General features: G+C 64.7%; 57 protein-coding genes (2 of these 57 cut by a window edge). 24 read left to right on the top strand and 33 right to left on the bottom strand.

Annotation, left to right across the window (positions count from 1 at the left end; all coding sequences use genetic code 11):
* The 9 genes from OC450_RS30435 to pncA all read right to left on the bottom strand — a co-directional run.
* On the bottom strand, nucleotides 1–73 hold the 5' end (the start) of the coding sequence (locus tag OC450_RS30435) for an ABC transporter permease (RefSeq protein WP_262049236.1). 788 nt of this gene lie to the left of the window's left edge; 73 of the gene's 861 nt are visible here — the first part of the coding sequence; its start codon is at nucleotides 71–73; its stop codon lies off the left edge, out of view.
* Between the two features lie 13 nt (nucleotides 74–86).
* Nucleotides 87–1016: an ABC transporter permease gene (locus OC450_RS30430; RefSeq protein WP_211386448.1), complete on the bottom strand. Its 930-nt coding sequence runs from the start codon at nucleotides 1014–1016 to the stop codon at nucleotides 87–89.
* The gene (locus OC450_RS30425; RefSeq protein ID WP_262049235.1) at nucleotides 1016–2008 is read right to left on the bottom strand and encodes an ABC transporter ATP-binding protein; all 993 of its coding nucleotides are present in this window, start codon (nucleotides 2006–2008) and stop codon (nucleotides 1016–1018) included. The genes OC450_RS30430 and OC450_RS30425 overlap by 1 nt, the downstream gene beginning before the upstream one ends.
* On the bottom strand, nucleotides 2005–2988 hold the full coding sequence (locus OC450_RS30420) for an ABC transporter ATP-binding protein (protein WP_262049234.1): 984 nt from the start codon (nucleotides 2986–2988) through the stop codon (nucleotides 2005–2007). Before OC450_RS30420 ends, OC450_RS30425 begins: the two co-directional genes overlap by 4 nt.
* A 3-nt stretch (nucleotides 2989–2991) precedes the next feature.
* The gene (locus OC450_RS30415) at nucleotides 2992–4629 is read right to left on the bottom strand and encodes an ABC transporter substrate-binding protein (protein WP_256806656.1); all 1638 of its coding nucleotides are present in this window, start codon (nucleotides 4627–4629) and stop codon (nucleotides 2992–2994) included.
* Nucleotides 4630–4660: 31 nt separating this feature from the next.
* Complete coding sequence (locus tag OC450_RS30410) at nucleotides 4661–5476, bottom strand: sugar phosphate isomerase/epimerase family protein (protein WP_262049233.1); 816 nt, start codon at nucleotides 5474–5476, stop codon at nucleotides 4661–4663.
* A gap of 522 nt (nucleotides 5477–5998) precedes the next feature.
* Nucleotides 5999–8032: an NAD(+) synthase gene (locus OC450_RS30405; RefSeq protein ID WP_262049232.1), complete on the bottom strand. Its 2034-nt coding sequence runs from the start codon at nucleotides 8030–8032 to the stop codon at nucleotides 5999–6001.
* A gap of 144 nt (nucleotides 8033–8176) precedes the next feature.
* Complete coding sequence (locus OC450_RS30400) at nucleotides 8177–9292, bottom strand: alpha/beta fold hydrolase (protein WP_211386442.1); 1116 nt, start codon at nucleotides 9290–9292, stop codon at nucleotides 8177–8179.
* A gap of 7 nt (nucleotides 9293–9299) precedes the next feature.
* Nucleotides 9300–9935, bottom strand: a complete 636-nt coding sequence (gene pncA, locus OC450_RS30395) for a bifunctional nicotinamidase/pyrazinamidase (RefSeq protein ID WP_211386441.1) — start codon at nucleotides 9933–9935, stop codon at nucleotides 9300–9302.
* Between the two features lie 267 nt (nucleotides 9936–10202).
* Between pncA and glk the strand changes: the two genes are divergently transcribed.
* The 3 genes from glk to OC450_RS30380 all read left to right on the top strand — a co-directional run bounded on the left by glk (nucleotide 10203) and on the right by OC450_RS30380 (nucleotide 11818).
* Nucleotides 10203–11171, top strand: a complete 969-nt coding sequence (gene glk, locus OC450_RS30390) for a glucokinase (protein WP_262049243.1) — start codon at nucleotides 10203–10205, stop codon at nucleotides 11169–11171.
* A 144-nt stretch (nucleotides 11172–11315) separates the two neighbouring features.
* The gene (locus OC450_RS30385; RefSeq protein ID WP_211386440.1) at nucleotides 11316–11519 is read left to right on the top strand and encodes a hypothetical protein; all 204 of its coding nucleotides are present in this window, start codon (nucleotides 11316–11318) and stop codon (nucleotides 11517–11519) included.
* 143 nt (nucleotides 11520–11662) lie between these two features.
* Nucleotides 11663–11818, top strand: coding sequence for a hypothetical protein (locus tag OC450_RS30380; protein WP_211386439.1), 156 nt, complete (start codon nucleotides 11663–11665; stop codon nucleotides 11816–11818).
* A gap of 138 nt (nucleotides 11819–11956) precedes the next feature.
* Here the strand turns inward: OC450_RS30380 and OC450_RS30375 are convergent, their stop codons facing one another.
* Together OC450_RS30375 and OC450_RS30370 are read right to left on the bottom strand one after the other, a co-directional pair.
* Nucleotides 11957–12334: a response regulator gene (locus OC450_RS30375; protein ID WP_211386438.1), complete on the bottom strand. Its 378-nt coding sequence runs from the start codon at nucleotides 12332–12334 to the stop codon at nucleotides 11957–11959.
* A gap of 111 nt (nucleotides 12335–12445) precedes the next feature.
* Nucleotides 12446–13237, bottom strand: coding sequence for a Spy/CpxP family protein refolding chaperone (locus OC450_RS30370; protein ID WP_262049231.1), 792 nt, complete (start codon nucleotides 13235–13237; stop codon nucleotides 12446–12448).
* Between the two features lie 445 nt (nucleotides 13238–13682).
* Between OC450_RS30370 and OC450_RS30365 the strand changes: the two genes are divergently transcribed.
* The 6 genes from OC450_RS30365 to OC450_RS30340 all read left to right on the top strand — a co-directional run bounded on the left by OC450_RS30365 (nucleotide 13683) and on the right by OC450_RS30340 (nucleotide 19799).
* Nucleotides 13683–15023 carry an ABC transporter substrate-binding protein gene (locus tag OC450_RS30365; protein WP_211386507.1) on the top strand — a complete coding sequence of 447 codons (1341 nt, stop codon included), beginning with the start codon at nucleotides 13683–13685 and terminating at the stop codon, nucleotides 15021–15023.
* A gap of 131 nt (nucleotides 15024–15154) precedes the next feature.
* On the top strand, nucleotides 15155–16093 hold the full coding sequence (locus OC450_RS30360; RefSeq protein ID WP_211386436.1) for a carbohydrate ABC transporter permease: 939 nt from the start codon (nucleotides 15155–15157) through the stop codon (nucleotides 16091–16093).
* The gene (locus OC450_RS30355) at nucleotides 16093–17004 is read left to right on the top strand and encodes a carbohydrate ABC transporter permease (RefSeq protein ID WP_211386435.1); all 912 of its coding nucleotides are present in this window, start codon (nucleotides 16093–16095) and stop codon (nucleotides 17002–17004) included. Before OC450_RS30360 ends, OC450_RS30355 begins: the two co-directional genes overlap by 1 nt.
* A 20-nt stretch (nucleotides 17005–17024) precedes the next feature.
* Nucleotides 17025–18125, top strand: coding sequence for an ABC transporter ATP-binding protein (locus OC450_RS30350; protein ID WP_211386434.1), 1101 nt, complete (start codon nucleotides 17025–17027; stop codon nucleotides 18123–18125).
* Between the two features lie 34 nt (nucleotides 18126–18159).
* Complete coding sequence (locus OC450_RS30345) at nucleotides 18160–19149, top strand: hydroxyacid dehydrogenase (protein WP_262049230.1); 990 nt, start codon at nucleotides 18160–18162, stop codon at nucleotides 19147–19149.
* A 167-nt stretch (nucleotides 19150–19316) separates the two neighbouring features.
* Nucleotides 19317–19799, top strand: a complete 483-nt coding sequence (locus OC450_RS30340) for a hypothetical protein (RefSeq protein WP_211386432.1) — start codon at nucleotides 19317–19319, stop codon at nucleotides 19797–19799.
* 2 nt (nucleotides 19800–19801) lie between these two features.
* Here OC450_RS30340 and OC450_RS30335 read toward each other — a convergent pair whose 3' ends face one another.
* Nucleotides 19802–20299, bottom strand: coding sequence for a DUF1993 family protein (locus tag OC450_RS30335; RefSeq protein WP_211386506.1), 498 nt, complete (start codon nucleotides 20297–20299; stop codon nucleotides 19802–19804).
* Nucleotides 20300–20412: 113 nt separating this feature from the next.
* Here OC450_RS30335 and OC450_RS30330 point away from each other — a divergent pair, with 113 nt between their 5' ends.
* From OC450_RS30330 to OC450_RS30320, 3 genes are all read left to right on the top strand, one after another.
* Complete coding sequence (locus tag OC450_RS30330; RefSeq protein ID WP_211386431.1) at nucleotides 20413–21207, top strand: transporter substrate-binding domain-containing protein; 795 nt, start codon at nucleotides 20413–20415, stop codon at nucleotides 21205–21207.
* A 170-nt stretch (nucleotides 21208–21377) separates the two neighbouring features.
* Nucleotides 21378–22223 (top strand): DUF2147 domain-containing protein, encoded by an 846-nt coding sequence (locus OC450_RS30325; protein ID WP_262049229.1) that lies wholly within the window; start codon nucleotides 21378–21380, stop codon nucleotides 22221–22223.
* 175 nt (nucleotides 22224–22398) lie between these two features.
* Nucleotides 22399–22749 carry a hypothetical protein gene (locus OC450_RS30320; protein ID WP_211386505.1) on the top strand — a complete coding sequence of 117 codons (351 nt, stop codon included), beginning with the start codon at nucleotides 22399–22401 and terminating at the stop codon, nucleotides 22747–22749.
* A 3-nt stretch (nucleotides 22750–22752) separates the two neighbouring features.
* Here OC450_RS30320 and OC450_RS30315 read toward each other — a convergent pair whose 3' ends face one another.
* Both OC450_RS30315 and OC450_RS30310 read right to left on the bottom strand, forming a co-directional pair.
* Nucleotides 22753–23157 carry a cupin domain-containing protein gene (locus OC450_RS30315; RefSeq protein WP_211386429.1) on the bottom strand — a complete coding sequence of 135 codons (405 nt, stop codon included), beginning with the start codon at nucleotides 23155–23157 and terminating at the stop codon, nucleotides 22753–22755.
* Between the two features lie 24 nt (nucleotides 23158–23181).
* Nucleotides 23182–23880 (bottom strand): ribonuclease activity regulator RraA, encoded by a 699-nt coding sequence (locus OC450_RS30310; RefSeq protein ID WP_211386428.1) that lies wholly within the window; start codon nucleotides 23878–23880, stop codon nucleotides 23182–23184.
* A 249-nt stretch (nucleotides 23881–24129) separates the two neighbouring features.
* On the opposite strand from OC450_RS30310, the gene pxpB reads away from it, so the two are divergent.
* Genes pxpB through OC450_RS30295 form a run of 3 tightly spaced genes read left to right on the top strand, consistent with a single transcriptional unit; the run spans nucleotide 24130 to nucleotide 26696 of the window.
* Nucleotides 24130–24861, top strand: a complete 732-nt coding sequence (gene pxpB, locus OC450_RS30305) for a 5-oxoprolinase subunit PxpB (RefSeq protein WP_211386427.1) — start codon at nucleotides 24130–24132, stop codon at nucleotides 24859–24861.
* Nucleotides 24858–25895, top strand: coding sequence for a biotin-dependent carboxyltransferase family protein (locus tag OC450_RS30300; protein ID WP_262049228.1), 1038 nt, complete (start codon nucleotides 24858–24860; stop codon nucleotides 25893–25895). Before pxpB ends, OC450_RS30300 begins: the two co-directional genes overlap by 4 nt.
* 30 nt (nucleotides 25896–25925) lie before the next feature.
* Nucleotides 25926–26696, top strand: a complete 771-nt coding sequence (locus OC450_RS30295; protein ID WP_262049227.1) for a LamB/YcsF family protein — start codon at nucleotides 25926–25928, stop codon at nucleotides 26694–26696.
* On the opposite strand, the gene OC450_RS30290 is transcribed toward OC450_RS30295, so the two are convergent.
* The 5 genes from OC450_RS30290 to OC450_RS30270 form a co-directional block, all read right to left on the bottom strand.
* Nucleotides 26697–26849, bottom strand: coding sequence for a hypothetical protein (locus tag OC450_RS30290; RefSeq protein WP_262049226.1), 153 nt, complete (start codon nucleotides 26847–26849; stop codon nucleotides 26697–26699).
* 283 nt (nucleotides 26850–27132) lie between these two features.
* Complete coding sequence (locus OC450_RS30285; RefSeq protein ID WP_262049225.1) at nucleotides 27133–28752, bottom strand: sulfite reductase subunit alpha; 1620 nt, start codon at nucleotides 28750–28752, stop codon at nucleotides 27133–27135.
* Complete coding sequence (locus OC450_RS30280) at nucleotides 28749–30530, bottom strand: NirA family protein (protein ID WP_262049224.1); 1782 nt, start codon at nucleotides 30528–30530, stop codon at nucleotides 28749–28751. The genes OC450_RS30285 and OC450_RS30280 overlap by 4 nt, the downstream gene beginning before the upstream one ends.
* A 334-nt stretch (nucleotides 30531–30864) precedes the next feature.
* Entirely contained in the window at nucleotides 30865–32028 is a 1164-nt protein-coding gene (locus tag OC450_RS30275) for a CmpA/NrtA family ABC transporter substrate-binding protein (RefSeq protein WP_262049223.1), read from the bottom strand.
* Nucleotides 32025–32615: an ANTAR domain-containing response regulator gene (locus OC450_RS30270; protein WP_262049222.1), complete on the bottom strand. Its 591-nt coding sequence runs from the start codon at nucleotides 32613–32615 to the stop codon at nucleotides 32025–32027. The genes OC450_RS30275 and OC450_RS30270 overlap by 4 nt, the downstream gene beginning before the upstream one ends.
* Before the next feature lie 111 nt (nucleotides 32616–32726).
* On the opposite strand from OC450_RS30270, the gene rimO reads away from it, so the two are divergent.
* The gene (rimO, locus tag OC450_RS30265; protein ID WP_262049221.1) at nucleotides 32727–34052 is read left to right on the top strand and encodes a 30S ribosomal protein S12 methylthiotransferase RimO; all 1326 of its coding nucleotides are present in this window, start codon (nucleotides 32727–32729) and stop codon (nucleotides 34050–34052) included.
* An 81-nt stretch (nucleotides 34053–34133) separates the two neighbouring features.
* Here rimO and OC450_RS30260 read toward each other — a convergent pair whose 3' ends face one another.
* From OC450_RS30260 to OC450_RS30250, 3 genes are all read right to left on the bottom strand, one after another.
* On the bottom strand, nucleotides 34134–34553 hold the full coding sequence (locus tag OC450_RS30260) for a carboxymuconolactone decarboxylase family protein (protein WP_262049242.1): 420 nt from the start codon (nucleotides 34551–34553) through the stop codon (nucleotides 34134–34136).
* Entirely contained in the window at nucleotides 34486–34917 is a 432-nt protein-coding gene (locus tag OC450_RS30255; protein WP_262049220.1) for a MerR family transcriptional regulator, read from the bottom strand. The genes OC450_RS30260 and OC450_RS30255 overlap by 68 nt, the downstream gene beginning before the upstream one ends.
* A gap of 151 nt (nucleotides 34918–35068) precedes the next feature.
* A complete protein-coding gene (locus OC450_RS30250) occupies nucleotides 35069–36016 on the bottom strand; it encodes a hypothetical protein (protein WP_211386417.1) in 948 nt (315 codons plus the stop codon).
* A gap of 123 nt (nucleotides 36017–36139) precedes the next feature.
* Here OC450_RS30250 and OC450_RS30245 point away from each other — a divergent pair, with 123 nt between their 5' ends.
* Both OC450_RS30245 and OC450_RS30240 read left to right on the top strand, forming a co-directional pair.
* Entirely contained in the window at nucleotides 36140–37288 is a 1149-nt protein-coding gene (locus tag OC450_RS30245; protein ID WP_262049219.1) for a tetratricopeptide repeat protein, read from the top strand.
* Nucleotides 37289–37610: 322 nt separating this feature from the next.
* Nucleotides 37611–38807, top strand: a complete 1197-nt coding sequence (locus tag OC450_RS30240; RefSeq protein WP_262049218.1) for an acetylornithine transaminase — start codon at nucleotides 37611–37613, stop codon at nucleotides 38805–38807.
* Between the two features lie 130 nt (nucleotides 38808–38937).
* Here OC450_RS30240 and OC450_RS30235 read toward each other — a convergent pair whose 3' ends face one another.
* From OC450_RS30235 to pcsA, 3 genes are all read right to left on the bottom strand, one after another.
* Entirely contained in the window at nucleotides 38938–39912 is a 975-nt protein-coding gene (locus tag OC450_RS30235; RefSeq protein WP_262049217.1) for a quinone oxidoreductase family protein, read from the bottom strand.
* A gap of 75 nt (nucleotides 39913–39987) precedes the next feature.
* The gene (locus OC450_RS30230) at nucleotides 39988–40722 is read right to left on the bottom strand and encodes a TerC family protein (protein ID WP_211386413.1); all 735 of its coding nucleotides are present in this window, start codon (nucleotides 40720–40722) and stop codon (nucleotides 39988–39990) included.
* Nucleotides 40719–41486: a phosphatidylcholine synthase gene (pcsA, locus tag OC450_RS30225; RefSeq protein ID WP_211386412.1), complete on the bottom strand. Its 768-nt coding sequence runs from the start codon at nucleotides 41484–41486 to the stop codon at nucleotides 40719–40721. The genes OC450_RS30230 and pcsA overlap by 4 nt, the downstream gene beginning before the upstream one ends.
* Before the next feature lie 87 nt (nucleotides 41487–41573).
* Between pcsA and OC450_RS30220 the strand changes: the two genes are divergently transcribed.
* Nucleotides 41574–42758 (top strand): UbiH/UbiF family hydroxylase, encoded by a 1185-nt coding sequence (locus OC450_RS30220; protein WP_262049216.1) that lies wholly within the window; start codon nucleotides 41574–41576, stop codon nucleotides 42756–42758.
* An 18-nt stretch (nucleotides 42759–42776) separates the two neighbouring features.
* Here OC450_RS30220 and OC450_RS30215 read toward each other — a convergent pair whose 3' ends face one another.
* Complete coding sequence (locus OC450_RS30215; protein WP_211386410.1) at nucleotides 42777–43730, bottom strand: AEC family transporter; 954 nt, start codon at nucleotides 43728–43730, stop codon at nucleotides 42777–42779.
* A 106-nt stretch (nucleotides 43731–43836) separates the two neighbouring features.
* Between OC450_RS30215 and hspQ the strand changes: the two genes are divergently transcribed.
* A complete protein-coding gene (gene hspQ, locus OC450_RS30210; RefSeq protein WP_092028580.1) occupies nucleotides 43837–44169 on the top strand; it encodes a heat shock protein HspQ in 333 nt (110 codons plus the stop codon).
* Between the two features lie 78 nt (nucleotides 44170–44247).
* Here the strand turns inward: hspQ and OC450_RS30205 are convergent, their stop codons facing one another.
* Nucleotides 44248–45054, bottom strand: a complete 807-nt coding sequence (locus OC450_RS30205) for an invasion associated locus B family protein (RefSeq protein WP_211386409.1) — start codon at nucleotides 45052–45054, stop codon at nucleotides 44248–44250.
* 259 nt (nucleotides 45055–45313) lie between these two features.
* Here OC450_RS30205 and OC450_RS30200 point away from each other — a divergent pair, with 259 nt between their 5' ends.
* The 3 genes from OC450_RS30200 to OC450_RS30190 all read left to right on the top strand — a co-directional run bounded on the left by OC450_RS30200 (nucleotide 45314) and on the right by OC450_RS30190 (nucleotide 50023).
* Nucleotides 45314–47206, top strand: coding sequence for an extracellular solute-binding protein (locus tag OC450_RS30200; protein ID WP_262049241.1), 1893 nt, complete (start codon nucleotides 45314–45316; stop codon nucleotides 47204–47206).
* Nucleotides 47207–47210: 4 nt separating this feature from the next.
* A complete protein-coding gene (locus OC450_RS30195) occupies nucleotides 47211–48713 on the top strand; it encodes a class I adenylate-forming enzyme family protein (RefSeq protein WP_262049215.1) in 1503 nt (500 codons plus the stop codon).
* Between the two features lie 86 nt (nucleotides 48714–48799).
* Nucleotides 48800–50023: a GGDEF domain-containing protein gene (locus tag OC450_RS30190; protein WP_211386407.1), complete on the top strand. Its 1224-nt coding sequence runs from the start codon at nucleotides 48800–48802 to the stop codon at nucleotides 50021–50023.
* A 9-nt stretch (nucleotides 50024–50032) separates the two neighbouring features.
* Here OC450_RS30190 and OC450_RS30185 read toward each other — a convergent pair whose 3' ends face one another.
* Genes OC450_RS30185 through OC450_RS30175 form a run of 3 tightly spaced genes read right to left on the bottom strand, consistent with a single transcriptional unit; the run spans nucleotide 50033 to nucleotide 52270 of the window.
* Nucleotides 50033–50797: an SDR family NAD(P)-dependent oxidoreductase gene (locus tag OC450_RS30185; RefSeq protein ID WP_256806640.1), complete on the bottom strand. Its 765-nt coding sequence runs from the start codon at nucleotides 50795–50797 to the stop codon at nucleotides 50033–50035.
* A 42-nt stretch (nucleotides 50798–50839) separates the two neighbouring features.
* A complete protein-coding gene (locus OC450_RS30180; RefSeq protein ID WP_262049240.1) occupies nucleotides 50840–51835 on the bottom strand; it encodes an aldo/keto reductase in 996 nt (331 codons plus the stop codon).
* 39 nt (nucleotides 51836–51874) lie between these two features.
* A complete protein-coding gene (locus tag OC450_RS30175) occupies nucleotides 51875–52270 on the bottom strand; it encodes a cupin domain-containing protein (protein ID WP_211386405.1) in 396 nt (131 codons plus the stop codon).
* 285 nt (nucleotides 52271–52555) lie between these two features.
* On the opposite strand from OC450_RS30175, the gene OC450_RS30170 reads away from it, so the two are divergent.
* Complete coding sequence (locus tag OC450_RS30170; RefSeq protein WP_262049214.1) at nucleotides 52556–53449, top strand: LysR family transcriptional regulator; 894 nt, start codon at nucleotides 52556–52558, stop codon at nucleotides 53447–53449.
* Between the two features lies 1 nt (nucleotide 53450).
* Here the strand turns inward: OC450_RS30170 and OC450_RS30165 are convergent, their stop codons facing one another.
* From OC450_RS30165 to OC450_RS30155, 3 genes are all read right to left on the bottom strand, one after another.
* Complete coding sequence (locus tag OC450_RS30165) at nucleotides 53451–53843, bottom strand: putative quinol monooxygenase (protein WP_262049213.1); 393 nt, start codon at nucleotides 53841–53843, stop codon at nucleotides 53451–53453.
* A gap of 34 nt (nucleotides 53844–53877) precedes the next feature.
* Complete coding sequence (locus tag OC450_RS30160; RefSeq protein WP_262049212.1) at nucleotides 53878–54666, bottom strand: carboxymuconolactone decarboxylase family protein; 789 nt, start codon at nucleotides 54664–54666, stop codon at nucleotides 53878–53880.
* A 160-nt stretch (nucleotides 54667–54826) separates the two neighbouring features.
* On the bottom strand, nucleotides 54827–55390 hold the 3' portion of the coding sequence (locus tag OC450_RS30155) for a LysR family transcriptional regulator (RefSeq protein ID WP_256806635.1). Its footprint extends 330 nt past the window's final position; 564 of the gene's 894 nt are visible here — the last part of the coding sequence; the start codon falls outside the window, past its right edge — the gene reads right to left on this strand; it ends in the stop codon at nucleotides 54827–54829.

Raw genomic sequence — 55390 nt, 5'->3', positions numbered from 1 at the left:
CGACCGACACCGGGATCGCCGGCAGGCTGATGCGGCGGCGGGCAGCGATGTCCTTCAGCGTCGCGTCGGTCATGCGTGCGCTCGCTTCATGCATGAGCCCCTTTGGCGCGCAGGCGTGGATCGAGGAAGCCGTAGAGGAAGTCGACGATCAAATTGGACGTGACCATGGTCATCGCGACCAGCAGCAGGATGCATTGCACGACGGCGAGATCGCGATTGGCAACCGCAACGACGAGAAGCCGCCCTACCCCCGGCCACGAAAACACGCTCTCGACCACGACCGCGCCCGCGATCAGCGTGCCCACCATGAAGCCCAGAATGGTCACCGTCGGGATCGCCGCGTTCGGCAGCGCATGCGAGGTGACGACTTTTCGCCACGGCACGCCTTTGGCGGAAGCGGTGCGGATATAGGGCTGGCCGAGCACCTCCAGCATGGCGCTGCGGGTGAAGCGCGCCAGCACCGCGGCGCCGCCGAGGCTGAGCGTCACGATGGGCAGGATGGCATGGCGCCAACTGTCCTGTCCGCCCGACGGCAGCCAGCCGAGCTGCACGGCGAAGATCAGCACGAGCAGCAACGCAAGGACGAAACTCGGCACGGTGAAGCCGGCGACCGCCGTCATCATCACGGCGCGGTCGATTCCCGAACCCCGGTGCAGCGCCGCGTAGATGCCGGCGGGAATGCCGAGTGCGACCTTGAATGCGAACGCCGGCAGCGTCAGCGCCAGCGTCGCCGGTATCCGCTCCAGCACGAGTTCGATCGCGGGCCGTCCGTCGCGCATGGAACGGCCGAGCTCGCCCTTGGCAATGGCGCCAAAATAATCGAGATACTGAAACCAGATGGGATCATCGAGCCCCCACGCCTTGCGGAAGGCGGCGAGCACTTCCGGCGGCGCTTCCGGTCCCAGAATCATCAGGGCGGGATCGCCGGAGAGACGCAGCACGACGAAGGCGAAGGTGACGACGAGGACGATCGTCAGGGCCGCGCGTCCGATCCGAATGGCAAAATAGCGACCCATCAGGCTGCATCCCGCGTCTCGGCCTGCGGCCCGGTCACGAGGTGGCAGGCAACCTGCCTGTCACCGCCGACGGCGGAAAGGGCCGGCACCTCGCTCCCGCAGCGCGCGATCGCGCGCGGGCAGCGCGGATGAAAGGCGCAGCCATGGGGACGCGCCGCCGGGTTCGGCGGATCGCCTGCCAGCACGATGCGACCTGCGCTGCGGCGGCCCGGTGCGGGTGAGGCCGAGACCAGCGCCTGGGTATACGGGTGCTCCGGCCGCGCGAACAGATCGTCGGCGCTGCCGAGCTCGACGATGCGGCCGAGATACATCACGGCGACGACATTGCTGATCTGCCTGACGACGCGGAGATCGTGACTGATGAAGAGAAGCGTGAGCCCCAGCTGCGCCTGGAGATCGGCGAGCAGATTCACCACCTGCGCCTGGATCGAGACGTCGAGCGCGCTGACCGGCTCGTCGCAGACCAGGAAGTCCGGTTTTGTCGCCAGCGCCCGCGCCAGCACGATGCGCTGCCGCTGTCCGCCGGAGAGCGCGCCCGGATAGCGCCCACCATGCGCGGGCGTGAGCTCGACGGCGCGCAGCAATTCTCGCACCCGCTCCTCGCGCCCGGCGGGCTCACCGAGGCCATGAATGTCCAGCGGCTCGCGGATCTGGGTCGCAACCGGCAACCGCCGATCGAGCGCCCCCAGCGGGTCCTGAAAGATCATCTGCATCTGCGCGCGCTGCGCACGCCATGCAGGCGTCCCGGGCATGGCCATCGGCTTGCCGCCGAACCGCACCTCGCCGCGGTCAGGCGGCTCGAGGCCGAGCACGATACGGCCCGTGGTGGATTTGCCGGAACCGGATTCGCCGACGAGGCCGAGCGTTTCGCCTTTGCGGATCGCGAGCGAGACGCCGTCGACGGCGTGCACGGCCATGCTGCGGCCGAACATCCCGGAGCGCATGCCGTAGCTGCGCGAAATCGAGGACACCTCGACGAGCGGCGCGCTCATTCTGCGGCGACCCCGAGCAGCGCGCGCCGCGAAGCCTCGGCGCGGATGCAGGCGACGGCGCGGTCGTTCGCGATCGGCACCAGGGTTGGGGCGGCAAGGCCGCACGGCGCGGCCGCCAGCGTGCAGCGCGGCGCGAAGGCGCAGCCGTCAGGCATGCTCGCGGGATCGGGTACAGTGCCCGGAATCGCGGTCAGGCGACGCCTCGGGCCATCGAGCGGCGGCAGCGAGCCGATCAGCCCCTGCGCATAGGGATGCAGCGGATCGGCGAAGAGCTGGTTGGCCGGCGCCGCCTCGACGATGCGGCCGGCATACATCACGGCAACGCGGTCGCAGTTTTCGGCAACGACGCCGAGATCGTGGCTGATCAGAACCATCGCCATATCCATCTCGCGGCGGATGGTGGAGAGCAGCTCCAGAATCTGCGCCTGGATGGTGGCGTCGAGCGCGGTGGTCGGCTCGTCCGCGACCAGCAGGTCGGGATTTCCGGCGAGCGCCATCGCGATCATAATGCGCTGGACCTGGCCGCCGGAGAATTCATGCGGATAGGCTTCGAGCCGCCGCGCCGCATCGGGGATGCCGACGAGGTCGAGCAGCCGCCGCGCTTCCGCTTTCACCGTCTGGCCCGACAGATCGCGATGCAGCGCCAACGCCTCGCAGAGCTGCCTGCGGATCGTCAGCACCGGGTTGAGCGCGCTGGCCGGATCCTGAAAGATCATGGCGACCCGCCCGCCGCGCACCTGGTCAAGCTCGGAGGCTGGAGCACCGAGGATCTCGCGTCCCTCGAGCCGCACCGAGCCCGAGACATTCGCATGCCGTGGCAGGAGGCCGAGCGCAGCAAGCCAAGTCACCGACTTGCCGGACCCGGACTCGCCGACGAGGCCAACGGCCTCGCCCTTCTGCAAGGTGAGATCGACACCGCGCAGGACCGGCACGCCCTGGAAGCCGACACTCAGGTCCTTGATGCTGATCAGCGGCGCCACCGGTCAGGCCTCGAAATTGCCGGCGCGGAAATCCATCGCGAATGCCGGCGAGGCTTTCCACTTGATCGACTTCGGCTTGGCCGTGAAGGTCGCGTTCTGGTGCAGCACCGTATAGGCGGGGTCTTCGCGCTCGGCGATTTCAAGCATGCGGTGAAACGCCTTCTTGCGGGCGGCCCGGTCGGTCGAGGTTTCCAGGAATTCGGAGAGTTTGTTCAGCTCGGCATTGGTCCACTCGCCGATCTGTTGCTGCTGGCCGTTCGGGCCGTGCTGGGCGACCAGCGAGGACACCGGATCGTTGAAGGCGGCCGAGTTCGACCAGTCGCGCACGGCGCGCGTGGGCGCACGTTCCATGACCTGCGACCAGTTCTCCTTGGTCTCGATCTGGACGTTGAGGCCGACCGACTTCCACATCTCGACCAGCACCTGCGCGGTCGCGACCTGGTTGGTGTAGTAATTGTTGAGCAGGCGATAGGGAATCGGATCGCCCTTGTAGCCCGCCTGCTTCAACAGATCCTGCGCGAGTTTCGGATCGTACGCCGGTACGCTCCAGTCTGCGATGAACATGTCGCCGTAGAATTCCCACTGCAGGCCCTTCGGCACGCGGGTGCGGCCGGCCCACAGGCTGTCGACGATGGCCTGGCGGTCGATCGCATGGGTGAAGGCGCGCCGCACCAGCGGATTGGCGAGCTGGGCGTGGTTCTTGTCGAACACGGTCAGGCGGTGATTGAGGATGGTGCCGCCCTGCACTTCGAACGCCGAATTCTTCTCGATGCCGGCGATCTGGTCCGGCGGGATGTCGCAGGCGAACTGGTACTCGCCCGAGAGCAGGCCGTTGATGCGGCTTGCGACTTCAGGCACTTCGAGGAAGCGGATGCGCTTGAGCGGCGGGCGGCCGCCCCAATATTCGTCGTGGGCTTCCAGCGTCAGCGACACGTCGGGCTTGAGTTCGACCACCTTGTAGGGGCCGGTCGTGATCGGCTTGCGCGCCCAGTCGAGATAGCTCGCCGATTCGTCCCAGGCGCGGCGGTTCATGATGTCAGAGCCGTAGCGCGACAGCCGGCCCTCGATCGTGACGTCGGGCGTGGCGTTGTAGAAACGCACCGTGTACTTGTCGACGGCATCGACGCGGACGAGATCCGGCCAGATGCGGCGGGCGACGGCGGGAACGTCCGGCGGCAGTTCCTTGCCTGGACGCGGCGTCGGGATCTTCTCGAAGGCCTGGATCGTGGAGCGGCTCTTGGCTTCGGTCTGGCCGAACATGCGCTCGCGGCTGAAGGTGAAGACGACGTCTTCGGCGGTGAGCTCATCGCCATTGTGGAACTTCACGCCCTGGCGCAGCTTCACCTCGACGGTCTGGTCGTCGATACGGCGCCATTCCGTGGCGAGGCCCGGCACAGCCTCCAGGCTGCCGCGCCAGTCCTTGGAGATCAGGCCCTCCCAGATCGAGGAGAAGAACACGCGCTCGCCGACATTGGACTGCTCGCGCAGCACGTCGAGCACGTTCGCGTTCGTCACCTTCTGCACGGCGATCGTCACCGACGGACGATTGTCGGCCTGCCCGATCGCAAAACGCGGCAGCAGAAGCGTGCCCGCGGCGGCGCCGCCGGACTTCAGGATGGTACGACGGGTGAGCTTGCTCATGGTGATGACCCCTGCCCTCTGATGATGTCGGTTATTCCGCGAGCCCGAGCGCGGCGAGATGGGCTGCGCCGGCGCGAACGTCGTCGTGATTGCGAAGCTCGAGGATCAGCCGCGGATTCGATGTCAGCCGGCCCAGCGCACGGAACACGGCGACCCACGGGATATTGCCTTCGCCCGGCGCCCAATGCCGGTCGGCAAAGCCGTCGGTGTCCTGGAGGTGAACATGCGTCAGCATGTCGCCGGCGGTCTCGACGTAGTAATCGACCGGCGGTGCTCCGGTGGAAACATGCGCGTAATTGGCGTGCCCGGTGTCGAGCGAGACGCGCACCTTGCTGCTTTCGAGCGCCTTGGCGAGGCGCACGCGGTCGCGCGGATCCTTGTCCTCGATGTTCTCGATGACGATCTCGCAGCCGATGGCTTCAGCACGCGCGATCACCTCGGCAAGCGTCGCCTTGACGCGCTCGACGATATTGCCGCGGTTGTCCGGATAGAGATCGAGATTGTTGTGGTCCCAGGTCGTGAACGGCGAATGCATCACCATCTGCGTCGCGCCGAGGAATTCCGCGGCCTCGAGGCCCTGCAGCAGGCGCTTGGTCACGGCCTGGCGGATCATCGGGTCGTGGCTGTCGATCTTGAAGCCCCAGAACGGGCCGTGGATGCCGAGGCGGCCGGTATGGCCCGAGAGCATTTGCTTGATTTCGCTCGCCGGGGTTCGCCAGTCGCCGTCGAGCAGGTCCGCCCGGAAAAAATCCTGAACTTCGAGATCGCGCTGCCGCTCGAGAAGCCAATCGCGGTGGGCGGGAATTGATTTGATGGACAACGCGGCGCCCAGCACTGGCTTCGACATGGCTTGCTCCCTTGATCGTCAGCGATGACAAGGCAGCGCTAGACCAGTTCAATGACAGGCCGGTGAAATTCAGGTTCCGCGGCGCCGAGGAGATGTGGACATCCCGCCGGCCGTCTGCATTGAATTCAGGCAGCAACGATCGCAGTGGATGCGAACCAATGCACCAGCGTGCAGCACTCAAGCGAATTCGTGTCCGTAGTGATCCGGAATGGAATCCTAACCGCACTTCGCGTACTTCGCGTACATCGATCGGCGGCCTTCCAAGGGCATCACCTTCTGATCGCGCTGCATGGGGTTGGGGGACCACATGGGGCGGGGGGATCAAAGGCTGGGGCAAGGTGACGAGGTCCGGACTCCTAGGCACTCCGGACCTCGGTACTTTCCAGATTGAACGCGATCTCGCGCCGCCGGCCTTACAGGTCGCGCGGCGCGATTTCGTTCGAGCCGCCCTGCCCGATCAGAGCTATCGATCAGACTTGCTGATCAGACCTGCTGATCAGACTTGCCGATCAGACCTGCCGATCAGTTCGGCACGTTCCGTTCGAGATCCTCGAGCCATGCCGCCGCGCTCGAATCCGACGGCGCGCGCCAATCACCGCGCGGCGACAATGAACCGCCGGCCGAAACCTTCGGTCCGTTCGGCATCGCCGAGCGCTTGAACTGGCTGAACGCAAAGAAGCGGCGCAGGAACACCTCCAGCCAACGGCGGATTTCCGGGAGATCGTAAGCCTTGCGCCGGTCGGTCGGGAACGCCGGCGGCCATTCGCCCTTGGCAACGTCCTTCCACGCCTGGAGCGCCATGAAGGCGATCTTGGACGGCCGCATGCCGAAGCGCAGCGTGTAGAACAGGTTGAAATCCTGGAGCTCGTAGGGTCCGACCGAGGCCTCCGTGCTTTGCGGCTTCTGGCCGGGCTCGACCGGAACCAGCTCCGGCGAGATTTCGGCCGAGAGGATCGAGACCAGCGTGCGGTTGACGTCGTCGCTGAACTGCCTGGAGGCGATCACCCAACGGATCAGATGCTGGATCAGCGTCTTCGGCACGCCGGCGTTGACGTTATAGTGCGCCATCTGGTCGCCGACGCCGTAGGTGCACCAGCCGAGCGCGAGCTCCGAGAGATCGCCGGTTCCGATGACGATGCCGCCGTGATGGTTGGCGAGCCGGAACAGATAATCCGTCCGCAGGCCCGCCTGCACGTTCTCGAAGGTGATGTCGTAGACCTTCTCGCCCTTGCCGAAGGGATGGCCGATGTCCTTTAGCATTTGCGTCGCCGTGGTGCGGATGTCGAGTTCCTGCCAACTGGTCTGCAACGCCTTCATCAGCGCCAGCGCATTGGTCTTGCTCTCGCTGCCCGTGGCAAAGCCCGGCATGGTATAGGCGAGGATGTTTTCGCGTGGCAGGCCGAGCAGATCCACCGCGTTGGCGGCGACGATCAGGGCGTGGGTGGAATCGAGCCCGCCCGACACGCCGATGACGACGCGCTTGGTGCCGGTGGCGCGCATGCGCTGGACAAGGCCTGCGACCTGGATGTTGTAGGCCTCGTAGCAATCGTGCTCGAGCAGGCTCTCGTCGCTTGGCACGAACGGAAATCGCTCGATCTTGCGCAGAAAGCCGATATCGGCGCTCGGCGGCGTCAGGGCGAAGGTGACCGTCCGGTAGAAGCCTTCGCGCTGCCGGCGATTGTCGTCGAACGTGCCCATCAGCGCGCGTTCCTGCCTGAGCAGATCGAGATCGACATCGGCATAGGTGATCTGGCCGCCCTGGCGGAACCGCTCGCCCTCGGCCAGCAGCACGCCGTTCTCGTAGATCGAGGTCTGGCCGTCCCAGGCCAGATCCGTGGTCGATTCCCCTGCCCCGGCCGCCGAATAGACGTAGGCAGCCAGGCAGCGCGCCGAGGTCGACTGGCACAGCAGCGCGCGCGAGCGCGCCCGGCCGATCGTGATCGGGCTACCCGAGAGATTGATCAGCACGCTGGCGCCCGCGAGCGCGAGTTCGGACGCCGGCGTCACCGGGATCCACATGTCCTCGCAGATTTCGACGCCGATGGTCAGGCCCGGGACGTCCTCAGCCGCGAACAGGAGGTCGACGCCGAACGGTGCGTCCAGCCCGCCAAAAGCGATCGTCTCGCCGACGATGCCCGCGCCGGAGGCGAAATGCCGCCCCTCGTAGAATTCGCGATAGGTCGGCAGATAACTCTTGGGCACGACGCCGAGCACATTTCCACGATGAATGACGACGGCACAATTATAGATGCGATGACCAAAGCGCAGCGGCGCGCCGACGATCAGGACAGTCAGCAGCGCGGAGGAGGCCTCGACGATCGCCGCGAGCCCGCGCTCGACCGCATCGAGCAGCGGGTCCTGCTTCACCAGATCCTCGATCGCATAGCCGGACAGGCACAATTCCGGAAACACGGCGACCGCCGCCGACTGCTCGTGGCAGGCATTGGCCGCCGCCAGCACGGCTTTGGCGTTGGCGGTGGGATCGGCCACGTGGGACGTGGTGACACAGGCCGCCACGCGCGCGAATCCGTGGGCGTAGATCGAGTGAAAACTCATCGAGCGAAGTACCTTTAGTCTCTCTGCGGCCGTCCGCAGCCGTCAGCTCCGGACCATTTGTAGCCCATGGAGCCGGCCCCGTGCAGGCCATCCGCCCTCATGCATAACGGATTTGCATGTTCGCCCGCCCCGTGCCCGGCGACGTCAGGCGCTGCGAGCCAGCACGCCGGAGAGATCGTCGCGCAGCCACTCGGCGATCCGCGGCCAGGCATGAGCGTGGGTCCGCGCGCCCATGAACAGGCCGAGATGGTTGCCGGGTTCGGAAGCCGCAGTAATGAAGGCCGGTGGCGTGCCGAGCAGCCCGGCGGTGGCGAGCGCCTGCGCGGCCGGCACGACCTCGTCATCGAGCCCGGCCAGCAGGAAGACCGGCGCATTGACGGTCTTCAGGTCGATCTCGCGGCCCAGCGCCACGAAGTTGCCGCCCGCGATACGGTTCTCCCGGAAAATCCAGTTGACGATCTCGAGATAATACCTGCCGGGCAGATCGAGCGTCTCTGTATTCCAGAGCTCGAAGCGCGCGAGCAGTGCCGCGCCCTCCTCGTCCGAGAGATCTATTTGCAGCGCCGCTGCGATGTCGTCGCGGCTTGGCGCCTTCGACCAGACGCGAAGCATCTCCTCGCCGCTGACGTTGCCGCCGCCGCGCGCGACGAGCTGGTCGTAGAGAGCCTCGGGCGCGTTGCGGGCAAGCCGCGACAGCGCGGAGTCGATCGAGAGGTCAACGGGGGCGCCGACCAGGACCAGCCGCCGCACCTTGGCGGGAAAGCGCGCGGCATAGAGCAGCGACAGCCAGCCGCCCTGGCACAGGCCGACGAGATCGACCGGCACGCCGATCTCGTCGATGGCGACATTGAGATCACCGAGATAGCTGTCGATGGAGAGATGGCGCATATCCGGCGTGGCCGAGCGCCAGTCGGTGAGATAGATCCGGTCGATGCCGCCATTTTGCAGGGCCTGCACGACGCTGTGCCCGGGTGCGAAGTCGGCGATCAGGGCCCGATGCAGCGCATAGGGTGCGCAGACCAGCGCCGGCTGGCCGGATTGCGTCCGCGTGCAACGTCGCAGACGCATGGTCGCAAGCTCCAGTGCGACGGAGTTGGGGGTGGTCCACGGCAGGCTACTATCGTCCTGCTCCGGCGGCCCGCGCTCGAGCCACCAGAAACAAGCGTCCATGGCAAGCTGAGCCGCTGCGAATGGCCACAGCAGCGGGGCATCCGGGATCGGCCGCGGTGCGCGTAGTTGTTTGCCGGGCTTCTGCGCCATAGCGATCTCACGATCCTCCCAAGGTTGCTTCGAGGCCGACGACCGCGATGCCACGCTCGCGCAAACTCCGATGGGCGTCGGCCACCGAGCCGTCGAGATCGATGCCACGGCAAGCGTCCTCCACGACGGCGACGTCGAACCCCGCCTTGCGGGCATCCTCCGCCGAGAAGCGGACGCAGAAGTCGAGCGCGAGGCCGGTGACGAAGACCGTCTTCAACTCGCGTTCGCGCAGATACCCGAGCAGGCCGGTCGGTGTCTTCCTGTCGTTCTCGAACAGCGCCGAATAGGAATCGATGCCGCGCCGAAACCCCTTCCGCACCACGAGATTTGCTCGGGTGACGTCGAGATCGCGATGAAATTCAGCGCCGGCCGTGCCCTGCACGCAATGCATCGGCCACAGCACCTGGGCGCCGTAATCCAGCTCGATGGTCTGGAACGGCTGCTTGCCCGCATGGTTCGGGGCAAAGGAGACGTGATCCTCCGGATGCCAATCCTGGGTCAGCACCACATTGGCGAATTTTTGGGCGATTCGATTGATGGCGGGGACGACCTTCTCGCCACCGGGAACGGCAAGCGCCCCGCCCGTGCAAAAATCGTTCTGAACGTCGATGACCAGCAGCACGTCGCGGTCGGATATCTTCATTTGGCAAGGTCCATTCCAGCCGTCCGGCCCGACGGGTGCCGAACGCTCCCCACACTGTCGATCTTCCCGCGCTGCTTCGCAACCACCGACAAGGTGCGGCGATCTGCGCGAATGGCCCACATCGTGCCCGGAATGCAACGGTTTTGCCTTCTCCGTGTTGACTAGGCGCACCCAAGCGCGGATTCTAAAAGCCGTTCGCAGTTAGTGATCAGAGAGAGCGGAGGAAGTGGTTCCCGCAGCCGGCACGGCCGCGGTAGCCATATGGCCATGACCATCGGCAAGACAGAACGGATTCTTCTCGCCGATATCGGCGGCACCAATGCGCGCTTTGCGCTCAGTCAGGGCGATCAGACCGGACCGATCGATTATGTGAAGGTGGCGGATTTCCCCACTGTCCGGGAAGCAATTATCGATGTGCTCGCGCGTCGGCCAGACGAGCCGCCCAAAAGGGCCGTGCTGGCCGTGGCCGGTCCCGTCACCAATAATCGCTGCGTCATGACCAATAGCCCCTGGGTCATCGACGGCCACGAATTGCAGCCGGCCCTCGGGTTCGAGAGCGTTCATGTCCTCAACGATTTCGAGGTGGTGGCCTGGTCGCTGCCCGCCCTGCAGCCCGCCGACCTGATCCCGCTCGGCGGGCAGGACGGCTTGCCGGGAGAGCCACTGCTGGTGGTCGGACCGGGAACCGGCTTTGGCGTTTCCTGTCTGGTCGAACGTCATGGCGCGCGGCTGGCCGTCGTCACCGAGGCCGGCCACGCGACTTTGCCGGCGGAGAACGAGCGTGAGGAACGCCTGATTGCGTCCATGCGCCGACGCCTCGGCCATGTCTCGATCGAGCGCGGGGCGCTATCCGGTTCCGGACTGCAAAGCCTGTACGAGGCGCTGGCCGAGGTGGACGGCGCCCAGGTGCCGCATCGCGATGCCGCCGCCATCACAAAGGCCGCCCTGGACGGCAGCTGTCCCGTCAGCCGCGCGACGCTCGAGATGTTTTGCGCCATCCTCGGTTCGGTCGCCGGTAATCTCGCCGTGACCTTCGGCGCCCGTGGCGGCGTCTATATCGCCGGCGGGATCGCGCCGCGTTTTCCGGAATTCCTTGCGGCCTCCGCGTTCCGGGCGCGCTTTGAAGCCAAGGGACGCTTCCAAGACTATCTGCGCAACATCCCGACCAGGCTGGTGACCAAACCTGACGCGAGTTTCCTCGGCCTCAAGATGTTTGCCGAGCACAACCAGCCCTGAGGCGGATCCCTCCTCCCGCCGGGGTCCCCTAATTCACAGCTGAATACGCCGCACGCTCGGTTCCATGCGGGATCGTGCTTGCGCACATGTTTCCGATGAGAAACAATCCAGCCAGTGTGTGTGGCGTGGTTGCGGGGGCGTGACATGCGTAAACAGGATCTGGGTTTCGACTATCACCGCTATCACCGCCTCCTGATCGAGGCGGATGACGAGGACAAGCGGCTGGCCTTGATCGAGCTCTTGATCGAGGAAAAGGCGCAAGACCGGCTGGCCGCCCAGCGGGCTTCGGACCGCGCAGCCATGACGGCCCATACCATCGCCACGGTGCTGAAAAACGGTCGCAACTGAGGCTGGTGATTCCGTTACGGCGCCTGCGATCGCAGCACCGATTGCGATTCCGTTAACGATCCCTCGAAAGCTCGCGTCAAACCTTTTGCTCTAAGAGTTCCCTCACCTGATGCAATTCAGGGGCAACAAAGGGGGGAATGAACATGAGCATGATCTCGCTCGCCGCAATGCCGGCCGCCGTCGAAACGCGTTTGGCCGATTCTTCGTTCAAGACCATTTTGCTGTTCTGCTGCATGGGCCTCGTCGCCTCGTTCGGCCTGATGGCGCGCGGCATCGATCTTGGCGCCGGCCTGATGTGAGACTGCGCGAATTTCGTCGCCAGCCAAATGGCCGCCCCCGACGGGCGGCCATTTTCGTTGGCGATCTCAGCGCGGCGCCTCCGCCGTCGCTCAGCGCGGCGCCTCCGCCGTCGCTCAGCGCGGCGCCTCCGCCGCCGCTCAGTGCGGCGTATTCGCCGCGGCTTCCGGAAACATCGACTCGATCATAGCCTTGAGCTGATCGATCGAAATCGGCTTGCGCAGGATCGGCCGGCGCCGGAGCAAGGACGGCAGCAGCTCCGGCCCGTAACCCGTGGCGAACAGAAACGGCTTGCCGCGACGTTCGATGAGGTCTGCGACGGGATCGACGTAGACGCCCTTCAGATTGATGTCGAGGATTGCCATATCGTACTGCGCGGTCATGGCAAAAGCGCTGGCGTCCCGGACGTTGTCGGCTTCCGCGACGACGTGGTGGCCGAGTTCCACCACCATGTCCGCGATCATCATCCGGATCAACGTCTCGTCTTCGACCAGGAAAACGGAGAGTCCGTCCGCCATATCAACCCCGCAATCAGCTTACGAAGCTAATCATAATCGAGTTGCGAAGAGGATACACGAATTCGTGGCGGGCGCCGTTAATTCAGACGCGCCCGATCCGATTCAACTTGATCAATCCAATCCGCGTTCGTGGCTGAGGCGCACCATTTCCTGTACGAAGACCTGCTTCTGCTTGTCATCGAGGCTCGAATAGAGGGGCTCGGCGGCGTCGGCGACATTGCGCTGGTCGGCGGCGCGGTCGATGAGGAATTGCGCCTCGTTGCGCATCTGCTCGACGATGTCGTCGGGCGGATCCCGCTTGGCGCGCGCAACCCGCAGGTTGAGCCGCTCGGCGCCATTGTGCCCAAGGTAGTGCATGGCGCTCGAGAAGCCGTACCAATGCTTCTCCTGATCAGGCGTGAGGTTCAGCTCGGTCTTGATCCGCTCGATATAGGAATCGCTGTTGGCGACGATCTGCTCGGCGGTCTGCTGCGGCGCGCCGCTCTGGGTGAGGACCGTGACATCCTTGTTGTCCTGGGGCGCGTTCTTCGCTTCCTTGCTCGACTTGGCGCCCTTGCCCGCCTTGGCGCTTTTGGCGTCCTTGTCCTTGCCCTGTTGCTTGGCGTCCTTGCTGGTGTCCTTGTTTGCGTTTGCGTCCTTGGCCGCCGGCGCCTGATTGCCGTTGTTATTGTTGCCAACGCCGAGCACACCCGTGAAGACGCCCACCACACCCCCGATCGCGCCGCCGAGTACGCCGCCGACCGGACCGGCCGCCTTGTTCCCGGCCGCCGCTCCTTCCTGGACGCCCTTGACCAGACCTTGGGCATTCGCCACCGCGGCGGCGCCGAGCAGCAACACGAAAACGGACCCCAGCGCGAACCATCGTCGCAGGTAAAGCCGCGCGGGTGGCGCCGGGTTGATCATTCTGGTCTCCATCTGATTGGCCTGTTCGGGTGAAAACCACCCGCCAGTTGCAACTCTATCGTTTTCACCGCTTCGAGGTCTAGGCGCCGACAATTGCTATCCACGCCCGAAAAGTGTTTGGCGCGAGACGCTTATGCAGGCTTATTCGAAACTGCGGCGTAATTGCGCACGTATCGCCCCGGCAGGTCGGCGCAACGTGTGCGTCGCAAAACGACCGGCCGCGGATCATCGCCGGCACACGACTCCGAGGGCAGTGTCGGCGTTCCCGGACACAACGTTAGTTCTAGACGCGCGCCGTTCGGTTTTCTCGACAGACGCGATCAATCATGATCTGATCGCGCTACCAATTCGTAACAAGAAACGCACAACAAGAAAATCAAGAGCAAAACTCGGAAGAGTTCAGAGGAAACACCAAAGCAATAAAACACCCAAGCGAGGAAACGAGATGTCACGCAAGACACTGACGCGACGTCAATTTGTGGCTGCCACTGCTATGTCCTCCACGGCGCTGATCGCAGCGCCATATGTCCGCGGCGCTTACGCCGCCGGCAAGCTCTCGATCGGTTTCTGGGACCACTGGGTGCCCGGCGCCAACAAGGCCTCGACCGATCTCGTCAACGAATGGGCGGCGAAGGAGAAGGTCGAAGTTACGATCGACTACATCCCAAGCCAGGGCAACAAGAACCTGCTGACCATTGCCGCCGAAGCCCAGGCAAAGTCCGGCCACGATATTTTCGCGATGCCGACGTGGTGGGCACACTCCAATGCCGACCAGTTGGAGGACGTTAGCGACATCATGGGGAAGATCATCGCCGAGAACGGCGAGGTCAACGGCACAGCCAAGTATCTCGGCACCGCAGGCAGCAAATGGCTCGGCGTTCCCGCCTGTGTCGGCAGTCAAATCAAGGGACCCTGCTCGCGTATCGATTTGATGAAGAAGCACGCCGGCATCGACGTCCAGGCGATGTATCCGGCCGGTTCTGAACCAAAAGCCGACAATTGGACTCTGGAAACATTCCTGAAAGCGGCTGAAGCCTGTCACAAGGCCGGCTTCCCGTTCGGCATCGGCCTCGGCGAGACGACGGATAACGTCGACACGGCAGGCGCGATCTTCCTTTCGTTCGGCGCCCATCTCGTCGACGCCAAGGGCAATCTCACCGTCAAGACCGATGAGGTTCGCCAAGCGCTCGAGTTTTACAAGAAGCTGATCGCTTTCCTGCCGCCCGACGTCGCGGCCTGGGACGATGCATCCAACAACAAATGGCTGGTCTCCGGCAGGGGTGCGATGATCATGAACCCGCCGAGCGCCTGGGCCGTTGCGAAACGCGACGCGCCACAGGTCGCCGAGCAATGCTGGACACATGGATTCCCGGCCGGACCGAAGGGGCGTTTTGCGCCTTACTTGCCCTATTTCTGGAGCATATGGAACTTCTCCAAGAACAAGGAAGCAGCGAGGAGCCTCTTGATTGAACTCTCGAAGCCGGCAGCTATCGAAAAGATGGTGGTCGCAAGCGGCGGCTATGATCTGCCGGCATATGCGAAGCTGACAACCTTGAAGGTCTGGCAGGAAGAAGGACCTCCCAAAGGCACGCTTTATCACTACCCGAACCCCTACAACCATCAGACGCTGTCAATTGCGGCCTCGCCGGCGCCGCCCAAGATTGCACAGCAGATCTATGCTCAGGCCACGCTGACCAAGATGTGCTTGCGCTATCAGCAAGGGGAAGCGATGGAAAAGACGCTCGCCTGGGCCGAAGGCGAGTGCGAAGGCTTCATGCGAAGCTAACATGAAAAGTATCGCCGCGACGGCCCCTGGTCGCTCGCGGCGGTCCTTCGACTCGCCTCAACGAGAGCCGGGTATGTCGGCGCTCGCCAATATCTGAGTCTATCGAGCTAAACCGCGCGAGGAAGATGCACATGGCTGATGTGGCATTGCAGCCGGATAGGGTTGGCGCAAAGCAGCCGGCGCGAAACCGTTCCGGTCTGCAGAGGGCGCTCAAACGCAAATCCACCGCCGCGTTTCTGATGACGCTGCCGCTGATTATACTCATCACCCTCCTGGTGCTTTATCCGGCGTTCTATTCCCTTCATCTGGCGACGCTCAACAAGTCGATGCAAAGGTTCGTCGGTCTGGGCAACTTCGAATTCCTGTTCAAGCGCGACACCTTCTGGCTGGTCGTCAAGCAGTCCTGCATCTTCGCCATCACTGCCGTGTTCTTCAAAGCGCTGATCGGGTTCATCGTCGCGCACTTCGTCCACAACATTCCGGCCAAGGGTCAGCGCAAATGGCGCGGCATGCTCCTGGTGCCATGGGTGATCCCGCCCGCGATGAGCACGCTGGCATGGCTGTGGCTGTTCGATCCCTCTTATAGTGCCTTCAACTACACGCTATCGTTCTTCGGAATCGGGCCGATCCCGTGGACGGGCGACGCCGCATGGGCGCGCTTCTCGGTCATTCTGGTCAACGTCTGGTACGGCGCGCCGTTCTTCATGATCATGTATCTGGCGTCCCTGAAATCAGTGCCCGAGCAGCTCTATGAAGCGGCCGCCATTGACGGCGCCAATTGGTGGCAACGGATCTGGTACGTGACCCTGCCGATGATGCGCAACATCATAGCGATCACGACGCTGTTTTCGCTGATCGTCACCTTCGCCAACTTCGACATCGTAAGAATCCTCACCGCCGGTGGTCCTCTGGACCACACCCACATCTTTGCGACCTGGGCTTTCAGGATAGGCATCGAAGGCAGCGACATTCCGCTGGGCGCCAGCGTCTCTCTGTTCATGGTACCAATCCTGGCGGTCGCGGCGATCTTCATCCTGCGCGACGTCAACAAGCGCGGGAATGAATCCTGATGAGCTCAGTCACGATGGACAAGGCCGCGCCGACGCGCCCCGTCAAATACGGCAGTATGAGCCGCGACCGCACCTGGGCGCTGAGGTGGTCGTACTTCTTCCTGACCCTCTTTGCGGTCTTCTCGCTGCTTCCTCCGATTTATATGCTGATCACCTCGCTGAAGAGCAGCGCGGAAATCTCGGCCGCAACCAACCCATGGTGGGTTTTCCACCCGACGCTGGACAACTACGTTGGCCTGCTGACGTCAAACCAGTTCCTGCGGTTTTTCTGGAATTCTGCGCTGGTTTCGATCTTCGTGGTCACCATTACCATGCTGATCAGCGTGCCTGCGGCGTTCGCCCTGGCGCGGATGCGGTTCTGGGGTTCGGCGACGCTGGCTACCGGTGTGTTCCTGACCTACCTCATTCCGGACAGCCTGTTGTTCATTCCGTTGTTCAAGGTATTTGCACTGTTCGGCGACTGGACCGGCATCCAACTCATCAATCGATGGTACGTGCTGCTCTTCATCTATCCCACCCTGACCGTGCCATTCTGCACCTGGATCATGATCGGCTACTTCGCCTCGATACCGAAGGAGCTCGACGAGGCCGCGATCATCGACGGTGCGTCCTGGTTTCAGACGTTGACGCGGATCTTCATTCCGGTGGCGCTGCCGGGGATCATAGCGGCGACGATCTTTGCCTTCACGGTCTCCTGGGCGCAGTTCCTCTATCCGCTGGTGTTCACGACATCGACCGATCAGCTCGTGCTGCCGGTCGGCATCATCACGACCTTGATCAAGGGTGACGTCTTCAACTGGGGTCAGATCATGACCGGCGCGCTGCTTGGCGCAGCCCCGCCGCTGATCATCTACGCCTTCCTGATGGACTATTACATTGCCGGCCTGACCGCCGGCGCGACGAAGGGTTGAGAACGAGGGGTTGAAGTGCAATGGCCGACGTTTCCCTGCGCAAGGTGATCAAGCGTTACGACGATGTCGAAGCCGTGCGCGGCATCGATCTCGAAATCTCCGACCATGAGTTCATCGTGCTGGTCGGCCCGTCCGGCTGCGGCAAATCGACGACGCTGCGCATGATCGCAGGACTCGAGGACATTACCGACGGCGACATCATGATCGGCGGGGACGTCGTCAACGACGTGCCGCCGAAGGATCGCGACATCGCCATGGTGTTCCAGAACTACGCGCTCTACCCGCACATGACGGTCGCGGAGAACATGTCGTTCGGGCTGCGCCTGAAGCACTATCCCAAGGCCGAGATCAAGGCGCGGGTGACGGAAGCCGCCCGCCTCCTTGATATTACCGACCTGATCGACCGCAAGCCGAAGCAGCTCTCCGGCGGCCAGCGCCAGCGCGTCGCCATGGGGCGGGCCATCGTCCGCAACCCGAAGGTCTTCCTGTTCGACGAACCGCTCTCCAATCTCGACGCCAAGCTGCGCGTGCAGATGCGGATCGAGATCAAGAAGGTGCACCAGAAAGTGCGCACCACCACTGTCTACGTCACCCACGACCAGGTCGAGGCGATGACGCTGGCCGACCGGGTCGTCGTGATGAACAAGGGGCGCATCGAGCAGATCGGCACGCCGAACGAGCTCTACCACAAGCCGGAGACGCGCTTCGTTGCCGGCTTCATCGGTTCGCCCGCGATGAACTTCATTCCCTGCCGGCTCGAGGACGCCGGCGGCACGCTTCAGATCCGCCTGACCGACCGCATCGCCTTTGCGCTGCCGCCGGCCCGCGCCGCGCGCTACAACGCTCTGCCGCGCACCGACAAGCTGCTGCTCGGCATCCGGCCGGAGCATCTCACCGAGGCCCATGCGCATCTCGGACCAGGCGTCGAGACCTTCGACACAGTGCTCGACGTCACCGAGCCGATGGGGATGGAGACCCTGGTCTATTTCGGACTCGACGGCACACCCATCTGCGGCCGTGTCGATCCCAATGCCGGCGCCAAGGACGGGGCACCCATGCGTTTGGCGATGGACCTCAACAATATGCACCTGCTAAACGAGGCGAGCGGCGTCGTGTTGTGACCGCCGGACAAGAAACTCGCGCAGGCAGGGGACGATGGCGACCAATAAGAAGAAGATTTTCGTTACACAAACTCTGTCGCAAGGCGCGCGCGCCCTTCTCACCCAGCGGGATGACATCGAGCTCGTCGAGTTTCCGAACCTGATCTCCGCCAGGGATTTCGAGGCCCTGCTGAAGAGCCATGCGCCGGTCCACGGCGTGGCGTTGGGTGCCACCGCCTTCGGCGAGACCGAGCTCGAGGCATCCGGGGACATGAAAGTGGTGACGCGCATCGGCGTCGGCTACGACGCCGTCGACGTGCCCGCGCTTTCCCGCCGCAAGGTCCCGCTGATGGTCGCGGGCAGTGCGAACTCGCCCTCGGTCGCCGAGCAGGCGCTGTTCATGATGCTGACGCTCGCCAAGCGCGCACAGGAGATGCATGCCTGCGTCAAGGACGGCAAATGGGCCGATCGGCTCGGGATGCTGCCGTTCGATCTCTACGGCAAGACCGTCCTCATCATCGGCTTCGGCCGCATCGGCACCCGCACCGCCAAGCGCTGCCTGGCGATGGACATGAAGGTGCAGGTCTACGATCCCTACAAGCCCGCGGCCGAGATCAAGGCCGCCGGTTGCGAGCCCGTCGCCGACCTTGACGCCGCACTGCCCAACGCCGATTTCGTCACCATCCACTGCCCGAAGACGCCGGAAACCGTCGGCCTGTTCGATGCTGACAGGATCGGCCGGATGAAGCCGAAATCCTATCTCATCAACACCGCGCGCGGCGGCATCGTGAAGGAGGCCGCGCTGCACGACGCCTTGGTCTCCGGCAAGATCGCGGGGGCCGGCATCGATGTGTTCGAGGTGGAGCCACCGCCGGTCAGCAACGCGCTGTTCGCGTTGCCCAACGTCATCATGGCCCCGCATGTCGCCGGCGTCACGGTCGAGGCGGTCCAGCGCATGAGCGAGCAGACCGCGCGCAACATCCTGAGTGTGCTGGACGGCGATCCGATCAGGCAGAACATCATCAATCAGGACGTGCTGGGCTGAGCCCTCCTCCGGGAGTGCCCAATCCGCCCGCCTCCGGAACGCCAGAATGCGTCCCATTTTGGTGCAGATCGAGCCCAAACTCAGCCTTAATCAAACGCGCCTAATGTTCCCGGCCGCGGCGGCAGTGGGACAGACTTGCCGGCCGCGTCGAGCTGGAGGATGGACCCTTGTCAGAGATCGACCCGACCGACCACGCGTTGGCGACCATCGCCAGCATTTTGGAGCACCCCGAACCCGTCCTCGTCGTTCGCGAGACCGAGACCGTGGTCGTCGCCGGTGAGCACGTGGCCGCAGACGAGCCTGCGGCTGCCGACGAGCATCCCGTTGCCGACGAGCATCCGGTGGTCGAGGAGCAGCCGCTGGTGCCGGAGCATACCGATGCCGACGGCTACAGCAAGGTCGGTCCCGGGCCGATGGTGGCGATCCGCCTGAAATGGACGGTCCATCGCGGTGACGACGACCAGTACTACGTCCACGAGACCATCGGCGAGCAATCCGCGCCCGTAATCAGCGGTCCGATGACCAGCGAGGCCGCCGTGCATTTCGTCGACGCGCACGAGGACGAGGCGCACCGGCGTTTCGAAGAGCTGCGCAGCGAGATCGCCGGCCGCAGTTCGCTCGCCGATTACGAGCGCAAGGGCGAGGCTTAGGCCTACTTCCTTCCGAGATAATCCTTCTTCGCGAGTTCAACGCCAGCGTGCCGCAAAAGATCGTAGGCGGTCGTGACGTGAAAGAAGAACTGCGGGACGCTGTTCGTGAGCAGCAGTGTCCGCCCGGTGAAGGGCAGCTCGGTCCCGTTCTTCAGCTTGAAGAAGACCTTCAGTTCCGCGGCCGCATCGATCTCGGCCCGGGGCAGACTTTCAATGAATTCGATTGACGTTGCGATCCGCGCTTGAAGCCCGGCCATGTCGTGCTCCAGCGGCGGCAGCACGACCGGCTCGCACTGCGCCAGCAAGGCCGGCGCGACGGTGGCATGGCGGCAGGCCTCGCCGATCTGCTGCGCCAGATCGTACATGTTCGGCGATAGCCGCATGCCGAGCAGGACGGCCGGATTGAACTTGCGGGCTTCGGCATAGGCAACGCCCTTGTCGAGCAGCGCGGACAGGTTGCGCAGGTACGGCACGAAGAGGCCGACCGAGGCCTCGTACATCGAGATCGTCACGTCAGGATTCCCTTCAATTGCATCTCGCCAGCAACTGGCAACTGGTCTAAATCCATCCTCAAGAGCTGCACAATGACAGCTCGGGCATGAGTGGAAAAGAGATGATCGTTCGAACGACCATTCGAATCCTGGCGGCCTTGGCCGTGGTATTGCTGGCAAACCTTTCGGCCCACGCCCAGCAGGCGGCGCCCTCGCGCCTCGACGAGATCCTCAAGCGCGGCACTTTGCGCGTCGGCATGACCGGCGACTACAAACCCTTCACCTATCTGGACAAGGCCACGCAGCAGTTCAGCGGCTTCGACGTCGATATGGCGGAAGCGCTCGGCAAGGCGCTCGGCGTCAAGGTCGAGTTCGTGCCGACCGCCTGGCCGAAGCTGATGAAGGATTTCGAGGCCGACCAGTTCGACATCGCCATGGGCGGCGTCTCGGTCACGCTCGACCGGCAGAAGAAGGGCTTCTTCTCGATGCCGATCATGCGCGAGGGCAAGACCCCGATCGCGCGCTGCGCCGATGTCGGCAAGTACCAGACGCTTTCCGACATCGACAAGAAGGGCACCCGCGTGGTCGTCAATCCCGGCGGCACCAACGAACGCTTCGCCCGCGCCAACATCAAGGACGCCGACATCACCGTCTTCCCCGACAATACCGCGATCTTCGACGAGATCGCCAAGGGCAATGCCGATTTGATGATGACGGACGCCTCCGAGACCCGCTACCAGCAGAAGCAGCATGCGGGCGTGCTCTGCGCGGTGCATCCCGAAAAACCGTTCGACTTCTCCGAGAAGGCCTACTGGCTTCAGCGCGACATGGCGCTGAAGGCCTTCGTCGACCAATGGCTGCACATCTCGATGGAGGACGGCAGCTACAGAAAGATCTACGCCGCCTGGTTCGACTAGGTCGAGCCTTCCTGTCGTTTGCCTCCGGCCGAATTGCGGACCGGTCTCGGGCATATTGAACCCGAACCTGCCGCAGGACGACTCATACGGTGACCGTGATCTAGATCACTTTTTACGATCGAACCGGGGCGTAAGCGTCGGTGCGGGGACCACCTGTTCAGGAGATGGAAATGAGGAAGCTGTTGGCCACGGCCGCATTCCTTTTGGCGAGCACCGCTGCCCAGGCGCAGTACACTTTCGAATATGGCGGGCGCACCATCCGGATCGATCCGGACCGCGGCACGGTGTCGATTCCCGGCGTCTACGACAACACCGGCCAGGGCAAGGCGAAAAAGGCCAAGAACGATCCCAAGGCCGACCTCAAGAACGACCCCAAGGCAACTCCGAAGGCCGACCCGCAGGCCCCGCAACAAGCCAAGGCAGATCCGCAACCGCCGGCCAATCCCGCGCCGGCACCTGCGCCTCTCGCCGCGCCTCCAGCGGCCGAGCAGGCTCCTGTCCAAGCTCCCGTGGCCGCGGCGCCGTCCGCCCCGCCGGCACCTCCGGCCAACACAGCCAAAAATGCGCCGGCCGAAGATGCGATGGTGCCGCCGCCTCAACCCGCTCCAAGCGCTGCCCCAACGGTGGCCGCGGTACCGCCCGCCCCGCCTGCTCCGGCCGCAGCCGTCGCGCCGCCGGCTCCCGCAACCGCGCCCACGCGCGATCTCACGTCACCGCTCGGCGTCTGGCTCACCGAGGAGAAGGAAGGCAAGGTCCGGATCGAGCAATGCGGCACCAATCTCTGCGGCTATTCTGTCGACAGCAAATCGAACCAGAACGGCGAGCAGGTCCTGATCAACATGAAGCCCGGCAAGGATCAGAAGGACCAGAAATGGTCCGGCCGCATCCTCGATCCGAACTCCGGCTCGACCTACGATTCGACGATCACGCTGAGGGGCACCGACCGCCTGCGCGTGCAGGGCTGCGCCTTCGGCGGCATGTTCTGCGGCGGCCAGACCTGGACGCGGGTGAACTAGAGTTCGGGTTCGACACTCTGACGGAGACGAGGGGCCCGCGATCCGGGCCCCTTTGGTTTGCGCACCTTGCGACGTGCGCCACGTCACTCAGCGCCTTGCGCGCGTGACTGCCCTCACATCGACCGCGCCACGCCCATGCCAGGGTGCCCGCATGGTCAACCCACAGGGGCGTGTCATGAACGGCTTCCGCAAGTGTCTTTTCGCCACCATCCTCGCCATCGCCTTGCCGGCCGCGCAGGCGAACGCCAGCACCTTCGACGGCGCATGGAATGTCCGGATCTCGTCGTCAAGCGAGACCTGCGGCAACGGCGCGACCGTCGCGATCGGCATCAGCAACGGTCAGATCGCCTCGAGCAGCGCAATGGTGACGGCGTCAGGCCGCGTGGCCGATGCCGGCAGCATCAACGTGACCTTGAGCACCGGCATCAAGCGCGCGGTCGGCTTCGGCCGGCTCAGCGGCACCTCGGGCTCCGGCACCTGGCGAGGCGCCCTGTGCACGGGAACGTGGACCGCCGAGCGGCAGTGAGAGCTAGCCCAGCGCCGCGCCGTACTCCGCGTCCGTCACGGGCTCCAGCCAGGTCGAATAGACGCCGTCGAGCGCTTCCTGCATGGCGATATGGGTCATGCCGTTGGTCGGCGACCCGCCGTGCCAGTGCAATTCGTTCGGTGGAATCCAGACGGTATCGCCGGGACGGATTTCGATGACAGGCCCGCCTTTGGTCTGAACGCGCCCGACGCCCGAAATCACGTAGAGCGTCTGCCCGAGCGGATGGTGATGCCAGTTGGTGCGCGCGCCCGGCTCGAACGACACACGCGAGCAGTTCAGCCGTGCCGGCGCGGGCGCCATGATCACGGGGTCCTGCCACACGGTACCGGTGAAGTTTTCCTTCGGCGCGCGGCGAGTCGGCCGCGTGCCTGCGACAGTGATTTCCATGGGGTAACCTCGCTTGTTGTCTCGTTACTTCTTGCTTGCAGCGTAGCGCGCCTTGGTCTCGGCGTTCATGGGATAGAGGCCCGGCAGCACCGCGCCGTTGTTCACCTCGTTGACGATCCAGGCTTCCATTCGCTCCTGCTCGACGCCCTCGGCGAGGACGTGATCGAGCATCGCCTGCGGGATCAGCACGCAGCCGTCCTGGTCGGCGACCACGATATCGTTCGGAAATACCGCAACACCGCCGCAGCCGATCGGCTCGCCCCAGCCGACGAAGGTCAGGCCGGCAACCGATGGCGGCGCGGCATAGCCGTCGCACCAGACCGGCAGGTTGGTGCCGAGCACACCCTCGACGTCCCGGACCACGCCGTCGGTGACGAGTGCGGTGACGCCGCGCTTCATCATGCGCGCGCAGAGGATGTCGCCAAAAATGCCGGCATCGGTGATGCCCATGGCATCGACCACGGCGATGCAGCCCTCGGGCATCGCCTCGATCGCGGTGCGGGTCGAGATTGGCGACGACCAGGATTCCGGCGTCGCCAGATCCTCGCGCGCCGGCACGAAGCGCAGGGTGAAGGCCGGTCCCACCAGGCGCGGCAGGCCCGGGCGCAGCGGACGCGCGCCGCGCATCCAGATGTTGCGCAGGCCCTTCTTCAGCAGGACCGTGGTGATGGTGGCAGTGGTGATGCCGGCGAGGGTCTTGCGGGCTTCGGGGGACAGCGACATGGAAACAGACGAGCTCCGGATGGGAGGGAAAGAACGCGCGCATCTTGCGAGCCCGGCGCTTTGCGTCAAGGGCCAAGAGGGTCCCAATAATGCAGGGCCGCAGCGCCGTTATGCGACGCGATAACAAGGCTTTATCGCGCCCCCCTGCATTAATTTATTGGACTTGCGGGCGCATTTACGCGAAGCAGGGGGTGACGCGGAACTCAAGGTCGAGCCCGCGCTTTTCCGAGAAGCCGATTTCGACAGCTCATGGCCGCGACGCTTCCCCCGCCCCGCCTTCTGCCCAGTGGCGACAGCGCCGTCACGGTCGAGTTCAGCCGCACCATCGACGACGAGGCCAACCAGCGCGTGCTGGCGCTCGACAAGGCGATCGCGGCAAGTCCCATCGACGGCATCACCGAGTCCGTGCCGACCTATCGCTCGCTGCTGGTGCACTACGATCCCGGCAAGATCGGCTTCGACGCGCTCGGGGAAAAATTGCTCACGCTCGCGAGCCAGCCGCTGCCGCCGGCCACAAAGGCGCGCCGCTGGCGCATTCCCGTCGCCTATGGCGGCGAGCACGGCATCGACCTCGAGGATGTCGCCAAGGCGCTGAACACCACGCCCGACGACATCATCGCCCGTCACGTGGCCGGCGACTACAAGGTCGCCATGATCGGCTTCACGCCGGGCTGGTCCTATCTCAGTGGTCTCGACAAATCGCTGCATATGTCGCGGCGGCAGAATCCGCGGCTGCTGACGCCCGCCGGCACGATCTCGATAGGCGGCGTCCAGGCGGGTATCCAATGCTTGGCTGCCCCGAGCGGCTGGCACCTGCTGGGTCGCACGCCGGTACGGACCTATCAGCTGCACCGCAATCCGACCTTCCTGACCGAACCCGGTGATCGCGTGACGTTTTTCGCCATCGACCACAAGACGTTCGAGGAGCAGGATCGCGCCGCCGAGGCCGGCGAGATCGTCGCCGAGCAGGTGATCGCATGAGCCGGCTCGTGGTTGCCAGCATCGGCCCTGCAAGCTCCGTCCAGGACGGCGGCCGTTTCGGCGCGCAGCGCTACGGCTTGACGGTCAGCGGGGCGATGGACCGTCTGTCGCTCGCGGCGGCGAACACGCTGGTCGGCAACGAGCCGTTCGCAGCCGCTGTCGAGATCGGCCCGTTCGGCGCCGCCTTCACGGCCAAGGACGGTGCCGTGCGCGTGGCGATTTCCGGCGCGCCTCGCAATGCGGATGTCGCCGGGAGCCCGGTCCCCATGGACACGTCGCTGACGCTGAAAGACGGCGAGACGCTGACGCTGGGCTTTGCCCGCGGCGGCGCATTCACCTATCTCGCGATCGAAGGGGCAATCCGCGGCGAGCCGGTGTTCGGCAGCCTCGCGGTCAACGCCCGCGCCGGTCTCGGCAGCCCCTACCCGCGCCCGCTCCAGGCCGGTGACGAATTCACGGTCGATGCCGCGAGCGGCGCGCCTGAGCTGCGGATCGAATTGCCGAAGCCTGCGACAGGTCCGATCCGTGTCCTGCTGGGGCCACAGGACGACGAGTTCGACGACGCCAACAGGGCGCTGTTCCTGGACAGCGAGTGGAAGATCTCGGCGACCTCCGACCGCATGGGCTACCGGCTCGAAGGTCCCGCGATCAAGCATCTGCACGGCCACAACATCGTCTCCGACGGCACCGTCAACGGCAGCATCCAGGTGCCCGGCAACGGCTCGCCGATCGCGCTGATGATGGACCGCGGCACCTCCGGCGGCTACCCGAAGATCGCGACGGTGATCACGGCCGATGTCGGCCGCCTCGCGCAGACTTCGGCAGGAACCGCGTTCCGCTTCAAGCAGGTCAGCATGGCCGAGGCGCAGGACGAGGCGCGCAAATTCGCACAAACCATCCGCGGCCTGCCCGATCGCCTGCGCTCCGCCGACACCGTCGCACTCAATATCGAGGCGCTCAGCGATGCCAACGTCGCGGGCTATGCCGTCAGCGCCGTCGACGCCGGGACCTGGCAGGTCGCGGCCGAGCCTTAAACGACAACAAGACCACAGGCGGAGAGCACCATGAAGACAGTCGATCTCAATTGCGATCTCGGCGAAGGTTTTGGCGCGTGGGAGATGGGCAACGACGCCGCGATGATCGAGCTGGCGAGCTCGGTCAACGTCGCCTGCGGCTTCCATGCCGGCGACCCCGACATCATGCGCCGGACCGTCGAGCTGGCGAAGGCCCGCGGCGTCTCGGTCGGCGCCCACCCCGGCTATCGCGACCTGCACGGTTTTGGCCGCCATCCGATCGCGGGCCTGAAGGCTTCCGAGATCGAGAATCTTGTCGCCTACCAGATCGGCGCATTGCAGGCGATCGCGACCGCGGCCGGCCACAAGGTGACGCATGTGAAGGCGCATGGCGCGCTCTCCAACGTCGCCTGCGAGGACGACATGACCGCCAAGGCGATCGCCGCCGGCATCAAGGCGGTCGATCCTACCCTGATCTTCGTCGTGCTCGCCAATTCGAAGCTGGTGAAGGCCGGCGAAGCCGCCAACCTGCCGATGGTGCACGAGGTGTTCGCCGACCGCGCCTATGAGGACGACGGCAACCTCGTCTCGCGCAAGAAGCCCGGTGCGGTGCTGCATGACGCCAAGGCCATCGCCGACCGCGTGGTGCGGATGGTGCAGGATGGTGCGGTGGTCTCGGTCACCGGCAAAATCATCAAGATGCGCACGGACACGGTCTGCATCCACGGCGATACGCCCGGCGCAGTCGACATCGCGCGCGGCCTGCGTCAGGCGTTGAAGGATGCGGGGATCGAGGTGGCGCCGTTCAAGCGCGGGGGTTGATCAGAACGGATGCACCGACAGCGTGCCGAACACGATGGCCGCGATGACGGCGAAGGCGCTGTAGAGCGCAACGTGCTGCATGCTCGCCCCGGTCCGACGCGAGAGCGAACGCGCGTAGAAGTGCAGCCTGGCTTCCGCCGATAATTCGCGCATGGTCGATCTCCAAGGCCCCATTTGCGGGATTATGAAGGATCAACCCTGGCGGGAGGCAAGATGGCGGCGGAAATAGCGATGGCGATTCTCTGAAGGCGCCCCGTCGCAGGCGCAAATTCTCTTTACCCCGAGGTTCCGAGAATCTTATTCGTTAAAGTTCGAGCCGATTGGAACTGATTTGGGTCGTGCGGCTAAAAATGTCGAATACAACCCCATGCACAGTAGACGGTGAATCGCCCGCGCCTTGCGCAGCCGGGGCGATTCACGCTGATACCGCCGCGCCTTAGTAGACGTCGGTCTGGAAGCGACCGGTCTTCTTGAGCTCGGCGACAAAACTGACGGCTTCGTCGGTGGAACGTGCGCCGAACTGGGCGACGATGTCGACCAGCGCGCGCTCGACATCCTTGGCCATGCGCTTGGCATCGCCGCAGATGTAGAGATGCGCGCCCTCGGCAAGCCACGTCCACACCTCGCGGCCCACCTCGCGCATGCGGTCCTGCACGTAAAACTTCTTCTCGCCGTCGCGCGACCAGGCCAGCGACATCCGGGTCAGGAGCCCCGAGGTCTTCATCGCGTTCAGCTCCTCCTGGTAGAAGAAATCGCAATCGCTGCGCTGATGGCCGAAGAACAGCCAGTTCTTGCCGGGTGCGCCGGTCGCCTTGCGGTCGAGCAGGAAGGCGCGGAACGGCGCGATCCCGGTGCCGGGACCGATCATGATGACAGGCGTCTTCGGATCCTGCGGCAGGCCGAAGCCGTGCGCCTTCTGCACATAGACCTTGAGCTTTTCGCCCTCATTGATGCGCTCGCCGAGGAAGGTCGAGGCGACGCCAATGCGCTTGCGCTTGCCGATGATGTAGCGCACGGAGTCCACCGTCAGCGACAGCTTTCCCGGCGTTGCATTGTGCGACGAGGAGATCGAGTAGAGCCGCGGCTGGAGCGGCTCCAGCGCCTCGACGAACGCCTCGGGATGCGGCCGCGTGCCGGAAAACTTCTGGAGCGCCGCCATGACATCGAGGGTCGCCGCATCGCCATCGGGATCCTCGCCCTGCGCCAGCGCCCTCGCCTTCTCACGCTGCGCGCCGCCGGTGATGAAGGACAGCAATTCGAACAGCGTGTCGGGCGCCGGCGACAGCGAGACGTCGTCGATCAGCACCTCCCGCAGCGTCTTGCCGTTGACCTTGGTGGTATGGGAGGCGCCGAGCAGCGCGATGATCTGGTCGACCAGACCGACCTCGTTGCGCGCGAACACACCAAAACTGTCGCCGACGATGTAGTCGAGCTTGCTCTCGGAGAGATCGAACTCGACGTGATAGGTTTCCTTCTCCGACTTTCCCTTGTTGAGAAGGCGGCGCGACAGGAAGGTCGCTGCGACGGGATTGTCGCGCGAGCGGCCGGGCTCGGCGATCGTCACCGTCACGGCGGGAGCTGCCACCGCGCCTTGCTTGTCGGACGCCTTGTCACCCATCTTGGCCGCCGGCGCCTTGTCGAGCTCCTCGTACAGCGACTTCAGCATCCGCGCGGTTTCCTTGCCGCCGGGGACGCAAAGGTTGAGCCGCGCTTCGCTGCGGCCCGCGATCGCCTCCGAATAATCGTTGCAATTGTAGCCGCACTGGCCGCAATCCTGCTGCGCCATCGCCGCCATCATCTTGCGCCGCACGGGGCGCCCCTCGGCGAGCTTCATCCGGTCGGCGATCGGCATGGTCTGGTCGTGCCACGGCGCTTCGCCATCATCGCCGTCACCTGCTTGCATGACCGCGGCGCCCTGCTCCGCCGACAACGGCGTGGCCACGTCAGGGGACAGCAGTCCGGCGAAGAAGCCGTTCAGCCAGGAGCGCTGCGCGTCGGAGAACGGCGCGCTGGCGGGAATGATGTCGAGTTTCGGCGGAGGGGTGATCTGGTTCATGCGGACACCTGTGCATCGGCAAGCTTGCGCAGCGTTTCGCCGTCATGGCGGCGCGCAAAGGAGAGGAAAGTTTCGTCGGGAGACGAGCGGTGGGCGATATAGGCCTTGAGCAGTCCTTCGACCGTCTTCGGCGCGTCCTCGGCCTTGAGGTCGTGGTAGACCTCCTGCCCGACGTCGGCGTCGGGGCCGAACCCGCCACCGGTGAAGAGATGATAGCCCTCCACCGTGTCCTCCTCATTGATCGGCACACGCGCGCCGATCAGCCCGATGTCGCTGATATAGTGCTGCGCGCAGGAATGATGACAGCCGGTGACGTGGATGTTGACCGGCTTGTCCATGGCAACGCGCGGCTCGCACCAGTCGCCGATCTCGGCGGCGTGACGCTTGGTGTTGGAGGCAGCGAAGCGGCAGCCGGCATTGCCGGTGCAGGCGATCAGGCCGGCGCGGATATGCGAGGCTTCGACCGCGAGCCCGATCTGCTTGATGGCCGCGATCGCAAGCTCGACATTGTCGTCGCGCACCCCAGAGATCAGCAGGTTCTGCCAGACGGTCAGGCGGATCTCTCCGTCGCCGAGGTCGCGGGCGACCTTGGCAAGGCCGTGCATCTGATCGCAGCTGATTTTGCCGAGCGTCAGCGACACGCCGATCCAGTTGAGGCCCTCCTGCTTCTGCCTGTGCACGCCGATATGCGCCATGCGATCCGCGGCCGGCCGCGGCGCGAACGCCTCTTCCGGAACGCGCGTGAACGGGGTCTTGAGCCGTTCCTCGACCAGTTTCAGAAAGCCGTCATGGCCCATCGCGTCGAGCACGTATTTCAGCCGCGCCTTGTTGCGGTTGGTGCGATCGCCATGATCGATGAACACGCGCACGATGGCGTCCGCGACGGCGGTCGCCTGCTCCGGCTTGACGATGATGCCGGAGTATTTTGCAAAATCCTTGTGTCCGGTGATGCCGCCGAGGCCGAGGCGAAACCAGATCCCGGGCTCGACGCCGAAGCCGTCCTTCACCTCGAATGCGGTGAACGCGATGTCATTGGTCTCCTCGAGCACCGCGATCCTGCCGGCGCCGTCGAATGCGACATTGAACTTTCGCGGCAAGCCGTAGAGCGAGCGATCGTTGAGGATGTGGTAGTGCCACTCGCGCGCGTAGGGGCGCGTGTCGATCAGCTCCTGCGGATCGATGCCGGCCGTCGGCGTTCCCGTGACGTTGCGGATGTTGTCGGCGCCGGAGCCGCGCGAGCACAGACCGAGGTCCTGGATGCCCTCGATCAGCTTGATCGCGTTCTTCGGCTGGATCTCGCGCAGTTGGAGGTTGGCGCGCGTCGTGGCGTGGCTGTACGGACCGCAGAGTTCGTCGGCGAGATCGGCAAGGCCGGACAGCTGCCAGTGCTTCATGATGCCGTTCGGGATGCGCAGCCGGCACATGTAGGAATCCTGCGTCGGCGCGACGTAGAAGATGCCGTAATAGCGCCAGCGGAAATTGTCCGCCGGACTCGGCGGCGCGTTGTCGAGCGCCTGCTGACGCAGCCGCGGATAGGCATCGAAGGGATGCTCGTCGCGCTTGACCTTCTCCTGGTCGGCGAGCTTCTTGCCCGCGGCGATGACCTTGTCCTGCGCCTTGAGGTGCACGGCATCGGGACCGGTGGGCTCGGCATTCGCCTTGCCGGCGCCACCACCGAGACCGCGACCGACGCGGCTGATCTGCAGACCGGTCGTGAAGCCTTCGAGGTAACGTTTCTGCTCGTCGGTAAAGTCGACTGCGAGCGTATCGATTTTCATGGTCGGTAACGAAGCTCCTGCGGCCACCTGAGTGGGATCGACGGAAAAGTGCACGACCCGCGAGGAACTCGGCTGGCTCAAAAGCCGGCTCTGCACCTAACGGTCCGGTCAGCTTCGTTGCTGCGGGACTTGGCTCAGCAGGCATCTGTGACAGGCTGGCCGCACTGCAACATTCAAGTTGCGTGCCAGCTTTCTGGAAATGAAAACGTATGTAATTTCAGTTGATTACGGGTGACCGCGGAAGATCCCCGCATTGGAACCCACTCGAAATTCGAGCAGTCGGCTCAATATTTAGCCGATAATCCAGCACGCCCAAAAACGATGCAGGCCCGAATCAAACCTTCCAGCGACCCACGTCGAAGGCTTCCAGATGCCCCTGAATGTTGCCGGGATCGAAGGTGGGGCCGGCGAATGCCCCGAACGGCGCTGGTGCCTCGCTGGGCGGCCGGCGGCCGAGGGCGGCGTCGTAGAGATCGGGCCTGAAAACGGCCATGGCGGTCTTGACGCCGTCGGGCGCCAGCGCTGTCTGACCCCAACGCACCATCTGCGCATAGAGCCAGGCGGCCTGGACCGGATCGGGGCGCCCTGCCTCCTCGCGTCCCACCAGAAGATAGCTGCCGCTCTCGCGAAAGGTGCCGTCCGGCGAAATCTTCAGGCGTCCCGTGAGGGTGCGCTGGATGACTTCGGCATCGACGCCGATCCGCTCGGGCTGCGCCAGCATCCGCGCCGTTTCGGCCCGGTTTTCCGGCTGCTCGATGAACTCGGCCGCCTTCACCGCCGCGCGCACCAGGCTGGCGACCACGTCAGAATTCTTGTCGGCCCAGACCTGGCGGACCGCCAGCACCTTCTCCGCCGCACGGGCCAGGATGTCGGAGACGAAATGCAGGATGTGGCCAATACCGAGATCGACCGCGATCGAATTCCACGGGGCACCGACGCAGAACGCATCGACATGGCCATTGGCGAGACTGTCGACCATGTAAGGCGGCGGCAGCACGACGAGGCGCACGTCCTCGTCCGGATCGACGCCGGCCGCGGCCATCCAGAACCGCAATTGGTAATTGTGGGTCGAGAACGGGAAGGTCATGCCGAAGGTCAGCGGATCGGCCCCTGCCTTGCGGCGCTTGGCGACCACCTTCGCCAGCGCTTTCGCGGTCACGAGCGGATCGAAGCGATCGCCGTCGACCTCCTCCATCAGCGCGGCATGGAGCGCCGGCGACACGGTGATCGCATTGCCGTTGATGCCGAGATTGAAGGGTGCGGCGATCGGCACCTTGACGTGACCGAGCCCGAGCGAGGACGCGATCGCCACCGGCGCCAGCAGATGCGCGGCGTCGAACAGGCCGATATTGAGCTTGTCGCGGACGTTGGACCAGGACACCTCGCGCACCAGCTCGACCTCGAGCCCCTCGGCGGCAGCAAAGCCCTTGTCGACGGCGACGATCAGGGCGGCGGCATCGACCAGCGGAATGAACCCGATGCGGAGGGGAGCGGTCATTTCAGCATCTCCGACGCGGTGATGATCGACTGGGCGATCTCGCCGATTTTCTTCTTCTCGCGCATCGCAGTGGAGCGCAGCAGCACATAAGCCTCGTCCTCGTTGAGGCCCTTCACCTTCATCAGGATGCCCTTGGCCTTCTCGATGATCTTGCGGTCCTCGAGCTGCGACTTGGTGCGATCGAGCTCCTCCTGGAGCTTGGCGAAGGCGTTGAAGCGGGACACGCAGAGGTCGAGGATCGGCTTGATGCGCTCCTTCTTCAGCCCGTCGACGATGTAGGCAGAGACCCCCGCCTCGACCGAGGCCTGGATCGAGGCTGAATCACTCTGGTCCACGAACATCGCGATCGGACGCTTCACGGCGCGGCTGACCTGGAACATCGCCTCCAGCACGTCGCGGCTGGGGTTTTCCAGATCGATCAGGATGATGTCGGGGTCGACCGCATAAATACGGGCCAGCAGGCTCTGCATCTCGCTGATATGGACGACCTGCGTGAACCCGGCCTCCCGCAGCCCCTCCTGGAGGATCGCGGCCCGGATCGGGCTCTCGTCGACAATCACGATTTTGGGCGACTGTTCGGCGCTCATTGCTCACTCACGTCAGGCGATTCATCCTTAGCATGCCGGGGGGCCATGCAAAGGGTTGTAATTATGGGCAATTGGGACTAGCTCAAGCCGGTCAATCAGGCAGATTTGGATATGGATCAGACGGCTGCGCCCAAGGTCAGCTTCGTGTCGCTCGGATGTCCCAAGGCATTGGTGGATTCCGAGCGCATCATCACGCGCCTGCGCGCCGAGGGCTACGAGCTCGCCCGCAAGCATGACGGGGCCGACGTCGTCATCGTCAACACCTGTGGCTTCCTCGACAGCGCCAAGCAGGAATCGCTTTCGGCGATCGGCGAAGCCATGGCCGAGAACGGCAGGGTGATCGTGACCGGCTGCATGGGCGCGGAACCCGAGCAGATCGAGCAGGCCTATCCCGGCGTGCTCTCCATCACCGGCCCGCAGCAATATGAGAGCGTGCTGGACGCGGTGCATCGCGCGCTGCCGCCCGCCCACAATCCGCATCTCGATCTGGTGCCGCCACAGGGCATCAAGCTGACGCCGCGCCACTATGCCTATTTGAAGATCTCCGAAGGCTGCAACAACCGCTGCACTTTCTGCATCATCCCGAAGCTGCGCGGCGATCTCGTCTCGCGCCCGGCCAACGACGTGCTGCGCGAGGCCGAGCGTCTGGTCGACGCTGGCGTCAAGGAGCTGCTGGTGATCTCGCAGGACACCTCGGCCTATGGCGTCGATCTGAAATATGCCGAGAGCTCGTGGAAGGACCGCCAGGTCCGCGCCAGATTCCTCGATCTCGCGCGCGAGCTCGGCGAGCTGGGGGCCTGGGTCCGCCTGCAATATGTCTACCCCTACCCGCATGTCGACGAGGTCATCGCGCTGATGAACGAGGGCAAGGTGCTGCCCTATCTCGACATCCCGTTCCAGCACGCAAGCCCCGAGGTGCTGAAGGCGATGAAGCGCCCGGCGGCGCAGGACAAGACGCTGGTGCGCATCAAGCGCTGGCGCGAGGAATGTCCCGATCTTGCCTTGCGCTCGACCTTCATCGTCGGCTTCCCGGGCGAGACCGACGCGGACTTCGCCTATCTGCTCGACTGGCTGGACGAAGCCGAGATCGATCGCCTCGGCTGCTTCAAGTACGAGCCGGTCGCCGGCGCGACCTCGAACGCGATCGAGAACCCCGTGCCGGAAGAGATCAAGCAGGAGCGCTACAACGCACTGATGGCCCGCCAGCAGAAGATTTCCGCGCGCAGGCTGAAGCGCAAGGTCGGCACGCGGCAACAGATCATCATCGACGAGGTCGGACCGACCGTTGCAAAGGGCCGCTCCAAGGCCGATGCGCCGGAGATCGACGGCGCGGTCTATCTCACCAGCCGCCGCCCCCTGCGCGTCGGCGAGATTGTCACGGCCAAGATCGAGCGCGCCGACCAATACGACCTGCACGGCAGCGTCGCGGGATTCTGAGGTTCACGGCGCCGCCCGCCATTTCGGCAGCAAGCCCTCCGGCCCGGGTGCGCGGGCGAGATCGACGCGTTTCGCAATTCGTCATGTTGCTTGTCCCGACGCCTGCTGTCCGTCATGCGCGGCGAACACCTCCTTGGCTGCGAACAGGCCGTTCACCGCCGCCGGGAAGCCCGCATAGACGGCCATCTGCATGACGATCTCCACGATCTCGTCGCGAGACAGCCCGACGTTCAAACCCGCCTCGATATGCACCTTGAGCTGAGGCGCGGCATTTCCGAGCGCCGTCAGCGCGGCGATCGTCGCGATCTCTCGATCGCGCAGGCCGAGGCCCGGGCGGCTGTAAATGTCGCCGAAGGGAAACTCGATCACGTATCGTGCGAAATCCGGAGCGATGTCGGCGAGTGAGGCGACGACCTTTTCGCCGGCACTGCCGTCAATGCGTGACAGGGCCCGCTGGCCGCGATCGAAGCGGCTTTCGGCTTGTGTTTGGGCGTGCGTCATTTTCCTTCGTCCTCTGTTCGCCGCCGGCATAGCCGGCGATCTTGGTATCAAGGACGAGCAGGCATTCCTGAAGTTCGGCCATCTGCGAGCGAACCTGCTCCCGGTGGACTTCCAGCATCTGCCGCCGGGTTGGCCCGGTGGCGTCGCCTTCGTCACGAAGCGCCGCGTAACGCAACATGTCCCGGATCGGCATGCCCGTGGTCTTGAGCCGACCAAGGAATGCGATCCATGTGAGGATCGATGCGTCGAAGTTACGCTGGCCGGAGCGATCACGGTCAGCGTATGGCAGCAGCCCGATGCGCTCATAGTAACGCAGCGTGTGGGTCGACAGGCCGGTTCGTTTTGCGAGGTCGCCGATCTTCATGTGTGCCCGTTCTCGTACTGACGCACGTACAGATACCCCTTCGAGCGCGCTCTAAGTCAAGGGGGATCGAAGGCGCCGTTCCCGCGAGGTCATGATGGCGCGACAGTTTTCGGCGCGCCGGCAGGGCGGCAGGATTGCGGGATTCCGAGCTTCAGGATCCCGCCAGCCATTTCGGCACCCAGCGCTCGGGCCGCGGGGCGCGGCCGAGATCGGCCTGTGCCTCCGACAGTTTTGCCGGCTCGCCATCGACGGTCGGGCGCACGTCGTATTCGAAGTTCGGCATGACGCGGCCGTCGGCATAGAGGCCGAAATTCATCGCGTACCACAACCCGAGCTCGGGCTGCGCGCGGCGCATCTCCTCGCGCAAATCGCGCAGCAGGGATTCGATCGAGGCTGCTTCCTCGAACGGCTGCGGCCCGCGGGTCAGGACGCGGGCCTCGTACTGCTTGCCGACAATCGCAACCTCGAAGTGCGTCTTGTCCCAGGCGTTTTTTCCCTTGGGCAGATGTGCCGCGAGCCGCCAGCCGAGTTCGGCCATCAAACGGTGATTGGCCCAATAGTCCTCGCGATCCCGGCTCCATTTTTCCACGAAGCCGCGGAAGTCGGGGAGCTCTGCGACGCCGTCGTCACACGCCGCCTGCTCGCCGACCGGCCGTCCGGCGAGCCACTGTGCCAGCTCGACCGTCTGGCACTCGACCTCGTCATGCGGCAAGAGATCACTCCAGGCCTTGTCGAATTGCTGCGACGTCAGTTTTGCAAGCAGCCCGTCGAGGCTCGGCGCCAGCAGTTCGTAGTCGCCCTCCGACCCCAAGCCCACGATCGGCGGATTGTCCCGGTCGAGACCGGCGCCATACCAGCCCCCGACGGCCGAGCCGTCGGGCAGCCGCATGAACAGCGAAAACCTGTCGCGCAAGCGACTGCCGTCGACGATCGGCGCGTGATCGGAGAACTGGCCTTGCAGGGAGAAGCAGCCGACGCTGCCCCAGGGGCGCCCGTTCAGCCAATCGGCAAAGTCGACCAGCAGGGACGGCGCCTCGATGCCCGGCGGAAACGCGCCGCGAATGCTGTCGAGGTCGATCGGGTAAGGCGTATCAGACAAGGCTTGAAACTATCTGGTTGATCCCGCCAGTTGGTCTCGACCGTCCGGCGTTCGGTTCGAACCAATTGGCGTCCTGCGATCACAAACGCGCTAGAGGCTTGTTGGTTTCTGTGCGGCCGTCAAATGAAATACAATCACACGATTGGTATCCGGGTCGGACTGTGCGCGATCGGCACCGCATTGATTCTGCTTGCCCTCCCCGCCACGGCGCAATCTCCATCACCCGCCGAGGCGCGTCAATGGTGCTTCGGTTCCAGCGAGATCAGCGACGACCAGCGCATCGAAGGTTGCTCGTCCCTGCTGCAGGCCGATCCGTCGAACGCCGCCGCGCTCGCCAACCGCGGCAGATCCTTCCGGCGCAAGGGCGACACACAGCGGGCCGTGGCCGATCTCAGCGGCGCGATCGACCTTGCCCCTGACAATTCCCGAATCTGGTTCAGCCGCGGCTTAGTCTACGCCGATGTCGGCGACCGCGACCACGCCATCGCCGACTACACCCGCGCGATCGAGCTCAAGCCGGACAACGCAAACTACTGGTGTAACCGCGGCAATTCCCTCTTCGGCAAGAACGATTACGAGCATGCGATCGCCGACTTCGATCAGGCCATCAGGATCGATCCGAAATTCACGCTGTGCTATTTCAACCGCGGCACCGCCCATGCCCAGCATCGCGAGGCGGATCGCGCGCTCGCCGATTTCGACATGGCGATCAGGCTCGATCCGAATTACGCCGTCGCCTATGGCAACCGCGCGCGCGTCCTCCGCGACAAGGGCGACCGCGAACGCGCCCTCGCCGATTTCAGCAAATCGCTCGAGCTCAATCCGAACAATGGCGGCGACGCCTATGCGCGCGGCGAGATCTATTTCAACGCGCACGATTATGCGCGGGCGCTCGAGGATTACGACCGCTCGATCAAGGCCAATCCGAACTATCCCGGCGTATTTTTTGCCCGCTGCGTGACACACGCGATTCTTCGCCAATTGCCGGAAGCACTCGCCGATTGCGATCAGTCGCTGCGGATGAAGCCGAACGAACCTTACATGCTCGACACCCGCGCACTGATCCACCTCCGGCTTGGCGAAGTCGATGCGGCGATCGCGGATTACGACGCTGCGCTGAGCGTAAAGCCCGCGCTCGATAATGCGCTCTACGGCCGCGGACTTGCGAGACGGAAAAAGGGCGACAACGAAGGCGCCGAACGCGACATCGCGGCCGCGAAGGCCATCAATGCCGGCATCGCGGATAGCTTCGCCGTCTACGACATCAAGTGATCCTCTCCCGCGACGTCGTCGCGCAGCCGAAGATGCCGGGCATCTGACCCGACCGATGCACACTCGGCTTGTGTTGCGCAAAACGCCCGCTTGACAAGCCCTGCCATTGGCATGTATTGCCGCGCTCCATGATCAACGCTCGGACCCATCAGCGCACCGAAATGCTCCGTCGTCGCTCCCGCGACGATGAGAGGGTGCGCCATGTCCGACGACGCCGCTGAACCACTGAATTCAGCTTGAGTTTTCGAGAAGGCCGCACCCGCAAGGTGCGGCCTTTTTGCTTTTTGCACCCCGATTCCACCCGCCTCCAGAGGAGTTCGACATGACCGACGCCACCCATCCGTATGACGCGCTGATGGACATCACCGCACGGCCCAAGGCCGTGTTCGTCCGCGGCGCCGGCTCCTACCTCTGGGACGACAGCCGCAAGCGCTATCTCGATTTCGTGCAGGGCTGGGCCGTCAACTGTCTCGGCCACTCGCCGCCGGCCATCGCCGATGCGCTCACCGCGCAGTCCAAGCGGCTGCTGACGCCGAGCCCGGCCTTCTACAACGAGCCGAGCCTGAAGCTCGCCGAGGCACTGGTTACAAACAGCGCGTTCGACCAGGTGTTCTTCGCCAATTCAGGCGCGGAGGCCAATGAGGGCGCGATCAAGCTCGCGCGCAAATATGGCAGCCTGCACAGGGGCGGCGCCTTCGAGATCATCAGCTTCGAGGGCGGCTTCCACGGCCGCACGCTGGCGACGATGTCGGCCTCGGGCAAGAAGGCATTCGAGCCGCTGTTCGAGCCGAAAGTCGCGGGCTTCAAGAAGGCCAGGCTCAACGATATCGTCTCGGTCGAGAAGCTGATCAACGACAATACCGTCGCGGTGATGCTGGAGCCGATCCAGGGTGAATCAGGCGTGTGGCCTGCGACCGATCAGTTCCTGCAGGAGCTGCGCGCGCTCACCGAAGCGCGCGGCTTGCTGCTGATCTTCGACGAGATCCAGACCGGCATGGGCCGGACCGGAAAGCTCTTCCACTACGAGCACGCCGGAATCGCGCCCGACATCATGACGCTCGGCAAGGGCATCGGCGGCGGCGTGCCGCTCGCCGCCCTGCTCGCGACCGAACGCGCCTCCTGTTTCGAGCACGGCGACCAGGGCGGCACCTTCAACGGCAACCCGATCATGTGCGCGGCGGGACTCGCGGTGCTGGACGAGGTCAGCAAGCCCGACTTCCTGAAGTCGGTGACCGAAACCGGGCTGCTGCTCGAAAGCGAGCTGCAGAAGGTCTCGGCCCGGCATGGCCTTGGCGGCGTGCGCGGCCGTGGGCTTCTGCTCGCGCTCGACCTCAAGCTGCCGATCGCGCCCGGGATCGTCGCGCAGGCGTTCGAGGCCGGCGTGCTCCTCAACGCGCCGCAGGTCGACGCGCTGCGCTTCATGCCGGCGCTGAACGTCACGAAGGGAGAAATCACCGAGATGATCGATTGTCTCGATGTGATCTTGACCAAGGCTGGCGCGGCACGGCGGGTGGCGTAGGTCTCGTCATTGCGAGGAGCTCGCGACAAAATTGCGAAGCAATTTTGCGCCGATGCGACGAAGCAACCCAGACTGCCTTCTGCGGATACAGACCTGGATTGCTTCGCTTCGCTCGCAATGACGAAGGAAACTACGGCTTCAAGATCGACGCGCCGGTGGTCTTGCGGCTTTCGAGATCGATATGCGCCTTCGCGGCATCCTTCAGCGCGTAGGCGTGGTTGATCGGCACGTGCAGCTTGCCGTTGATGACGGCGGCGAACAGCGTGTCGGCGCCTTCCAGCAGTTCCTTGCGGGTGCCGACGTAGTCGTTGAGCTTCGGCCGCGTCGCAAACAGCGAGCCGTGATTATTGAGCTCGGCAATCGAGAACGGCGGCACCGGACCTGACGCGTTGCCGAAAGAAACGAACATGCCGCGCGGCTTCAGGCACGACAACGAGCCCGGGAAGGTCGCCTTGCCGACGCCGTCATAGACGACGTCGCAGCCCTCGTTACGGCTGATCTGTTTGACGCGCGCGACGAAGTCTTCCTCATTGTACAGGATGACGTGGTCGCAGCCATTGGCTTCGGCAAGCTCGGCCTTCTCGCGCGAGCCGACGGTGCCGATGACGTGTGCCCCGAGCGCCCTCGCCCATTGGCAGGCCAACAGGCCGATGCCGCCGGCCGCGGCATGGATCAGCACGCGGTGATGCGGCTCGACCTTGAAGGTCTTGTGCAGGAGATACCAGACCGTCAGCCCCTTCAGCATCAGCACGGCGCCCTGCTCGTAGGTGATGTGGTCGGGCAGCTTGACCAGCTTCTCCCAGGGGACGTTGCGCTCGCCGGTATAGGCGCCGAGATTGTGGTAATAGGCGACGCGGTCGCCGGGATGGAAATTGGTCACGCCCGGCCCGACCGCGGCGACCTCGCCCGAGGCCTCGTTGCCGGCGATGAACGGCAGTTCCGGCGCCTTGTAGAGGCCGGTGCGGTAATAGACGTCGATGAAGTTCAGGCCGACCGCATGCTGGCGGATGCGCACCTCGCCGGGCCCGGGCGCCGGCACCTCGACGCTCTCATAGACCAGGGCCTCGGGGCCTCCGACCTTGTGGACACGGACGGCTTTGGTCATTACCTGACCTCCTCTTCTCAAAGCTCAGCGAAAGACATCGCGCCCGCCTTGTCAACTCGACGCAAAATGGAACGGTTAAACGGGCGGCTTGGCCGATTTCCTGCGGTTGCGCTTGGCCAGCACGTTGAAGAATTCGACCGCTGCCGAGAACGCAATTGCGAAATAGATGTAGCCGCGCGGAATATGGAATTGGAATCCGTCCGCGACCAGCGCGACGCCGATCAGCACCAGGAACGCCAGCGCCAGCATCTTGGTGGTCGGATGCTCGGCGACGAATCGCGACACCGGCCCGGACGAAATGTACATGATCAGGCAGGCGATCACGACGGCCGCGATCATGATTTCGATGTCCTGCGCCATGCCGATCGCGGTGATGATCGAGTCCAGCGAGAACACGATGTCGATGATGATGATCTGGACGATCACCCAGAAGAAGGCGCTGCCGCCGGATTTCTCATCGCCCTCGCCGTCATCGGCCTCGACCTCGGCGTGGATCTCGTGCGTGGCCTTCGCGATCAGGAACAGGCCGCCGCCGATCAGGATCAGGTCGCGCCAGGAGAAGTCGTAAACCGAGAAAGAGAACACCGGCGCGGTGAGGCCGATCAGCCAGACCAGCACGCTGAGCAGCATGATGCGGAAGATCAGCGCCAGCGCGAGCCCGATCTGGCGGGCGCGGTTGGCCTGCTTCTCGGGGATGCGCGAGACGATGACCGACAGGAAGATGACGTTGTCGATCCCGAGCACGATCTCGAGCGCCGTCAGGGTGAGCAGCGCGGCCCAGGCTTCGGGACTGGTCAACAGGTGCATCATGCGAAGGATCTTGTCAGCCTTATCATTGCGTCGCTGAAGCTGATCCAGAGCGCGATCGCGCAGAGCGCGATGGTCACGCCGGCGCCGACGCGGAAATCCATCTTCAGCGTATAGAGGCCGAGCACCGCCCAGACCGCGATCAGCGACATCGTCAGCCAGCGCAGCCGCACGACGCGGACGGGATGCAGCACGTGGAACGGCACGAAGGTCAGCACCACCAGGCTCGCGACCAGCAGCGTCGAGACCAGCGGCGGCCAGTGCAGCAGGAACAGATAGAACGCCGCCGCATTCCACAGCGCCGGAAAACCGCGAAAATGATTGTCATCCGCCTTCATGCGCAGATCGGCGAAATATAGTGCGCTGGTGACGATGATGGCGACGCCGAGCAGGGGCGCGGCAACCGGCAGCAGCAGGCCGCTGGCGACGATCGCATAGGCCGGCACGAAAACATAGGTGACGAAATCGACCACGAGATCGAGCACGTCGCCCGACCAGTTCGGCTGCACGTCCTTGACGTTGAGCCGGCGCGCGATCGGCCCGTCGATCGCGTCGATGACGAGTGCGACACCCAGCCATCCGAACATCGCCGCCCAATGCTCGCGCACCGCCTCCAGCATCGCCAGCAGCGCGATCGCCGCGCCGAAGGCGGTGAAGATGTGCACCGAGAAGGCCGCGGCGCGGATCGCGGGTCTGGGCTTCAGGGAATCCTGCTGGGTCTCCATGGCTTCTGCTATCAGAATGACACCGGTTTGCACATCCGCCATTGCGGCGCTCGGTCGCACAATTCGCCATAAAATCAGGGAAAAACAGGTGGGCTTGAATTTGTCGCGGGGCGTGTCCAATGTCGTTCCATGACAGATGCATCGACACTCCATGACGCGGCCGTGATCGGCGGCGGACCGGCGGGCCTTGCGGCGGCCATCGCGCTGGCGCAGGCGGGTGCACGAACCGCGCTGGTGGCGCGGCGCGTGCCCTATGCCGACAATCGCACGACCGCGCTGTTAGGTGCCTCCGTCGATCTGCTGGAGAGCCTCGACGTCTGGCCGCGCTGCAAGGACAAGGCGGCGGCGCTCGAAATCATGCGGCTCGTCGACGACACCGGGCGGCTGTTCCGCGCCCCGGAGGTCCGCTTCTCCTGTCACGAGATCGCGCTCGACGCCTTCGGCTACAACATCGACAATCGTTCGCTGATGCTGGCGCTGGAAGAGCGCGCGGGTGAGTTCTCCAACCTCGTCCGTTTCGACGACGAGGCCGAGAGCATCGTCGTCGCGGCCGACGACGTTGCGATCCGGACGGCCTCCGCGCAATTCATCGCGGCCCGCCTCGTGGTTGGTGCCGACGGCCGGCATTCGCTGTGCCGCGAAGCCGCGGGCATCGAAGTGACCCGGCGTGAGTTATCGCAGACCGCGCTGACCTTCAACGTCGGCCACGCGCGCCCGCATCGCAACGTCTCGACCGAGTTCCACACGCCGCACGGGCCCTGCGTGTTCGTGCCACTGCCCGGCAACCGTTCCAGCATCGTCTGGGTCGCGGCGCCCGCGGACGCCGAGCGGCTACGCGGCTTGAGCGACGCGGAACTCTCCGCCGCGATCGAGAAGCAGTCGCAGTCGATCCTTGGACGCATGACGGTCGAGCCCGGACGCAACCTGTTCCCGCTGGCGATCGAGCGGCCGAAATCCTTCGGCCGCGACCGGATCGCGCTGGTCGGCGAAGCCGCCCATGTGCTTCCCCCGATCGGCGCCCAGGGCCTCAATCTCGGCCTGCGCGATGCCGCCGACATTGCCAGGCTCGCGGGCGAAGCCATCGCGTCGGGCCAGGATCCCGGCGACCCCGACGTGCTCAAGCGCTACGACCGGGCGCGGCGTCCGGACATCCTGAGCCGGACGTTCGCGATCGACATCGCCAATCGCTCCCTGCTCAACGATTTCCTGCCGCTGCAGCCGGTCCGCGCCATCGGCATGCACCTGCTCGGCGCCATCGGCCCGCTCCGGCGCTTTGCGATGCGCGAGGGCCTGACGCCGACGTGGCGCAGGTAATCTGGCAAAAATGGCGTTTTACGGAAACGCCAGCCGGCCGGTCTGTATCGCCCACATCACGCTCGTCAGCGTGACCACGGACGCAAAGGTCCCGAGCAACACCGCAACGGAGGCGGACTCGATCCAGGCGTCGTTCTGCCGGGCGATCACGAACACGTTGAGCGCGGGCGGCAGCGAGGCCATCAGCACCGCGGTTGCGGCCCAGGGCTGCGCGAACGGACCGAACGCCAGCATCAGGCCGAACGCCGCGAGCGGGTGGATCAGCAGCTTGACCGCGATCACGCCGGGCACTTCCCATGGCACGCGGTCGAACGGGCGAAGCGCCACCGTCACGCCGAGCACGAACAGCGCTGTCGGAGCGGCCGCGTTCTGAAGAAAGGTGATGGTGCGGTCGAGCGCCACCGGCAGCTCGATGTGGAGCGCGGCCACCGCCGCGCCGAAGCAGGCCGACATGATCAACGGGTTGAGCACGATCTGCTTGAGCACGACGCCGAAGGCATGCACGATCGAGGGGTGATCACGGTCGGACAGCTCGATCAAGAGCGGCACGATCGTGAACAGGAAGATGCTGTCGCAGCAGAAGATCAGCGCGGTCGGCGCCGAGGCCTTCGTCCCGAGCACGGCGAGCGCCAGTCCCGGCCCCATATAGCCGATATTGCCGTAGCCGCCGGAAAGCCCGGCAAGCGTCGCCTCGCGCAGCGTCAGCCCGCCGATAGCTTTCCCCAGGACGAGCGCCAGGGTGAATGCCGCGACCGTCGACAGCGTGGTCGCGACCAGGAACGGCGGATTGTTCAATTCCGCAAACGGCGTCTTGGACATGATCGCAAACAGCAGCGCCGGCAGCGACACATAGAGCAAGAAGAAGTTCATCCAGGCGAGACCCGATTCTGGCAGGGATTTGACCTTGCCGCAGGCGAATCCAACGAAGATCAAGCCGAAATAGGGTAGAGCCAGATTGAGGATATCGACCATTGATGAAGTGTTTTCTGAAGACTTGGTGCCTATCCGCCCCGCAACCGCGGGTTAATTCCAGATCAGGGCACTAGCATCGGCCACAATCCTGGTCTATCGACGGGGAATGATTAAAGCGCGGACCGCCAAATTCCAGATCGGACAGGTCGTGCGCCACCGGATCTTCTCGTTCCGGGGCGTAATCTTCGACATTGATCCGGAATTCAACAACACCGAGGAGTGGTGGCTGTCGATCCCCGAGGAGGTGCGGCCCCACAAGGACCAGCCGTTCTACCACCTGCTCGCGGAGAACGCTGAGTCGGAATACGTCGCCTACGTCTCCGAACAGAACCTGTTGCCCGACGAGTCCGGCGAGCCGATCCGGCACTCCCAAGTCGCCGAGATCTTCATCAAGGACAAGACTGGCGGCTACCGTCCGCGAAATCCGTCGCTGAACTAAGCGTCGCCCTCGACAGGCGGGGCAGCAAAAAAGGCGCTCGATCGAGCGCCTTTTTCATGTCCGGACGTTGAGTCCCGATTACTTCTGAGCCGCCGGCGGTGTGCCGGGAGCCGCGCCCTGCTGCTCGAGCTTCTTGCGCTGCTCGTCAGCCTTCTTCTGAAGCTCTTCCTGGAGCTTCTTCTGGGTTTCCTCGAACACCTTCGGATCGGTCGGGGGACCGTCATAGGCCTTCTGGAACTCGCCGGCGAGCGGCAGCGGAAGAGTCAGCGGCGCGCCGTTGGCGTTGATCGCCTGGACAACGAGATTCTGGCCCTTCTTCATGTTGTTGATGAGCTCGGGCGTGGCCTCGTAGTCCGACATGCAGCCGTTCTGGAAGCAGATCACGTACGGGCTCTGCAACGGCGGATTGCTGTCCACGATGATGCGGGTGCCGTGCACGAGCTGCATACCGAGCGGCAGCGTGACGCGCAGGATCTTCTTCGGCTCGCCTTCCGGCTCGATGATCACGGCGGCAATGACCGGCTGGCCCGACTCGATGCGGCCGTCCTTGCCGGTGAAGCACACCTGCTTGGCATTGGCGTCCTGGCCCTTGAGGCAGAACTTGGTCCAGGGGGCGTAGATCAGCTGGATCTGCTGATCCGCTGGCTGGGCCGCGCCCTGCTGCGCCGGAGCGCCCTGCGCGGGAGCCGGCTGGGCAGGCGCCTGAGCGGCCGGTGCCGGAGCCTTGGGGGCGGCCTTCGGAGCGGCCTTCGGAGCCGCCTTGGGTGCGCCTGGGGCCGGCGCCTGGGCCTCGGCGGCAAACGGAACGGCCAACGCCGTGGCCGTCAACAAGGCGAGAAGTCGCCCGCGCAGCCGTACGGACGCGGCCAAGTAACGGAAATTCATTGCGGAAAACCCTTTCTGAACGGGAAGTGCCCGAACCGCTCCGAAGCGCCGAACCTGGCCGCCTTGGGCGCGGCTCTCTCCCCGTCAATTGAGGCGGATAAGTGACGGCTCGGCGCTCTTGCGCGATTGCCCGCCTTCTTAACGTGGCCGACGAAAAGATCAATGCCGACAAGCGTCTTTGAGCGCCCTGGCGCCAGCGTCCCATCAAATTCCCTGTGATAGGATTCAGGCCCGGCGGTCCTCGAATCAGCGTGTGCCGATGTTCATGTTCCAGCGCCCGCTCGGTTGGCTTCTTGAGGGCCTCGGCGTCCGCTTTTGCGCCTTCGTCTCGGCCTTCGTCTCGGCTTTCGTCTTGGCCCTCACCTTGACCCTGGCCTCCGCGCTCCCGGCTGGTGGCGCGCGAGCCGAGGAACTCCATGCCATCGCGATGCACGGCAAGCCGGCGATGCCTGCCGATTTCACCCACATGCCCTACGTCAATCCTGATGCGCCCAAGGGCGGCCGGCTGACCTGGGGTATTCTCGGTACCTTCGACAGTCTCAATCCCTTCATCGTCAGGGGGCTGGCCGTACAGCAGATGCGGAACTACGTGGTCGAGAGCCTGCTCGCACGCGGCAATGACGAGCCGTTCACGCTCTATGGCTTGCTCGCAAGATCGGTCGAAACCGACGACGAGCGGAGTTTTGTCACGTTCCACATCGATCCCCGCGCCCGCTTCTCCGACGGCGAGCCGCTGCGCGCGGAGGACGTGCTGTTCTCCTGGCAGCTGCTGCGCGACCACGGCCGCCCCAACCACCGGCAATACTATGCCAAGGTCGCCAGAGCCGACGCGCCAGATCCTCTCACCGTCCGTTTCGACCTGACCGGAGCCAATGACCGCGAACTGCCACTGATCCTCGGCCTGATGCCGATCCTGCCGAAGCATGCGGTCGACGTCGCGGCTTTCGAGGAGACGACGCTGACAGGCCCGGTCGGCTCCGGCCCCTATCGCGTCACGGCAGTGAAACCCGGCGCCAGCGTGACGCTCACCCGCAATCCCGATTATTGGGGCCGCGATTTGCCGATCAATCGCGGGCTGTACAATTTCGACGAGATCAGGCTCGACTATTTTCGCGAGGCCAACGGCCAGTTCGAAGCCTTCAAGCGCGGCCTCTACGATTTCCGCATCGAGCAGGAGCCGCTGCGCTGGCACGACGGCTATGATTTTCCGGCGGCCAGAAGCGGCGAGGTGATCCGCGACACCATCACGCCCGGGTTGCCGCAGCCTTCCGAGTTTCTGGTGTTCAACACCCGCCGTCCGATCTTCGCCGACATCCGTGTGCGCCAGGCCTTGACGCTGCTGTTCGATTTCGAGCTGATCAACCGCAACTACTTCTTCAGCCTCTACGCGCGCGTCCCCGGCTATTTCGCCGGCTCGGACCTGTCGTCCTATGGCCGGCCTGCGGATGCGCGCGAGCGCGAGCTGCTCAAACCGTTCGCCGCGCAGATTCCAGCCGACATCATGGACGGCGGCTACCGCCTGCCGGTGACCGACGGCTCGGGCCGCGACCGGACCACGCTGCGCGCAGCCCTGAAACTGTTGTCCGAGGCCGGCTACGATCTCGACGGCACCGTGCTGCGCAATAGCGCGACCAAGGCGCCCTTCACCTTCGAGATTTTGGTCACGACTCGCGACCAGGAGCGCATCGCACTCGCGTTCCAGCGCGACCTCAAGCGCGCCGGCATCGAGCCGAGCGTGCGATCGGTCGATCCGGTGCAGTTCGACCAGCGCAGGCTCGCCTACGAGTTCGACATGATCCAGAATCGCTGGGACCAGTCGCTGTCGCCCGGCAACGAGCAATATTTCTACTGGGGCAGCGCCGCCGCCGACAATCCGGGCACCCGCAATTACATGGGCGCCAAGGATCCCGCGGTCGATGCCATGATCGCCGCGCTGCTGGAAGCCCGTGAACATACGGCTTTCGTCTCGGCGGTGCGGGCGCTCGACCGCGCACTGATCTCCGGTTTCTATACAATCCCCCTGTTTAACGTATCCGAGCAATGGATCGCGCGCTGGAATCGGATAGAACGGCCAAGGACCACCGCGCTGTCCGGCTACCTGCCGGAGACCTGGTGGTCGAAGGGGCAGCCGCAAGCTTATCAAGCAAAGTGACGCCGTGAACCAGCCAGCCGTATCGCCGACGCTCGACACGCTGTTTCAGCGCACGCTGATGCGGCAGCCGCATGCGCCTGCCCTGCTCGACCCCCTCAACAAGGCCCGCGTGACCGGGCACCAGCCGCGGCGGATGAGCTATGCCGAGGCCGACACGGCGATCGAGGCGCTATCGGCCTACTTCGTCGAATCGGGCCTGCCGGCCAATTCCGTCATTGCGATCCAGTTGCCGAATACGGTCGAGTTCGTGCTCACCGTGCTCGCCGCCCATCGCGCCGGCCTCGTCGTCGCCGTGCTGCCGCTGCTCTGGCGTCATGCCGAACTGACCGCCGCTCTGAACCGCACCGCGGCGCGCGCCATCGTCACCATGAGCACGGTCGACGGCGTCAGCTATGCCGATCTGGCCATGCATGCGGCTGCCGAAGCCTTCTCGATCCGCCATGTCTGCGGCTTCGGCGCCGATTTGCCCGAAGGCATGGCCGCGCTCGATGACGTGCTGGCTCGCCCGCCCGGCACCGCGCGCGCCGTGATCCAGGATGGCCGCAAGGCGGCGATGATCTCCTTCGACGTCACCGCGGAAGGCTTTCGCCCGGTGCCGCGGCCGCATTTCAGCCTGATCGCAGGTGGGCTCGCGATGTCGCTGGAAGCCGACATCCGGCAGGGCGCGACCGTGATGGCGGCGTTTACGCCGATGTCGTTCGCCGGCCTCGCCTCCTCGCTCGCGGTGTGGCTGCTGAGCGGCGGCGCGCTCGCGCTGCATCACCCCTTCGAGAACGACGTGCTTGAGCAGCAGATCGTCGAGCATGAATGCGAGGTGCTGATCGCCCCTGCGCAACTCGCGCTGCGGCTCGGCGATGCCGACCTGGCGGCGCGCATGCCTACCTTACGCAACGTCATCGGCCTGTGGCGCGCCCCGGAGCAGGTGGCGGCGAGCGATGCCTGGATCGCGCCGCATGCGCCTCTCACGGACGTCTATCTGTTCGGCGAAGCCGGCCTGTTCGGCGCCCGTCGCGGCGAGGACGGCATGCCTGTTGCGGTGATGCCCGGGCCGCACGGCGCCCCGCGCGAGCAGTCCGGCTCCTCCATCGCCGGCGAGATCCTGCTGACGCCGAAGGGCACGCTCGGCCTGCGCGGAGCAATGGTGCCGATCGCGGCCTATGCCCCGCCGCAGCCGGTCGGCGAGACCCTGATCGCGCAGCCGCCGCGCGACTATGTCGACACCGGCTATGCCGCACGGATCGACCGTCCGAGCGGCGCGATCTGCATCACCGCGCCGCCATCCGGAATCATGGCCGTCGGCGGCTACCGATTCCTCTCCAACGACCTGCAGGAATGGGCGCGCCGGCTCGGCCAGGGCGCCCTGCTCACCGCGCTGCCCGACCGGCTCTCGGGTCACCGGCTGGCGGGCCGGGCCCAGGACAATACGCGCGCCCGCGAGGCGCTCAGCGAGCTCGGGCTTAACCCCTTGATGGTCGAAGCTTTTCGCGACCGGTCCGGGCCGGTTTAAGCGTAGTTTCGACCGATCCATTGACGCTGCATTAAGGCGGCCGGACTAGATTGCGCAGCACCTGTTGCCGTGATCAGAGTTTCTCGATGTCCCAGGCCGGCCCGATCCTGTTTGTGTCCAATGTCGAGCGGCCGGCCTTCATTGCGGCGCTGGACGAGGCCCGGCTGTTTCCCGTGGTCGATGCCGACTGGGCCAGCGCGGCGCGCGCGGTCGAACAGGTGCAGCCGGCCGCCGTGCTCGCCACGATGTCCGGCGGACACGAGCCGCATCTGGCGCCGCTCGCCAGGAAGATCGCGGACCAATCGCCTTACCTTCCCTTCGTGGCGCTGGACGCGGCGGGTGCGCTCCCGCACAACGCCCTGCCCTTTTCCTCCCGCAGCGGCAATTCCGACCGCCTGATCGCGCGGCTTCGCGCCGCGCTGCGCGTCCGCACGCTTCATGCCACGGTGCTGCGCCGGCTGCCTGAGGTGAAGGTCGCGCTGCCGGAGGCCGATCCCGCACGCGATGCCACCGTGCTCCTGATCGGCCGCGGCGCGGCTTACCCTGCGCTCTCCGTCGCGTTCGGCGAGCGCGCCGGTGTCATCGGTGCGCTCTCGATCGAAGCCGCGGCCAAACATCTCAACACCCGCGACCTCGACGGCGTCGTGCTCGCCGAAGGTTTTACCGCGCGCGTGACGGATGCCTTCCTCACCGTGCTCGCCGAGGACACCCGCTTCCGCAGCCTGCCCGTGGTCGTCACCGCACACCAGCTGACGCAGACCTACGACCTGCCCAATCTCGAGCTGATCCCGGGCGAGCCGGCGAAGATCGCCGCCAACGCGCTGCCGCTGATTCGCCAGCATGCGATGGAATCGCAACTGAGCCGCACGCTGCGCTCGATCGATGCCGGCGGCTGGCTCGATCCGCGCAGCGGCCTGCTCACGGTGGAAGCCTTTGCCCGCGATTTTGCCAAGGCGGTGGAGCAGACACTGGCCCGCGGCGGCGGCCTCTCGGTCGCGCGCTTCGCCTTCGATCCCGGCAACTCCCGCGCCCAGCTCGATGCCGCGCGCATCCTGAGCCGGCTGATGCGGCAGATGGATTTTGGCGCGGCCCAGAAGGACGGCTCCGTCATCGTCGTGTTCGCGGAAACCGACTTCCGCACGGCGCACATGATCGCGCGCCGCTTGTCGGCGGTGATGCGCCACACCTCGAACGGCAAGCACGAGATGCGCAGCGATCCCGTCGTCTCGGTGGATTCGCTCTCGCCGTCGGATACGGCGCGGTCACTGCTAGGGCGTCTTTCGGCGGACGCGTCGCGGGCGGCGTCGTAGGTAGTCTCGTCACCTCATGATGAACCCGCCGTCCACCGAGATGGATTGGCCCGTCACGTAGCTGGCGGCGTCGCTGCACAGCCACAGCACCGCGCTCGCGATCTCCTCGGGCCGGCCGACCCGTCCCATCGGCACGCTCTTCTCCATGGCCTTGAGAGCTTCGCCCTGGCCGCTAGCGACCATCTGGTCGGCCATCGGCGTCCAGATCAGCCCCGGGCATATGGCATTGATACGGATGCCGCGCGCCGCGTATTCGAGCGCCGCGCTCTTGGTGAAGCCAAGGACGCCATGCTTGGCGGCGTGATAGATGCCGCGCTCGGCGCCGCCCACGAGTCCTCCGAGAGACGAGCAATTGACGATCGCGCCGCTCCCCTGTCTGCGCATGTATTGCAGTTCAAATTTCATGCAGCTCCATTCGCCGCGAAGGTTGATCCCCATGACGCGGTCGTAGTCCTCGCGGGTGGTGTCGGCGGTGTCTGCGAGGACGTTCTGGACACCTGCGTTGTTGTAGGCGGCATCACACCTGCCGAAGGCGGCGACCGTCTTCGCGACCATCGCCTCGACCTGTGCGTCGTCGGAGACGTCGCAGCGGATCGCGATGGCCTTGTGACCTCGGGTGGCCAGTTCGCTTGCCGCGGCCCGCACCGCATCCTCGTTCCAGTCCGCCAGCGCGACGGATGCCCCGGTTTCCGCGAAGGCTTTTGCCGTGGCCAGACCCAGCCCGGATGCCGCGCCCGTCACCAGCGCGACCTTTCCTGCGAATGAAATGTTCATGGATATCTCTCCTATCGATGTATCGGGTCGCCGTACGCGCTGTCAGCGCTGCGTACGCGCGGCTTCCGCTTGCAAGTAGCGATCGCCCGTGATGGTGATCCGCGCGACCGAGGCATCGATGTGCCTGAGTTCGTCGGGAGTCAGCGCGACCGAGGTCGCGGCGATGTTCTCGTCGAGGCGGCCGAGCTTCGTCGTGCCGGGGATCGGGACGATCCACGGCCTCTGTGCCAGCAACCAGGCCAACGCGACCTGCGCCGGCGTTGCACGCTTGCGAACGCCGATCTCGGCGAGCAGGTCCACGACCGGCCTGTTCGCCTTGCGTGCCTCGGGCGTAAAGCGCGGCAAGCCGGCGCGATTGTCATTGCCGCCGAAGCTCGTGCTCTCGTCGATCTGGCCGGTGAGGAATCCCCTCCCCAGGGCGCTGAAAGGGACGAATCCGATCCCCAGTTCCTCGCAAACCGGCAACACGTCCGCCTCGGGCTGACGCCACCACAGCGAGTATTCACTCTGGATCGCTGCGACCGGCTGGATCGCGTGCGCGCGGCGGATGGTCGAGGCACCGGCCTCGCTGAGGCCGAAATGCCTGACCTTGCCCTGGGCGATCAGATTCTTCACCGCACCGGCGACGTCCTCGATCGGGACATTGGGATCGACGCGGTGCTGATAGAGCAGGTCGATCGCATCGACCCGCAATCGCTTCAACGAACCTTCGGCCGCCTGCCGGATGCGTTCGGGACGGCTGTCGAGCCCGCCAGATGTTTGAGAGCTGGCGGGATCGAGGTCGTGGCCAAACTTGGTGGCGATGACGACGTCCTTCCGGAACGGCTTCAGCGCCTCGCCGACCAGTTCCTCATTGGTGAACGGGCCGTACACCTCGGCGGTGTCGAAGAAGGTGACACCGCGTTCAACCGCCGCGCGGACCAGCGCGATCATCTCGTTCCGTTCCGGCGCCGGGCCACGATGATAATTCAGGCCCATGCAGCCGAGTCCCATGGCCGAGACCGTGAGGCCGCTATCGCCGAGCTCGCGCATCTGCATTTTCGGTCTTTCGGTCATATCACTCAGCCAGCTGCGACATCACTCGCGATACTGTTCGTCGCTGACCTTCTCCATCCAGTCGACATTCTTGCCGTTGAGTGACTGCGTGATGGCGATATGCGTCATCGCGGTCGTCGCGGTCGCACCGTGCCAGTGCTTCTCGCCGGGTGGGAACCAGACGACATCGCCGGGGCGGATTTCCTCGATCGGTCCCCCCTCGCTTTGCACCCAGCCGAGGCCGGTCGTGACGATCAGGGTCTGGCCGAGCGGATGGGTGTGCCACATGGTTCGTGCGCCGGGTTCGAAAGTCACCTGACCACCGCTCAGCTGTGCTGGATCACCCACCTGAAAGAGCGGATCGACGCGAACCGTGCCGCTGAACCATGCTTCGGGGCCTTTGCCAGCGGGGCGTGAGCCGTTGCGTTTGATGTCCATTGTTCCAAATCTTCCTGTTGTCGGACTAGTCTCACCCCGAGCCCGCGCAGAGCCTGCAGGGAACGATGCCAGCGTAACCAGTCCGGCAGCGCCCGAGAGCATGCCCCGTCGCGTCAGCACGCAGCGTGCATTCGCCGCATTGCTCTCGCATTGCCGGAAGGGAACGTCCGATCGATCCATATGCCGTGCTCGCCTTACCTCAAGCGGGACTGCGCCAAATCTAACGCGTGCGGCTATGCGGATTAGCCACTATAATTGGCATGGGCTTATAAGCAGGATCGATAAATGCAGCGCGGAAATCTCGACGACCTCTCGGCCTTCCTGATCGTCGCCCGAGAAGGCAGCTTCACGAGAGCGGCCGCGAAACTCGGCATTTCACAGTCCGCGCTCAGCTACACCATCAAGGAGCTTGAGGCCCGGCTGAAGCTACGCCTGCTGACGCGCACTACGCGCAGCGTGTCGCCGACGGCCGCCGGCGAGCGTCTGTTGCGCAATGTGGGTCCACGCATCGCCGAGATCGAGACCGAACTCGCCGCCTTGACCGAGCTTCGGGAAAGGCCCTCGGGTACGATCCGCATCACCGCGACCGAATATGCCACCGACGCTGTCCTTCTGCCGAAACTTGCGAAGCTCTTGCGTGAGTATCCCGACATCAAGGTCGAGATCGTCAGCGACTACGGCCTGACGGATATCGTCGCGCAGCGTTTCGATGCCGGCGTGCGGGATGGCGAGCAAGTCGCGAGGGACATGATTGCGGTGCGGATCGGCCCCGACGCGCGCATGGCTGTCGTCGGGGCGTCGTCCTATTTCCGGAGCCGGTCAGAGCCGAGAAAGCCGTCGCAACTGGTCGAGCACAATTGCATCAATCTGCGCCTGCCGACCCACGGCGGATTGTACGCCTGGGAGTTCGAAAAGGGCTCGCGGGAGCTCAAGGTTCGGGTCGACGGCCAATTGTTCTTCAACACCACGACCCAGATGCTCCAGGCCGCGCTTGCAGGCCTGGGCCTGGCCTATCTGCCGGAGGGCCCGGTGCAACCACATATCAGCAAGGGCCGCCTCAGGCGGGTGCTCGAGGACTGGTGCCCGCCCTATCCCGGCTACCATCTCTACTACCCAAGCCGGCGTCAGCCCTCCGCGGCCTTTGCGCTGCTGGTGGAGGCGCTCCGCCACCGGGGCTGAATCACTTTGGCAAAGCACCAAAAGCGATGGGCGTGGTTCGGATCAGCTTGAGCGACCGGACCATCTTCTCCACCGTTGCCTTGTATGTCTTGAAGTGGATGGTTTCCAGGTGAGACCGGTAGGCATCCTGATCCCGGTAGATCTCGAACACCCTGACGCGTGCGGGATTGTCGTTTTCGGATACGGCATAGAGTGCGATGACACCGGGCTCAACGCGCGTGGCGGTCTCGATTTGCTCGGCCACCGCAGCCTTGTAGGATTCAAGATGCGCGGGATCGACCTCGATCTCCGCCTCCTGCACGTAGAGCGGCTGCGTTCCGGCGCCGGCAGCGACTCCGGAGACGGCTGCCGTGAGCACGGACGCGCCGATCAGAAGAAGTTGCGAGATACTCAAGTCAGCCTCCTCGCCAATGGCCGGGCGAACGCGGCTAACGTGGCCGCTTCGCAAACACATCCTTGGCGACGGGCATCGCCGAAAAGACGTGGGGCCAGCCGACATAGAACGCCAGTTGCGTGATGGCTTCCGAAGCCTCGGTCTGGGTCAGACCATTGTCCATCGCCCTGTTGAGGTGCGGCGTGAGCTGCGCCATCTGCCCGTTGGCGATCAGCGCGCTGATGGTGACGAGACTACGGTCCCTGGGCGCAAGGTCCGGACGCAGCCACAGGTCACGAAACAGCACGTCGGTGGTGTATTGCACAACGCCTGGGAAGGATGCGCCGAACTGGCCCTCGACGAACGCTGCACGCTGTGCCTCGGCAGCCTCGTCGAGTGGCAATGGCTTCACCGTGACGGCCGGAAGCTCTCCGGCGCCGATGCCTCGGGCCGCGAAGACGTCCTTGGCAACGGCCACGGCCGACATCGCGTTGGCCCAGCCGGCGTAGAAGGCGAGATGCGTGATCATCTCCGATATCTCGCGCGGCTTCACGCCGTTATCGAGCGCAAGATTGAAATGATACGGCATCTCGATCGTCTGACTGCGCGCGATCAGCGCTGCCAGGATGACGATGCTGCGGTCGCGCGGCGCAAGGCCGGGCCGTTTCCAGACATCGCCGAGGAGACGGTTCTGCGTGTAGGCCTCCAGCGCCGGGGCAACCTTCCGAACATCCTCATACGAGAGCACAGACTTCGATCCGGTCATGATGGCAGTCTCCTCCGTGCGGGCCGATGGTATTACCATCAACGCAAGCAATGCGACGACCGCGGCTTGCAGCTTCATGAAGGATCTCCTGTGCGCCGCGGTTGCTTCCCGGACGCGCGCGCCGGCAGGGCGTGGTCACCCCTCACAGCCTGTTATAGAAGATGGGCCGCCGTGCGATTAGATGGCGTAATTCGCATGGACTTATCGAGCAAGCTTATGAATTGTCCGTGTCGCGCTCTTACGGTTTGTAACGAAGCGCGCCAATCAGCGCAGCCAGCGCCGGAGGCATCTGTCGCCGGCTGGGATGATAGAGGTAGTAGCCGGGGAAGGTCGGGCACCATTTCTCCAGAATCCGCTTCAACCGCCCGGCGCGGACGTCCGCTGCTACCTCATCCGCGTAGACATAGGCGATGCCCTGCCCCGCCAATGCTGCCTCTCGAATCAGATCGGCGTTGTTGAACACGAGGGGTCCCTCGACGCGAACCTCCAGGGGCCGGCCCTTCTCCTCGAAGTCCCAGGCGTAAAGCCCACCCGACCTGACATGCCGGTAGTTGATGCAGCGATGGCCGGCGAGTTCGCGGGGCGTCCTGGGCACCGGATGGTCGGCAAAATAGGAGGGCGCGCCGACGACAGCCATACGGATGTCCGGCCCGATGCGGACGGCGATCATGTCCTTCTCGACGATGTCGCCGAAACGGATGCCGGCGTCGATGCGCTCCGCGACGATGTCGATCAGATTGTCATCGACGATCATATCGACCCGGATATCGGGATGGGACGCAAGGAAACGCGGCAGGACAGG

This window comes from Bradyrhizobium sp. Bra78, from assembly GCF_024519855.1.
Taxonomy (GTDB): domain Bacteria; phylum Pseudomonadota; class Alphaproteobacteria; order Rhizobiales; family Xanthobacteraceae; genus Bradyrhizobium; species Bradyrhizobium japonicum_G.
Note: the sequence above shows the minus strand (reverse complement) of the source record. Positions and strands in the feature narration are given on the sequence as shown.

Bases quoted from the DNA above. Each gene is read 5' to 3' on its own strand.
- OC450_RS30285 (WP_262049225.1), bottom strand. From the start codon at position 28,752: ATGAACCAGATCACCCCTCCGCCGAAACTCGACATCATTCCCGCCAGC.
- OC450_RS30400 (WP_211386442.1), bottom strand. From the start codon at position 9,292: ATGGCGCAGAAGCCCGGCAAACAACTACGCGCACCGCGGCCGATCCCG.
- OC450_RS30215 (WP_211386410.1), bottom strand. From the start codon at position 43,730: ATGGTCGATATCCTCAATCTGGCTCTACCCTATTTCGGCTTGATCTTC.
- OC450_RS30380 (WP_211386439.1), top strand. From the start codon at position 11,663: ATGAGCATGATCTCGCTCGCCGCAATGCCGGCCGCCGTCGAAACGCGT.
- OC450_RS30220 (WP_262049216.1), top strand. From the start codon at position 41,574: ATGACAGATGCATCGACACTCCATGACGCGGCCGTGATCGGCGGCGGA.
- OC450_RS30330 (WP_211386431.1), top strand. From the start codon at position 20,413: ATGATCGTTCGAACGACCATTCGAATCCTGGCGGCCTTGGCCGTGGTA.
- OC450_RS30180 (WP_262049240.1), bottom strand. From the start codon at position 51,835: ATGCAGATGCGCGAGCTCGGCGATAGCGGCCTCACGGTCTCGGCCATG.
- OC450_RS30425 (WP_262049235.1), bottom strand. From the start codon at position 2,008: ATGAGCGCGCCGCTCGTCGAGGTGTCCTCGATTTCGCGCAGCTACGGC.
- OC450_RS30190 (WP_211386407.1), top strand. From the start codon at position 48,800: ATGTCCCAGGCCGGCCCGATCCTGTTTGTGTCCAATGTCGAGCGGCCG.
- OC450_RS30375 (WP_211386438.1), bottom strand. From the start codon at position 12,334: ATGGCGGACGGACTCTCCGTTTTCCTGGTCGAAGACGAGACGTTGATC.
- OC450_RS30275 (WP_262049223.1), bottom strand. From the start codon at position 32,028: ATGACCGCTCCCCTCCGCATCGGGTTCATTCCGCTGGTCGATGCCGCC.
- OC450_RS30350 (WP_211386434.1), top strand. From the start codon at position 17,025: ATGGCCGACGTTTCCCTGCGCAAGGTGATCAAGCGTTACGACGATGTC.
- rimO (WP_262049221.1), top strand. From the start codon at position 32,727: ATGGATCAGACGGCTGCGCCCAAGGTCAGCTTCGTGTCGCTCGGATGT.
- OC450_RS30280 (WP_262049224.1), bottom strand. From the start codon at position 30,530: ATGAAAATCGATACGCTCGCAGTCGACTTTACCGACGAGCAGAAACGT.
- pncA (WP_211386441.1), bottom strand. From the start codon at position 9,935: ATGAAGATATCCGACCGCGACGTGCTGCTGGTCATCGACGTTCAGAAC.
- OC450_RS30175 (WP_211386405.1), bottom strand. From the start codon at position 52,270: ATGGACATCAAACGCAACGGCTCACGCCCCGCTGGCAAAGGCCCCGAA.
- OC450_RS30405 (WP_262049232.1), bottom strand. From the start codon at position 8,032: ATGAGTTTTCACTCGATCTACGCCCACGGATTCGCGCGCGTGGCGGCC.
- glk (WP_262049243.1), top strand. From the start codon at position 10,203: ATGACCATCGGCAAGACAGAACGGATTCTTCTCGCCGATATCGGCGGC.
- OC450_RS30240 (WP_262049218.1), top strand. From the start codon at position 37,611: ATGACCGACGCCACCCATCCGTATGACGCGCTGATGGACATCACCGCA.
- OC450_RS30260 (WP_262049242.1), bottom strand. From the start codon at position 34,553: ATGACGCACGCCCAAACACAAGCCGAAAGCCGCTTCGATCGCGGCCAG.
- OC450_RS30290 (WP_262049226.1), bottom strand. From the start codon at position 26,849: ATGCGCGAATTATCGGCGGAAGCCAGGCTGCACTTCTACGCGCGTTCG.
- pcsA (WP_211386412.1), bottom strand. From the start codon at position 41,486: ATGGCGGATGTGCAAACCGGTGTCATTCTGATAGCAGAAGCCATGGAG.
- OC450_RS30160 (WP_262049212.1), bottom strand. From the start codon at position 54,666: ATGAAGCTGCAAGCCGCGGTCGTCGCATTGCTTGCGTTGATGGTAATA.
- OC450_RS30185 (WP_256806640.1), bottom strand. From the start codon at position 50,797: ATGAACATTTCATTCGCAGGAAAGGTCGCGCTGGTGACGGGCGCGGCA.
- OC450_RS30355 (WP_211386435.1), top strand. From the start codon at position 16,093: ATGAGCTCAGTCACGATGGACAAGGCCGCGCCGACGCGCCCCGTCAAA.
- OC450_RS30385 (WP_211386440.1), top strand. From the start codon at position 11,316: ATGCGTAAACAGGATCTGGGTTTCGACTATCACCGCTATCACCGCCTC.
- OC450_RS30335 (WP_211386506.1), bottom strand. From the start codon at position 20,299: ATGTACGAGGCCTCGGTCGGCCTCTTCGTGCCGTACCTGCGCAACCTG.
- pxpB (WP_211386427.1), top strand. From the start codon at position 24,130: ATGGCCGCGACGCTTCCCCCGCCCCGCCTTCTGCCCAGTGGCGACAGC.
- OC450_RS30430 (WP_211386448.1), bottom strand. From the start codon at position 1,016: ATGGGTCGCTATTTTGCCATTCGGATCGGACGCGCGGCCCTGACGATC.
- OC450_RS30410 (WP_262049233.1), bottom strand. From the start codon at position 5,476: ATGTCGAAGCCAGTGCTGGGCGCCGCGTTGTCCATCAAATCAATTCCC.
- OC450_RS30310 (WP_211386428.1), bottom strand. From the start codon at position 23,880: ATGTCGCTGTCCCCCGAAGCCCGCAAGACCCTCGCCGGCATCACCACT.
- OC450_RS30360 (WP_211386436.1), top strand. From the start codon at position 15,155: ATGGCTGATGTGGCATTGCAGCCGGATAGGGTTGGCGCAAAGCAGCCG.
- OC450_RS30415 (WP_256806656.1), bottom strand. From the start codon at position 4,629: ATGAGCAAGCTCACCCGTCGTACCATCCTGAAGTCCGGCGGCGCCGCC.
- OC450_RS30325 (WP_262049229.1), top strand. From the start codon at position 21,378: ATGAGGAAGCTGTTGGCCACGGCCGCATTCCTTTTGGCGAGCACCGCT.
- OC450_RS30170 (WP_262049214.1), top strand. From the start codon at position 52,556: ATGCAGCGCGGAAATCTCGACGACCTCTCGGCCTTCCTGATCGTCGCC.
- OC450_RS30320 (WP_211386505.1), top strand. From the start codon at position 22,399: ATGAACGGCTTCCGCAAGTGTCTTTTCGCCACCATCCTCGCCATCGCC.
- OC450_RS30345 (WP_262049230.1), top strand. From the start codon at position 18,160: ATGGCGACCAATAAGAAGAAGATTTTCGTTACACAAACTCTGTCGCAA.
- OC450_RS30365 (WP_211386507.1), top strand. From the start codon at position 13,683: ATGTCACGCAAGACACTGACGCGACGTCAATTTGTGGCTGCCACTGCT.
- hspQ (WP_092028580.1), top strand. From the start codon at position 43,837: ATGATTAAAGCGCGGACCGCCAAATTCCAGATCGGACAGGTCGTGCGC.
- OC450_RS30270 (WP_262049222.1), bottom strand. From the start codon at position 32,615: ATGAGCGCCGAACAGTCGCCCAAAATCGTGATTGTCGACGAGAGCCCG.
- OC450_RS30245 (WP_262049219.1), top strand. From the start codon at position 36,140: ATGAAATACAATCACACGATTGGTATCCGGGTCGGACTGTGCGCGATC.
- OC450_RS30235 (WP_262049217.1), bottom strand. From the start codon at position 39,912: ATGACCAAAGCCGTCCGTGTCCACAAGGTCGGAGGCCCCGAGGCCCTG.
- OC450_RS30200 (WP_262049241.1), top strand. From the start codon at position 45,314: ATGTTCATGTTCCAGCGCCCGCTCGGTTGGCTTCTTGAGGGCCTCGGC.
- OC450_RS30370 (WP_262049231.1), bottom strand. From the start codon at position 13,237: ATGATCAACCCGGCGCCACCCGCGCGGCTTTACCTGCGACGATGGTTC.
- OC450_RS30255 (WP_262049220.1), bottom strand. From the start codon at position 34,917: ATGAAGATCGGCGACCTCGCAAAACGAACCGGCCTGTCGACCCACACG.
- OC450_RS30295 (WP_262049227.1), top strand. From the start codon at position 25,926: ATGAAGACAGTCGATCTCAATTGCGATCTCGGCGAAGGTTTTGGCGCG.
- OC450_RS30230 (WP_211386413.1), bottom strand. From the start codon at position 40,722: ATGATGCACCTGTTGACCAGTCCCGAAGCCTGGGCCGCGCTGCTCACC.
- OC450_RS30205 (WP_211386409.1), bottom strand. From the start codon at position 45,054: ATGAATTTCCGTTACTTGGCCGCGTCCGTACGGCTGCGCGGGCGACTT.
- OC450_RS30315 (WP_211386429.1), bottom strand. From the start codon at position 23,157: ATGGAAATCACTGTCGCAGGCACGCGGCCGACTCGCCGCGCGCCGAAG.
- OC450_RS30300 (WP_262049228.1), top strand. From the start codon at position 24,858: ATGAGCCGGCTCGTGGTTGCCAGCATCGGCCCTGCAAGCTCCGTCCAG.